This window comes from Saccharothrix luteola (genome assembly GCF_020859565.1).
GTDB lineage: Bacteria > Actinomycetota > Actinomycetes > Mycobacteriales > Pseudonocardiaceae > Actinosynnema > Actinosynnema luteola.
In genome coordinates, this window is the sequence record NZ_JAJHUO010000006.1 from 113,533 (window position 1) to 169,072 (window position 55,540).

The window sequence follows — 55,540 nt, forward strand, 5'->3', positions numbered from 1 at the left end:
GGTCCGGGTCTGACCCGACCAGACCTGGTTGCACGGGAACGGCATCTGGAACCCGGGCGCCGCGGCGGCCTCGCCCTGCGTGAGGACGAGGCCGACCAGCGGCGCCACCAGTGCCGTGGCCCAAGCGCGCCGGGTTCGGCTCATCTGCCACCTCCTTGACGACTGTGGCGCCGATCCGACCACAGCCGCACCCGTTAGTGGAAGACTTTCGAGATAGACGCTTCGTGAATTACTTTCTAACCAACCGATAGGCGCAACGCGGCGAGGCCCCCGACCACGGGGAGCTCCACGACCGTCGACGTCAGGTCGACCGACAGCCCCGCGCCCGGATCCGGCCGCAGCGTGTAGTCGTGGTCAGAAGAGATCAGCACGAACTCGACGCGGTGACCAGACGGGACCACGTAGTCGTTCGGCTCCAGCTCCACCTCGACCCGGTACTGCTTGCCCGGCTCGATCGGCTTGGTCCGCGACGGCGACACCCGGTTCTGCGGGTCGGTCCACCCGCGCGTGATCACGTGCGACGTGCCGTCCGGCGCCCGGTCCACCAGCAGCGCGGTCACGTTGGCCGCCGGCCGGTCGAACGAGATCGCCAGGTCGACCCGGGCCACGCCGGAGAACCGCAGCGGCGAGACGGTCGGCCCCGTCGTGTACGCCAGCCGGTTGCCGGAGGTGGGCAGGTCGATCAGGTCCTCGGCGAGCTTGGACGAGTCGTCGTGCAACGTCTCGACCACCGCGTTGCCGGGCACGGACGCGAACCGCAGCGCGCCCTTGGCCGTGCCGCCCGCCCACGGGTACACCCGGGCGGTCGACGTGCCGGGAGCGGGCCAGTCGGCCTCGTCCACCCACGTGGTCCTGTCCTCGCGCTGGATCGTCGCCTTGGGCTCGCGCTCGATGCCGTTGTCGACGCCGTACAGGTAGTGGCTGAACCAGCGGTTGATCGTGCGCCGCCACTCGACCGACCGCAGCGTGTCCGGGTCGGTGTGCCCGGCCTGGTGCAGCCAGATCTTGTGCTCCACGCCCTGCCGCCGCAGCGCGTCGTACCACTGCGCGACGTGCTTGACCTTGACGTTCCAGTCGCTCAACCCGTGCACGGCCAGGACCGCGGCCCGCACCTTCGAAGCGTCCTTGACGTAGTTGCGCTCGTCCCAGAACTCGCTGTAGTCGCCGGTCACGCGGTCCTGGCGGGCCGCCAGGTCGGCGATCACGGGCTTGCAGACCTCCCGGTCCTCGCGCGTGTAGACGTACTCCGCCAGCACGTCGAGGTCCTCGCCCTGGAACGTGCCGGGCGCGACCACCGCGCCGTCGGCCCGGTAGTAGTCGTACCAGCTGGAGATGGCCGCGATGGGCACGATGGCCTCGAGGCCCTCGACCCCGGTGGCGGCGACGGCGTTGGGCAGGGTGCCGTTGTAGGACACGCCCATCATCGCGACCTTGCCGGTGGTCCAGCCCGCCGTGACCGGCGCGCCCGCCGCGTCACGCGCGGTGGCGCGGCCGTTCAGCCAGTCGACCACGGACTTCGAGCCGACGGTCTCGTTGTGGCCGCCCGAGGTGGGGCAGCCGGACGACTTGCCGGTGCCGAGCGACTCGGCGTAGACCATGGCGAAGCCGCGGGAGACGAAGTAGTCCTCGTAGCGGCCGGACCGGATCGGGGCCGGGTTGGGCCCGACGGCGGCGGCGATGCGCTCGTCCGCCTCCGCCTTGAGCAGCGAACCGTCCCGCTTGTCGTACCCGCCGCGCCGGTTCGGCACGTACAACTCCACGTCGACGTCGTGGTTGGCCACGTCGTTGCCGCCGGAGAAGTACGGGCTGTTGAAGAACACCACCGGCACCTTCAGCCCGCGGTCGGTGGCCTTCTGGCGCACCACCTCGGTGTAGACCTCGTCGTCGTGCCCGTCGCGGTCGCTGTCGACCGGCGCGCGCACCCACACGCTCTCGCGGACCACGTCCTTCGGGTCGAAGACGGGTTGCGCCTCGCCACCGACGAACACCGGGCCTTCCGCGACGGCGCCCGCCACCGCGGGCGTCAGCCCCAGCGGCAACGTCACCAGGGCGGCGAGCACCGCGGCTCTCCGTGCACCCTTCACGACCGAACCCCCATCATGTGTAGGACAGGTTTGCGGGTGACCCTCCCCCGCGCCCCAACCCCTGTCAAGCGTTCCCAAAGTCCACAGTGGACAGCAGTCGAAGACCCGACGAACGGCCCCTTGACCAGCGGCGGAGACCTGTGCAGACTCCCCCGGGCCATGCTTGACTTCATCGCCGCGCTGCCCAAAGTGGAGTTGCACGTCCACCTCGTCGGGTCAGCCTCCCCCGCCACCGTCCTCACCCTCGCCCGCCGGCACGCCGGGCACGGCGTCCCGACCGACGAGCCGGAGCTGCTCCGGTTCTACGAGTTCACCGACTTCGGCCACTTCATCGACGTCTACGCGGCGGTGAACGACCTGGTCACCACGGGTGACGACGTCGCCGCGCTGGTGCTGGGCCTGGCCGAGGAGCAGGCGCGGCGCAACGTCCGCTACGCCGAGGTGACCGTGAGCGCGACCAGCCACCTGCGCGCGGGCATCGCGCCGGAGGAGCTGGACGAGGCCCTCACCACGAGCCGCGAGCGGGCGTTGGCCGAGCACGGCGTCGAGCTGGCGTGGGTGTTCGACATCCCCGGCCTGTGGGACCGGGACTTCGGCCTGACCAGCGCGGAGTACGCCGTCACGCACCGGCCGCCGGGCACCGTCGGCTTCGGGCTCGGCGGGTTCGAGGCGGACGCGCCCCGGCGGGCGTTCCGGGAGGCGTTCACCGTCGCCCGGGACGCGGGCCTGCACTGCGTGCCGCACGCGGGCGAGACCACCGGTCCGGACCAGGTCCGGGAGGCGCTGGACGAGCTGCACGCCGAACGGATCGGCCACGGCGTCAACGCGGTGGCCGACCCCGGGCTGCTGCGTCGGCTCGCCGCCGAGCGGATCACCCTGGAGGTCTGCCCGACCTCGAACCTCCGCACGGGCGCCGTCAAGGACCTGAAGGACCACCCGTTGCCGAAGCTGCTCGACGCGGGCGTGCCGGTGACCCTGGCCACGGACGACCCCGGCATGTTCCACACCGACCTGGACCGCGAGTACCTGCTGTGCCACGAGGTGTTCGGCCTGGGCAAGGCGGAGCTCGCCGAGCTGGCCCGCACCGGCGTACGGGCCAGCTTCGCCTCCGAAGACCTCAAACGGTCACTGCTGGCCGAGATCGACGCGCTCGGTCACTGACGCCACTCGCCACCGCCACGCCGAGCGCGGCCAGCGCCATGACCGCGCCCACCCAGTTGGGCGCGGTGTAGCCGAACCCGGCGTCGATCGCCGCGCCGCCCAGCCACGCGCCCGCCGCGTTGCCGAGGTTGAACGCGGCGATGTTCGCCGCCGACGCCAGCGCGGGCGCGCCCGACGCCTGCTCCAGCACCCTGGCCTGCAACGGCGCCACGGTGGCGAACCCGAACACGCCGAACACCGCGATCGTGATCGCCGCCGGCACGGCCCACTGCGCGGTGAACGCGAACACCGCCAGCACCACCACCAACGCGCCCAGGAACGCGTACAGGCTGGGCATCAGGCGACGGTCCGCCGCACGCCCGCCCACCACGTTGCCCACGAACAGCCCGACCCCGAACAGCACCAGCAGCCACGTCACCGCGCCCGGGGAGAACCCGGCCACCTCCGTCATCATCGGCGCGACGTAGGTGAACGACGCGAACACCGCGCCGAACCCGAGCGCCGTCGTCACCAGGGCCAGCCACACACCCGGCCGCCGGAACACCGCCAGCTCGCCGCGCAGGCCGGTCGACGCGGGCTGCGGCGGCACCAGCGCCACGATCCCCACCAGCCCGACCACGCCCAGCGCGGTCACCGCCCAGAACGTCGACCGCCACCCGAGCTCCTGCCCCAGCGCCGTGCCCGCGGGCACGCCGAGCACGTTCGCCGCGGTCAGCCCGGTGAACATCATCGCGATCGCCCGCGCCCGCCGGTCCGGCGCGACCAACCCGGCCGCGACCACCGACCCGACGCCGAAGAACGCGCCGTGGCACAGCGCGGCGACGACCCGGCCCGCCATCAGCACCGCGTAGTCGTCGGCCACCGCGCACACCAGGTTGCCCACGATGAACAACGCCATCAGCCCGACCAGCAACTGCTTGCGCGGCAGCCGCGACCCTCCCGCCGTGATCAGCGGCGCGCCGACCACGACGCTCAGCGCGTAGCCGGAGACGAGCAGCCCGGCGGACGGGATCGAGACCTCGAGATCGCCCGCGACCTGCGGCAACAGGCCGACGATCACGAACTCCGTGGTCCCGATGCCGAACGCGCCGACGGCCAGCGCGAGCAACGCGGGCGGCATCACCGGGCACCGAGCCAGGTCCGCAGTTCGCCCAGCAGCACGCGGTACTCGTCGAGCGCGCCGTCCATCAGCACGAACGGGTGAATCGTGCCCTCGAACTCCCGCAATCTCACCGGCACACCGGCCTCCGCCAGCCGGGCCGCGTACCGCTCGCCGTCGTCGCGCACGGGGTCGTGCCCGGCGATGGCCACGAACGCGGGCGCCAGCCCGGCGACCGACGCGCGCAACGGCGCGGCGAGCTCCGAGACGGGGGTCGAACCGAGGTAGTGCGACCAGAACCACCGCATCGTCCCGGTCGACAGCCCGAAACCGGTCGCGTGGTCGACGTAGGACCGGGTGGTGAAGTCGACGTCCAGCGCCGGCACCACCAGCACCTGGAACGCGAGGTCGAGCGCGCCGCGGGCCTTCAGCGCCACGGCGGCGGCGAGGTTGCCGCCCGCGCTGTCGCCCATGACCCCGATCCGCGCCGGGTCCACGTCCACCGACGCCGCGTGCTCGAACAGCCACTCCGTGGCCGCGTAGGAATCGTCCAGCGGCACGGGGAACGGGTGCTCCGGCGCCTTCTGGTAGTTCACCGCGAACACCGCGTGCCCGGTGGCGTTGGCCAACGCGCGCAGCGCCACGTCGTAGATGTCGAGGTTGCACGTCACCCAGCCGCTGCCGTGCAGGAACACGATCGCCGGGAACGGCCCGTCGCCCTCGGGGTAGTAGATCCGCGCGGGCAGGTCGGCCGTCGGACCGGGCACGAAGAGGTGCGCCACGCGCGCCACCGGCTCCGGCGGACCCTGGAACGCCACGAAACCCCACTGCGCCCGGCGTGCCTCGGAGACGGTCAGCTCCTCCAGCGGGGGCGCGCCCGCGAGCTTGTCCAGCACCGCGCGGGCCTGTTCGGTCAATGCCATGGACCGATCATCGGATGTTCCTCACACATAAGTCCAAGGCATGTTCTTTCTGGAAGACATAAGCTGAGGTCATGACCTTGCGGCAGTTCGAGTACCTGATCACGGTCGTGGACGAGGGCTCCTTCACCCGCGCCGCCGAGGTGCTGCACGTCACCCAGCCCGCCCTCTCGCACCAGATCCTGGCCTTGGAACGGGCCGTGGGCGCACGGCTGCTCGACCGGCTCCCCCGCGCCGTCCGCCTCACGCCCGCCGGCCGCGCCTGGCTCCCCCACGCCCGTGCCGCCCTGGACGAGGCGGAGCGTGCGCTCACCGCCGCACGACGCACGGCCGGCGTGGAGTGCGGTGAACTGCGCGTGGCCACGCTCTACTCGCTGACCCTGGGCGTGCTGCCGGCCGTGCTCCGGCGGTGGCGCGCCGAGCACCCCGACGTGCGGATCCGCCTGTTCGAGCACCGCCACGCCGACGAGCTGCGGGAAGCGATGGCCGACGGGCAGGCCGACATCGCCCTCGGCCCCGAGCCGGTGAACTGGGTCGGCTTCACCCAGCGGCTCGGCGTGGAGGAGTTCGTGATCGTCCTGCCACCCGACACGCACCACCGGGAGCCGATCGACCTGCGTGAGCTCGCCGACGTCGGGTGGGTGCACTACGCGCCGGGCAACGGCCTGGCCGACCTGGTCGACGCAGCGTGCGCGGACCGCGGCTTCCAGCCGGGCGCGGCCGTGCGCACCGAGCAGACCGCGGCGGCGCCCGTGCTGGCCGCGTCCGGGCTCGGGCCCGCGCTCGTGCCGCGCAACATCGTGCCGGAGACGTTCGACGGCACGGTCCTGCGCACCGATCCCCCGGTGCGGCGGACGCTGGTCGCCTACGGGCACAAGACGCCCGATCCACTCGCCTCGGCCTTCGTGGCGTTGCTCGCCGGGGCAGGATGGGACGCATGAGGCTGGTCATCCTGGGCGGCGGCGGCTTCCGCGTGCCGCTCGTGCACAAGGCGCTGGACGAGCACATCACCGAACTCGTGCTGCACGACGTGGACGCGGACCGGTTGGCCGCGATCCGCCCCGTGCTGCGCGACGGCCCGCCGGTCACCGCCACCACGGACCTGGACGAGGCGCTGCGCGGCGCGGACTTCGTGTTCTCCGCGATCCGGGTGGGCGGCCTGGCGGGGCGCGCGATCGACGAGGAGGTGGCGCACGCGCACGGCGTGCTCGGGCAGGAGACCGTCGGCGCGGGCGGGATCGCGTACGGCCTGCGCACCGTGCCGGTGGTGGACGCCATCGCCCGGCGCATCGCCGAACTCGCGCCGCACGCGTGGGTCGTCAACTTCACCAACCCGGCCGGGCTGATCACCGAGACCATGGCCCGCCACCTCGGCGAGCGCGTGATCGGCATCTGCGACTCGCCGCTGGGCCTGTGCCGCCGCGTCGCCAAGGCGCTCGACCTGGAGAACCCGACGTTCGACTACGCGGGCCTGAACCACCTCGGCTGGCTGCAGGGCGTCTACCTGGGCACGGAGAACCTGCTGCCCACCCTGCTGGCCGACGACCGGGCGTTGACCGGTTTCGAGGAAGGCCGGTTGTTCGGCGCGGAGTGGTTGCGCGCGTTGGGCGTGATCCCCAACGAGTACCTGCACTACTACTACTCGACGCGTGAGGCGTTGGGCGACAACCGGGGTGCTTTCCTGCTCGACCAACAACGACGCTTCTACGACGGCGACGTGGACTGGGAGACCACGCGGCTGGAGCGTGAAGCGACGTACATGGCCCAAGAACGTGAACGCGACAGCCTAGAAGGCGGCGGCTACGAACACGTGGCCATGGCGCTCATGCGGGCCATCGCGGACAACGAGACCGCGACGCTGATCCTCAACGTGCCCAACAACGGCACACTGTCCACTGTGGACGATGCCGCGATCGTCGAGGTGCCGTGCGAAGTGGACGCCACCGGCGCGCGTCCGCTGCCGGTGAGCCCGCTGCCCGACCACGCCGCGGGTCTCGTCACGTCGGTCAAGGCCGTGGACCGGCTGATCATGGAGGGCACGCGCCCGGCCGCGCTCAAGGCGTTCGCCCTGCACCCGCTGGTCGACTCGGTCGCCACCGCGCGGAGCCTGCTGGACACCTACGTGCGGCGGCACCCGGAGCTGGCCTACCTGAGCTGAGCCCGGCCCAACGCGTCGGAACGGCGGGTCGTCTCCGGCAGGCGCGTCACGCACAGCCGCAGCACCTCCGCGCACGCCCGGTCGAGGTCGATGCGGTGACCCACCGACACGAACACCGGCTTCACCCCTTCCCGCGTCCGCAACGCCCGTCCCACGACCTCGCCGTCGTCCACGAGGTCGGTGTGCGCGCCGCGCGCGTCGTCCGGCATCTCGAACCGGCCCATCGGCGTCTTGGCCACGCCGACGCTCGGCAGGTCGGTCACCACCCCGAGGTGGCACGCCAGCCCGAACCGCCGGGGGTGCGCCAATCCCTGCCCGTCGCACACCAGCAGGTCCGGCGGCACGGTCAGCTTCCCCATCGCCTCCAGCAACGACGGCAGCTCCCGGAACGCGAACAGCCCCGGCACGTACGGGAAGTCCGCCTTGCCCGTCACCACGACGGAGTCCACGGTCCGCAACGACTCCGCGTCCAGCACCACGATCGCCGCGGCCAGCCGCTCGTCGTCGCCGTAGGACACGTCGAGCCCGGCGACGTGCCGCACCACCAGCCCGGGATCGGTCACCGTCGACACCGACGGCCGCAGCCGTTCCTGCTCGGCGATCGCCTCCTCGGGGGTCACCGGTGCCTCACCGAGGCGCGGTGCGCGGCGAGCAGGTCCTCGCCGAAGTCACCGGACCGCCGTCGCCACACCGTGTGCGCGTGGTTGGCGTCGTTGTCGGTGTTGTCGTACTCGATCAGCAGGTCCGGCCCCTGGATGCGGTAGTAGTGCCCTTCGCCGCGCTTGTCCGACCCCTCCCACGAGAAGTGCAGCCGGTCGAGGTCCAGCGCGTCGAACTCCTCGTCGGCCAGGTCGCCGGTGAGCCGGTCCAGGTAGTACCGCACCAGCCCGACGAGCAGCCCGCGTGCGGGCCGGTCGAGCTGCGCGGGCGTGACGCCGACGGGGTCGAGGTCGCCCATCCGGCGCGCGTTGCCGGTCTTCAGGTCCGGCGGCGGCGTGGTGGAGACCACGGCCAGGCCGCGTGCCGTGCGACCCATCCGGTCCAGCAGCTCGCGCGCCAGCTCCTCTTCCAGTCGCAGCGGTTGGAGCACCGTGCGGCCCCGGTAGGTGGTGCGGGCCGGGTGCGCGCCGAGGAAGAACGGCGTCGCCGACACGCGCCCTTCGGCCACGACCACGCTCACCGACAGGTGGTGGCCCTCGACCCGCCAGCCCCACGGCTCGTCGCCGGGCTCGCCGAGCAGCACGGTCCAGTAGTCACCCTGGTGCCGGTCGCGGGCGCCGCCTTCGCGGTCGTCCAGCACGTCCTCCAGCGCCATGATCGCGGTGGTCTGCGCGTAGGCGTGCGGGCTGAGCACGCACGACAGCATCCGGTGCACGGCTTTGCGCTGGTCACGGCTCAGCTCGCCGTAGCCGAGGCCCGGCCGCGGACCCGGCGTGTACGCCCATCGCGTGCGCAGCTCGTCGTCGGCCACGTCCCGCACCGCCGCCGTCCGCTGCCCGTCGTCGAGCAGGTCCAGCAAGCCCCTGGTGGCTTCGGCGATCTCGCGCAGCATCACTCGAACTTAGCCGCCCGGCCGTCGCTGAGCAGCGGCCGGGCGTCGGGCGTCGACGACCAGCAGGACGATCGGCAGGACCACCGCGAGCGCCAGCGTCACCACGTTGCCGACCTGGTCGACCACCGGCATGTGGTCGAGGTGCCCCAGGTGGAACACCAGGTGCGGCACGGCGAACACCAGGTACGACACCAGGACGGGGCGGGCCGGCAGCAGGTTGGTCGCGGCGAACGCCAACGCGACCGCGAGCGCCAGGTTGAGGCTGCCGAAGTCGCGCAGCAGGTGCTCGTTGAACGGCGGGAACATCGCCACCCAGTGGTGGCCGGGCGCCGGGAAGCCGTCGTAGAAGCCCTGCGGCGAGATCAACGCCCAGCCGCCGACGCCCGCCTGCACGACGGCCAGGAACCACAGTCCGATCCGGAGGAAGCTCATGCCCGTCGGACGATGCGCGCGGCCGAAGCGTGACAGAACCGATCGACGCCACGGCTGACATTCTGGCCTGGTGTGGAATGGCGAACTCCTCGACCTCGACGCGTACCTCGACCGCGTCGCCTTCACCATCGACCCCGCCGCCGACCGGGTGACCACCCTGCGCGGCCTGCACCGCGCGCACCTGGCGGCCATCAGCTTCGAGAACGCCGACGTGCACGACGGCGTGCCGATCGCGCTGGACGTGCCGTCGTTGCAGGACAAGCTGGTCGCACGGCGGCGCGGCGGGTACTGCTTCGAGCAGAACCTGCTGTTCGCCGCCGTGCTCGACCGGCTCGGCTACGAGGTGACCGGGCTCACCGGCCGCGTGCTGCTCGGCCGCACCGGCGACATCCCCCGCACGCACGCCGTGCTGCGCGTGGACCGGCGCTGGCTGGTCGACGTCGGCTTCGGCGGCGGCGGGCTGCTGGAGCCGTTGCCGCTGGAGGTCGGCGCGGTGGCGCGGCAGGGCGACTGGACGTTCCGGCTCGACCACGCCGACGGCGTGTGGACGCTCCGGTCGTTCCAGGCCGGCGACTGGTTCGCGCTGTACGACTTCACCGAGGACCCGCGCGGGCCCGCGGACTACCGGATCCTCAACTACTACATGTCCACCAACCCGGCGTCCTCGTTCGTCGGCCCGCTGCTGGCGCAGCGCACCGACGACCACGCCCGCCACAACCTCAAGGACTTCGAGCTGACCGAGACGCGGCCCGACGGCTCGGTCGTCAAGCGCACGCTGACACCCGGGGAGCGGGCGAGGGTGCTGCGCGAGGAGTTCGGCCTGGAGGTGCCCGACCGGGCTACGGCCATGGCTTGAGCTCGGGCGCCTCGCCGGTGATCGTCCCGGCCGGCTCGCGACCCGCCAGCCACGCGGTCAGGTCGGTGAGCGAGCCGGTCAGGGTGACGTCCTCGCCCTCGCCGATGGTCCACCGGCGTTGCGGGGCCTGGAGCGTGAGCCGGACGCCGTCGGGCACGCGCACGGCCAGGAAGTCGATCGCGTGCTCGCAGAACTCGGGCGACCAGGTGACGGGGCCGAGGTCGAGGTCCCGGAGGTGGATCTCGGCCTCGCGCCAGACCCCGTAGGCGGTGCCGGTGAGCGTGCCGTCGCGGTAGTAGACGGGGGTGTCCCAGTCCCGGACCCCGTCCCAGGCCTTGACGAGCCGGTCGACGGCGGCGGCGATCGCGGCCCGGTGCTCCGCCGCGGAACACCCCGCGTCGGCTTCGATCGCGGCGTCGCGCGCGGCCCGGCCGCCGGGGTAGGGCTCGACCTTCGTGCCCTCGTGCTCGGCCTGGCCCGCGAGCGCGACGGTGCCCTTGGCCAGGTGGGCCAGCACGTGTCCGCGCGTCCAGCCGGGCAGCGCCGACGGCTGCGCGACCTGCTCGTCGGTGAGGTCCTCGATCGCGGCGGCCAGCCTGCGGTGGGCGTCCAACGCCTTCGCCTGGATCGTCACAGCTCCCCCTAATGGTTGATCTGCCCAAGTGCGTTAGGGAACCTATCACTAGACTCGCCGGGGTGGCACTGGCGTTGGAGTTCGCGGGCACGGTCCGGCACGACGGGCACGGCGGGCTCGTGGACGACCTGGCCACGCCCGACGGCTTCGCCACGTGGGCCGGTGTGCCGGCGGACGAGGCGCTGCGGCGGCGGGCGGTCGAGCTGCGCTGGGCCGTGCGGTCGCTGTTCGCGCACGCCGCGCAGGCCCGCGAACGCCTGGACGCGCCGCACCTGATGGATGTCGGACGCGCGCTGGAGATCGTCAACGACGCCGCCGCCCGGGCGCCGCGGGCAGCGCGGTTGGAGTGGGACGAGCAGCCGACGCTGCGCTACGTGGACTCGGCCGACGACGGCGACCGCCTGCTGGCCACGGTGGCGACCGCGGCCATCGAGTTCCTGGCCGGCGGCACGCGGGCGGACCTGCGCGCCTGCCCCGGGCCCCGGTGCATCCGGTACTTCGTCAAGGCGCACCCCCGGCAGGAGTGGTGCAAGCCGTCGTGCGGCAACCGGGCCAGGGTCAGCCGGCACTACCACCGCGGGCGCGACAGCTGACCGCACGGCCGCGCGGACACCCGGAGGCGCCCGCGCGGTCGGTCGCTAGCCCTGCACTATGTACGCGGTCAACTGGTTCTGGTCCTCCTGCAACTGGCTGATCCTGCTCTTCACGACGTCGCCGATGCTGACGATGCCGACCAGCTCACCGCCGTCAACCACCGGCACGTGCCGGATGCGGCGCTCGGTCATCAACACCGTGAGGCTGTCGACCGAGTCCCGCGGCGTGCAGGTGAACACCTCGCTGGTCATGATCTCCGCCACCGGCGCGGCCAGCAGCTCGCCGCCCCGGTCGTGCAGCTTCCGCACGACGTCGCGCTCGGACACGATCCCGGCGATGCCCTCGGGCCCGAGCACCACCATCGCGCCCACGTTGTGCTCGGCCAGCGCGGCGACGAGCTCCGCCACCGACGCTCTCGACTCGACCGTGGCCACGGCCGAACCCTTGTTGCGCAACACGTCAGCGATCCTCATGGGCGCCTCCCGATCTCCGCCGGACCCGGTTGCTACCCAGCTCAGGCTAGTTCGCCGAGGACGTGATCGGCAGATCACCTGCCTGAACAGAGCACGACCCGCGTCAGCGCACCTTCAGCTGCGCGGCCGTCAGCAGCACGCCCAGCACGGTGATCGCGACGAGCACCGGGACGGTCTGCCCGAACCCGCCCAGGGCCGCGCCCAGCACCGGCCCCACCGAGAACCCCACCGTGCGGACCAGCGTCGTCACGCCTCCGGACGTGCCCATCAGCTCCGGCGGCGTCCGCTCCAGCAGCACCGCCGCGTGGGGTCCGGCGAACAGCCCGTGGCCGACGCCGATCACCGCCAGCCGCCACGCCAGGTCCCACGGATCGTCACCCGCACGGAGCAACAGCACCGTACCGATCAAGATCACGACCGCGCCGACGAGAGCGACCTCCCGGTACCCGTACCGGTCCGCGACCACCCCCGCGATCGGCGACAGCACCGCCATGCCCGCCGACAGCGCCAGCAGCACCAGGCCCACCGTCCGCGACGGCTGGCCCACCAGCACGTAGGGCACCACGAAGTTCAGCGCGCCGACACCGGCCACGATCAGCGGCAGGGCGGCCAGCGGCAACGCCAACGACGGCCGCCGCAGCACGCGTACGCCGTGCACCACCGACTCGACCAGCAGCCGCCGTCCCGGCCACGGCAGGCCGCGCCCGTCGGCCGCGATCCCCCGCCGGCCCACCAGCACCGCGACCACGACCACCGGCAGGTTCACCAGGAACACCGACCGCCAGCCGAACAGGTCGGTCAGCACCCCGCCCACCGCCGGCCCGGCCACCCCGCTCAACGGGATCAACGTGAGCACGATCCCCATAGCGCGCGCTCGGTGCTCCGGACGCACGTTGGCCGCGATGATCGGCATCGTGACCGCGCCGATCAACGCGCCGAACACCCCTTGCAACGCCCGACCCGCCAACACCACCCCGGCGTTCGGCGCGATCGCGATCAGCAGGCTCGCCACCCCGAACCCGCCCACCGACAGCAGGAACGCGGGCAGGTGACCGGCCCGGTCCAGCCAGCGCCCGGCCGGGAGGCTCAACGCGATCAGCGGGATGTTGTAGGCCAGCAGGACCCACTGCGTGACCGCGGGCCCGGCACCCAGGTCCGCGCCGAGCACGGGCAACGCGACCGCGACGGCCGTGAGGTCGAGCGCCGCCAGCACGACGCCCGAGGACACCGCCGGCACCGCGCCCCACCGCGTCCGCTCCAGGACCGCGGTCACGCGGCCACCCGACCGGTCAGCTCCGCCAGGACACCGGCCAGCCCCGCGCGCAGCTCGTGGTCCAGCAGGCGGTCGTGCTCGTCGAACCGGCGGAACGCCTGCCCGACCGCCAGCGGCGCGCCGATCACCGCCGCGCCGGCCGTGGTCAGCACCCGCCGCAGGTCCTCCTGCGCCGCCGCCGCGCCGCGCGGGCCCGGGCTCGCGCCGACCACGGCGACCGGCTTGCCCGTCAGCACCCCCGCGCCGTACGGGCGGGACGCCCAGTCCAGCGCGTTCTTCAACTGCCCCGGGACCGACCCGTTGTACTCCGGCGTCGCGATCAGCAACGCCGTGGCCGACCCGATGGCCTCCCGCAGCGCCGCGACCGCCGGCGGCACCGGCCCGTCCTCGGCGTCCTCGTCGAACGGCGGCACGGACGCCAGCCCGTCCCACGGCACCAACCGCGCGCCGTCCGGCAGCTCGTGCCGTGCCGCGGCCAGCAACCTCCGGTTGAACGACTGCGCGCGGACGCTCCCCGCGATTCCCAGGATCTCCATGCCGTCAACGGTCGGTCTAAGGCGCCCCGCGCGGCATCGGGCACGAGCCCTATTCGAACAGCCTCAGCCGGTGCGCCGTCGCCGCCGCCTCGACCCGGTTGGCCACGCCGAGCTTGCCGAGGATGTTCGACACGTGCACGCTCGCCGTCTTCACCGAGATGAAGAGCCGTTCGGCGATCTCCCGGTTGGCCAGGCCGTCCGTGACCAGCCGCAGGATCTCCACCTCGCCCGCGGTGAGCCCGAACCCGGCCCGGTGCGAGTCGCCCTCGCCCGTCAACGTCACCCGCGCCCGTCGCGCCAGCTCGGCGACCCGGTCGCGCAACGGCGTCGCGCCCAGCCCGTCGGCCAGCTCCGCCGCCCGTCGCAACGCGTCGGCGTCCCGAGTCTCGGAAGCCAGCCCGAACAACGCCTCGGCGTGCCACAGCGGCTGTCCCAACGCCTCCCACGCGTCGACCGCGGCCCGCCACTCGCCCCGGCACGTCAACGCCCACGCGGCCTGGACCGGCCCGGCCACCGGCAGGTCCGGCACGGCCACCCCGAGCCGTGCGCCCACCGCGGCCAGCGGCCAGGAGAACCGGGACGCGATCCGCGCGTGCGGCAGGTCGAACGCCGCCCGCACCACGGCCGCCGCCTCGTCCGGCCGGCCCCGCGCCCACCGCACCTCGGCCTCCAGCCGGTGCAGTTGCAGCGGGTCCTGGATGAACGGCGCGTCGGTCAGCTGCCGCGCCCTGGTCAACGCCCACTCGGCCCGGTCGACCTCGCCGCGCCGCACGTCCACGAACCCCGCCAGGCACAGCAGGTGCGCGTGGTGGACGGCGGGCGGCGCGTGGTCCAGCGCGTGGTCGACGCACTCCAGCGCCTCGTCCCACCGGCCCGCCGCGATCAACGCCCTGGCCAGGTCCACGGCGTGCGACGCGCCGGCGGACCGGGCCAACCCGAGCTCGCGGGCGGTCCGGAGGCCCAGCCGGGCCAGCTCCTCCGCCTCCGCGAGCCGCCCGTACGCCTCGGACAACGACGACTCGCAGTGCAGCGCGCGCAGCCGCACGCGGTGCGCGGCGACGTGCTCGGCGATGGCCCGCGCGCGGCGGAGCCGGGGCAGCTGCGCGTCCAGGTCGCCGAGCCGCACGTCCAGCACGGCCAGCGTGATCAGGGCGGCGGCCTCGGACGGGTCGTCGCCGGCGTGGTGGGCCGCGCCCAACGCCTCTTCCGCCACCTCACGCGCCTCGTCCGGGAGCGGGACGGCCATCAGCCGGGCGGCCAGCGAGTTGAGCAGGTAACCGCGGATCGGGTGCCCCTCGGGCGCGAGCCGCACGGCCTCGCGGTGGTCTTCGAGCGCACCCCGCCGCCCGAGCTGGGCGCGCAGCCGACCGCGTTGCTCCACCACGGCCGCGTACCGGATCCGCTCGGCCTCCGGGTCCAGGCCCGCCAGCAGCTCGGTGGTCAGCTCCTCGCCGCGCTCGTGCTCGCCCGCGCGGCTCGCCGCCTCACCGGCCGCCTCCAGCACGGTGAGCCGGTCGACGCCGAGGTGGGAAGCGTTGTCCCACAACGACAGCACGCGGTCGAGCATGGCCAGCTGCTCGGCGTAGGCCAGGGCTCGGCGGGCGACGCCGGCGGCTTCCCACGCGGCCGACACCGCGCCCGTGAGGTCACCGGCCGCGTACCGGTGGTGCGCCAGCTCGGCGGCGGCGGACCTCGGCAGCACGGCGGCGTACCGCGCGTGCAGCTCGACCCGTTCACCGGGGAGCAGCCGCCGGTAGACGGCGTCGCGGATCAACGCGTGCCGGAACGCGTAGCCGTCACCGTCCACGACCATCACGCCGCCGTCCACAACGGACCGCATCGACGTGACGTCGTGGACCTGAACGAGGATCTCGTGGGACACACGTCGACCACCGACGGCGGCGGCGCGCACGACTGCGACGGCGTCCGGCTCCAGCCGATCGACCCGGCTGAGCAGCAACTCCTCCAGCGACAGCTCCGCCGCGCCGTCCACCAGCGCCTCGACGAACAGCGGGTTGCCCTCGCTGCGCCGGAACACGGCGTGCGCGGACACCGGATCCGGTTCCGCGCCGAGGATCCCGCGCAGCTGGGCCCGCACGTCGCGGGCGGACAATCGGGGCAGCTCGAACCGGCGCACCCACGGCACCCGGCTCAGCTCGGCCAGCAACGGCCGCACCGGTCCGCCGAGTTCGTCCGACCGGTAGGTCACCACGACCGACGACCGCGGCACCGCGCGCTGGTTGCGCACCAGGAAGTCGAGCAGGTCGCGGCTGGAGCGGTCGAGCCAGTGCGCGTCCTCGACCACGAGGACCACCGGCCGCTGCTCGGAAAGCCTGACCAGCAACGACAACACGCCCTCGAACAGCCTCGGTCGCGCCTCGTCGCCCGTCGCCTCGCCCGAGGGCAGCAGCGGCGCGAGGTCGGCGCGTTCCCGGTCCGCGAGCTCGACACCGCGCAGGGCCGCGACGAACGGCGCGAACGGCAGCCCGTCCAGCTCGACGCAGCCGCCGAGCAACACGGTGGCGTCGAGCCGCGCGGTGAAGTCGTCGACGAGCCGGGACTTCCCGACCCCCGCCTCACCGCCGAGGAGCACCGTCGCGGGCGCGTGGTCGAACGCGCCCGCGAGGTGCCCGAGTTCGGCCGACCGCCCGACCAGCTCCGGGCTCACCAGGTGTGCGCTCATCGCGCACCGGAGACTAGTCGAGCGGTCGCGTGCCGGTGGTGCTCGTCGCTCAGCCGCCGCTCGTGCGCCGGAACACGCGTCGTCCGACGAACGTGTTCTGGTGCGGGCGACCCGGGGCCTTGTTCACGCCGTCGTTCTTCTGGGCGTGACCGCGGCGGGCCGCGCGGTTGAGCGGAACGGCGGGCTGCTCCGGCTGGTCCTGCTCGCCGTCGTCGACCTGCGGAACGTCCTGATCGGTCATGTGTGCCTCCTGGGTGTGGCGATGTCGCTGGTCAGCGACGCCGCATGGCGTACTGGCGCGGGGTGACGACAGCTCGGCCGCCCGCGAAGCGCGGGTGCACCGCGCCGTTCGAGCGGGCGCCGCGGCGTGCGGCGCGGTTGGTCGGCTGGTCGTCGTGTGGCGGTTCGTTGCGCATGGTGGGCATGCGTTCGCCTCCTCGAGGTTCGAGGCGTGCAAAGGGCTACGACCCGTGGTTCGACACGGTCGTGAGAAGAGCCGCTGGGGCCACCAGGAGAAGAGCGCGGCACGGCCCGAGGCCGGTGCGGCGCTGGAGGAAGAAGTCCTCAGAGGTAGATCTGGAAGAACATGGTCATGACCGTAGCCTGGTTCACGCCGCGACGCCAATCATTTTCCGCCGCGACCGCTCGGACCACGTCACCGCAGGCGTCATGGCCAGTGCGGCGGACAGGAAGAGCGCGCCGAGCACGAGCCAGCCCACCACTCCCCCGCCCAGCACCAGGGTGGTCAGCAGCAGCGGGCCGACGGTGCGCGCGACCGCCGTGCCGGTGCCGTAGAACCCCTGGTACTGGCCCTGCTTGTCGGCCGGCGCGAGGCCGAAGCCGATCTCCCACGACCCCGCGCCGTGCAGCATCTCGCCGACGACCTGGAGGCCTGCCGCGCCGACGAGCACGGCCACCGCCACCCGATCGGGTACTTCCGCGGACAACGCGAACACGACGCACGACGCGAGCAGCAACACCCCGCCCTGCCGCACCGACCGTGCCGCCGTGCGCAAGTCGGTGACACCACGCGCCAGCCGCACCTGCCCCACCACCACGGCGGCCGTGTTGAGCACGAAGAGCAGGCCGACCACCCACTTCGGCGCGGAGGTGCGTTCGACGACCCACAGCGGCACCACCAGGCTCAGCATCGGCAGGTAGAGCAGCAGGACCGAGTTCAGCAACGCCACCAGCGCGTACGGCCGGTCCCGCAGCACGCCGAGCCGTCCCGTCCGGGCGACCGCCACCACCTCGGGCACCCCGCGCAGGACCACCGCCGCGACCACGAACCCCACCGCGTCCACCGCGAACACCGCGAGGTAGGCCGCCGCCGCGTCGACGTGCAGCGCCACCCCGCCGAGCCCCGCGCCGACCGCCAGCCCACCGTTGACCACGGACTGCAGCACGGCCCGCACCCGCGTCCGCCGCTCCGGCCCGACCAGCCCCGCCAGCAACGCCTGCCGTGCGGCGGCCAACCCGCACTGACCGCACGTGTAGACGCACGCGGCCACCACGAACGCCCAGAACAAGCGGACCACCAGGAACGACGCCAGCGCCCCCGCCGTGACCACCGCCAACCCGACCGCCACCCGCCGCGGCCCGACCCGGTCGGCGAGGTGCCCGAACCCGACCCCGACCACCGCCCCGACCGCCCAGGCGACCGTCAACGCCACCCCGACTTGCGCGGCCGACAAGCCGACGATCCGGGTGAAGTAGAGCGCGGAACAGACGTAGAACGCCCCGTCACCCACCGAGTTGGCCGCCTGCGCGACCGCGAGCACCTTCGTCGTCCCCATGGCACGTCACGCTAGGTGCCCGATTGGCCCAACCTAAGGGCCAACTCCAGGCCGGTTCGTTGGGCCAATCGACGAAGCCCAGGGCCCGCTACTCGTGGTTCTCGACGATCGAGACGATCTCGCCGTCGATCACGGTGCCGTCCACGACCGCCGGTGGTTCTTCGCGCTCGGTGAAGAAGCGGGACGCGAAGGCGCCCACGGCGCGGGTCGTGACGGCGTCGAACGTGCCGCCGATGACACCGCCCACCAGCGGCACGCCCTTGGCCAGGGTCACGGTCGCCTTGCTGGTGCCGTACTTGGCCAGGAGGGTGAAGCCGACGCGCTTGTTGACCTCGCGGATGAGCTGGGCGGGAATGCGCTCGATCAGGTTCATGGTGAGCCGGGAGCCCACCTTGATGCCCGCCTTCTTCAGCAGCTCGGTCCCCGCGTTGCCCAGCAGGCACACCAGGATCGCCGTCTGCACCTCGTCGCTTTCCAGGTCGTGCCCGTGCACGGCGGCGATCGACGCGATCAGGTGCGTCTGCACCAGGTAGGAGGCGGTCAGGTTCGCGGGCAGGGCGACCGGCAGCGTGATCAGGCCGCCGACGTTGGTCGCGAAGCCCTGGACGCCCGCCGCCGCCACGTGCGTCCGGATCAGGTGCTTGATCGCCTCCTCCGGCGTCAACCCCTTGTCCAGCGCCTCGACGGCCATCTGCCGGGCGCCCTTGAACGGCCCGAAGCCGCTGATCCCCACCTTGAGCAGGTGCTCGACGGCGTTCTGCTGCACCCTGGTGATCGCACCCGGTTCGTCCACCATGCCCCCGAGGTTACGCGGCGCACGATCGGGTAGCCGAGGCCAATGGACATGTCTTCGTTGGGAGAGCTGGTCAGGCAACGCGGCCCGTTCGCGTCGGTCTACCTGGACGCCTCGCACGACACCGAGGACGCGGCCAAGGCCATGGAGCTGCGCTGGCGCGGGGTGCGCGAGGAACTGGCCCGGCAGGGCGCGGACGACGCGACGCTGGACGCGATGCAGCAAGCGGTGCTCACGCCGGTGCCGGGCAAGTCCGGCCGGGCGCTCGTCGCGGCGCAGGGCGCGCTGCTGCTGGACCGGGTGCTGCCACGCCCGCCCGCGGTGGAGACCGCCCGCTGGTCTGACCGGCCGCACCTGCTGCCGCTGGCCACCTGGACGGAACCCGCTGTGGCGCACGTCGTCGTCACGGTCGACCGGGCGGGCGCGGACCTGCACGGGTACGACGGGCGCGGCGAGCGGGCGGGCGAGGTGCACGACCAGGTGCGCGGCGAGCAGCACCCGTTGCACAAGGTCCCCGGCGGCGGCTGGTCGCACCGGCGGCTGCAGAAGGCCGTCGAGGAGACGACCAAGCGCAACGCCGCGCTGGTGGCCGCCGAGGTCGACCGGCTGGTGACGGACCTGGACGCCCGGCTGCTGGTCCTGGGCGGCGAGGTGCAGGCGCGTGCGGACGTGCGCGAGGAGCTGAGCCCGCGGTGCCGCGACGTGCTGATCGAGGTCGAGGGGGCGACCCTGGCCGAGGGCGGTGACGACGCCGCGTTCGACCACGCCGTGCAGTCGCTCGTGGCCCAGTACCAGTTCGACCTGGACAACGACGTGGTGGAGGAGTTCACCGCCGAGGCCGGCCGCCCCGACGGACGCGCGGTGCAGGGCCTGGCGCCCGTGGTGGAGGCGCTGCGCGAGGCGAAGGTGGCCGCGCTGCTGGTGTCCGACCCGGCGCTCGGCGACCGCACCGTGTTCTCCGGCGACGACCCGGCGCAGCTCGCGCTGCGGGAGAAGGACCTGCGCGGCCTCGGCGTCGAGCACGTCGGCGAGCAGCGGGCCGACGAGGCGCTGGGCACCGCCGCGGCGGCCACCGGCGCGCAGGTGGTCGTCACCGACTCCGCCGGCCTCCGGGAGGGCGTAGGCGCGCTACTCCGTTACTAACCCGTGTTCGAGGTAGAGGGTGACGCCGCGCTCACGTGCGTCGAGCGCGGCGGACACCCGCCTGGCCAGCCGGGGGATCAGCGCGTCCGGCACCTCGCCGGGCTCGACGTACCGGTAGGAGCGCAGCTCCGAGGCTTGCAGCCGGATGGTGGCGGAACCGAGCGAGCCGCCGTCGAAGATGAACAGGACCCGGTCCTGCTCACCCGACGGCGCCCAGTCCACGACGAGCAGCGGGCCCGGCTCCACGGCCAGGCCCAGCTCCTCCAGCACCTCCCGGGCGCACGCCTCGCGCGGCGTCTCGCCCGGCTCGACCACACCGCCCGGGATCTCCCAGTGGTCCTTGTAGGTCGGTTCGACCACGAGGACCCGGCCCAGCTCGTCGAGGAACAACGCGCCGGACGCCGCGAGTGCGGCCACGCTCAGACCGCCGCCGCGACGACGTCCTCGGCCGGCTTCTTCTCCAGCTCGATGACCTTCTTGTCACGCCGGCTGCGCTTCTCCAGGTACGTCGCCAGCCACGTGAGCAGCAGGCACATGGAGATGTAGATCGCGGCCACGATGATCGTGACGGGCACCAGCGGCCGGCCGAACTGGAACTGGCTGCCGATGTCGCGCGCGAAGTCCAGCAGCTCGTCGTAGGTGATGAGGAAGCCGAGCGCGGTGTCCTTGAGCAGCACGACCAGCTGGCTGATGATCGCCGGCAGCATCGCCCGCACGGCCTGCGGCAGCAGCACGTGCCTCATCACCTGCGTCTTGCGCATGCCCACCGCGTAGGCCGCCTCGCTCTGCCCGCGCGGCAGCGACAGCACGCCCGCGCGGAACACCTCGGCCAGCACCGAGCCGTTGTAGAGCGTCAGACCGAGCACGACCGAGTACAGCGGCGGGCCGAGGGACACGCCGTAGTGGAAGACGAAGATCAGCACGACCAGCGGCACCGCGCGGAACAGCTCGACGATCAGCATCGACGGCACGCGGATGACCTTGTGGTCGGAGAGCTGGCCGGCGGCGAAGATCGCGCCGAAGACGAGGGCGAACACCGCGCCGAGGCCGAACGCCTTGAGCGTGTTCAGCAACGCGTCGACCAGGGTCAGCTGGATGTTCTTGTACTCCAGCCAGGACCACTTCCGGCCTTCGAACTGGCCGCTCTCGGCGAACCGGTAGATCACGAAGCCGATGCCCGCGACCAGCACGAGCGTGCCGATCACCGCGTAGAGGCGGTGGCGCAGCCGGGCCCGCGGCCCGGGGACGTCGAACAGGACCGAGCTCATCGGGCGATGCTCCACCGCTTCTCAAGGCTGCGTTGCAGCAGGGTCATGGGGATCACGAGCACCACGAAGAACCCGGCGACCCAGAGCAGGCCGAACAGCTGGTTCTCGCCGCGCTCGGACAGGTTGGCGCTGATGGAGCCCGCCTGGAACACCGAGAAGCCCGCCGCGATGGTGGTGTTCTTCAGCAGGGCGATCATCGTGCTCATCATCGGCGGCACGACCGCGCGGGTCGCCTGCGGCAGCACCACGGACCCGAGCATCTGGCCGAACGTCAGGCCGAGCGCGCGCGAGGCCTCCGCCTGGCCGACCGGGACGGTGTTGATGCCGGCCCGCACGACCTCGCACACGAACGCCGCCGTGTAGAGGATCAGCGCGGTGAGGGCGGCGCTGAAGTAGAAGCTGGCCGCCGAACCGCCGAACGTGTCCGCGGTCACGATCTTGAGCAGCGGGAACGCGAAGGCGAAGAAGAAGAACACCAGCGTGAGCGGGGTGTTGCGGACGATCGTCACGTAGGCGGTGCCGATGGCCCGCAGCACGGGGACCGGCGCGACCCGCAGCATCGCCAGGATCGTCCCCAACACCAGCGACCCGACCGCGGAGATCAGGAACAGCTCGACGGTGTTGAGGAACCCGGGCCCGTACAGGTCGAGGTTGTCGAGCAGGACGTCCATCGGCTTCCTCGGCTAGGTGGGTGTGGTGCGGCCGGTCGCCGGAACTCCGACGACCGGCCGCGGGAACGAGATCAGTAGCGTTCGATCACGGGCTTGTCGGCCGACGAGCCCGACTGGCCCAGGGTGGCGTCGTAGGCCGCCTGCCAGGCGCCGCCGTTGATGGCCTCGTCCAGGATGTCGTTGACCTTGGTGCGCAGGGCCTTGTCCTCCTTGGGGATGCCGATGCCGTACGGCTCGTTCGAGAAGGTCTTGCCGACGACCTTCAGCGTGGTCGGCGACTGCGAGGCGTAGCCCTTGAGGATCGCGTCGTCGGTGGTGACGGCGTCGACCGCGCCCTGCTCCAGCTGCTCGACGCACAGCGAGTAGGTCTGGAGCTCGACGATGTTCTCCGGCTCGGTCAGGCCCTCGGACTTGACCTTCTGGATCGGCGTGGAGCCGGTCACCGAGCAGACCTTCTTGCCCTTGAGCGTCTCGGGGCCGGTGATCGTGTTGTCGTCCTTCTTCACCAGCAGGTCCTGCCCGGCGGTGAAGTACGGGCCGGCGAACCCGACCTGCTCCTTGCGCTTGGCGTTGATCGTGTAGGTGCCGACGTAGTAGTCCACGTCACCGTTGATCAGCGCCTGCTCGCGACCGGCCGACGGGATGGCCTTGTAGTCGATCTTGTCGTCGCCGTAGCCGAGCTTGGCGGCGACCAGCTTCGCGATCTCGATGTCGAAGCCGGTGAACTTGCCGCTGGTCGGGTCCTTGTAACCGAGACCGGGCTGGTCCTCCTTGACGCCGACGATGACGCGGCCACGGGCCTTGATCTTGTCGAAGGTCGGCGAGCCGTCGACCTTCACGTCGGCGGCGACCTTCTGGGAGGGGGCCGTGCCCGTGTCGCCGGGGCCACCCTCCTTGCCGCATGCGGTCAGGGCGAGGCCGCCGGCCAGCAGCGCCACCGCAAGGGTGCGAACCCTCATCGTCCTTCTCCTGCTCTTCTTCGGTAGTGCGGCGCCAGGCTCAGCGCCGCGTTCGTGGGACTTCAGTGGGTCAGGATCTTGCCAAGGAAGTCCTTCGCGCGGTTGGACTTCGGCGCGGAGAAGAACGACTCCGGCGTCGAGTCCTCGACGACCTCGCCGTCGGACATGAAGATGACGCGGTCCGCGGCCTTGCGGGCGAAGCCCATCTCGTGGGTCACCACGAGCATGGTCATGCCCTCCTTGGCCAGCGTCGTCATCACGTCCAGCACCTCCTGGACCATCTCGGGGTCCAGCGCGGAGGTCGGCTCGTCGAACAGCATCACCTTGGGCCGCATCGCCAGGGCGCGGGCGATCGCCGCGCGCTGCTGCTGCCCGCCCGAGAGCTGGGCGGGGTACTTCTCCGCCTGGTTCGCGATGCCGACCCGCTCCAGCAGCTCCATGGCCGTCTTGCGGGCCTCGGCCGCCGGGGTCTTGCGGACCTTCACCGGCGCGAGCATCACGTTGTCGACGATGCTCTTGTGGGCGAACAGGTTGAACGACTGGAACACCATGCCGACATCGGCGCGCAACCGGGCGAGTTCCTTGCCCTCTGCGGGCAGCGCCTGGCCGTCCACCTCGATCACGCCGGACTCGATCGGCTCGAGCCGGTTGATCGTGCGGCACAGCGTGGACTTGCCCGAGCCCGAGGGCCCGAGCACGACGACGACCTGCCCCTTCGGCACCTCCAGCGTGACGCCCTTGAGGACGTGCAGAGGTCCGAAGAACTTGTCCACGCCCGCCATCCGGATCATCGGCGGTGCAGGAGTGGCGGCGGTCATCAGTCCTCCAGTAGGGGGTTCCTGAGCGATGGCGGAAACCTAGGTGTGAATCACCACACCAGTCCAGGCGGTTGAGCAAGACTTAGGGTCTCAACTCTGTCACAGGGTGGCGACACTTATCGGGGAGGCTCCACGGTGCGGGTGCTGTTGGTCGAGGACGACGACCGCGTGGCGGAAGCGCTGGTGCCGGCGCTGACCCGACGCGGTTTCACGGTAGACCGGCAGGCCACCGGTCGGGGGACACTCGATCGGCTGACTGGCGTCGACGTGGTGCTGCTCGACCTCGGCCTGCCCGATGTGGACGGTGTCACGCTCTGCCGGCACATCCGTGCGGCGAGTGACGTCGCGATCATCGTGGTGTCGGCCCGCGGCGAGATCGACGACCGGATCCTCGGCCTGCACGCCGGGGCGGACGACTACCTGGTCAAGCCCTACGACGTGGGTGAGCTGGTGGCCCGCGTGCACGCGGTGCGGCGGCGGCGCGGCGACCCGGTCGGCGTCGGCGGCACCGGCACCGAGGTGTTCGAGGTCGCCGACGTGCGGGTCGACCTCGGTCGGCACGAGGTCACCGTGGCGGGTGAACCCGTGGCGCTGTCGCGCAAGGAGTTCCAGGTGTTGGCTCTGGTGGTGGCGGCGGGTGGCGCGGTCTGCACCCGGGAGCGCATCCTGGCCGAGGTGTGGGGACGCACCTGGGCGGGGGCCAACCGGACCCTGGACGTGCACGTGGCGACGTTGCGGACCAAGCTCGGGCGTCCTTCGTTGTTGGAGACGGTGCGCGGTGTCGGGTACCGGTTGAGCGGGGGCTGAGTGCGGTCGCGGCTGCTGGGCATCGTGTTGACGCTGGTCGTGCTGGTGCTCCTCGGTCTGGGCGTCCCCCTGGGCCGCGGCATGGCGCAGGCCGAGCAGCAGGAGATGTTCCTGGACCGGCTCACCGACACCACCCGGTTCGCGTCCGTGGCGCAGCGGCCGTTCATCGACGACCAGCCCGAGGTGCTCAAGCCCGAGCTGCGCCGCTACCACGAGCTGTACGGCATCCGGGTGGCCCTGCTCGGGCGGGACGGGCAGGTGGTGGCGGCGTCCTCGGACGACGTGGACGTGTCCGCGCCCGAGGTGGCGGACCTGGTGCACGCCGCGCTGGCCGGCCGCCAGCCGAGCGCGCCGGAGCTGGTCATGCCCTGGGAGTCGACCGAGCTGGTGCTCGCGGAGCCGGTGCTGGAGGCGGGCGAGGTCCGCGGCGCGGTGGTGACGTTCTCGCCGACGTCGAAGACGCGGGGCGAGGTCCTGCTGTGGTGGTCGGTGCTGCTCGGCGGGAGCACGCTGGTCCTCGTGCTCGGCGTGTTCGTGGCGTTGCCGCTGGTCCGGTGGACGTTGCGGCCCGTGCGGAGGTTGGACGACGCGACCGGGCGGCTGCTCGCGGCGGTGGTGTCCGGGCAGCCCGTGCAGCCGGTCGGCTCGTCGGACGGCCCGCCGGAGCTGCGGCAGCTGTCGCGGTCGTTCGACCAGATGGCGGCGAACGTGAGCGACGTGCTGGCGGCGCAGCGCGCGTTCGTCGCGGACGCCTCGCACCAGCTGCGCAACCCGTTGACCGCGTTGAAGCTGCGTCTGTCCAATTTGGAGGACCACGTGGTCGGCGAGGGCGCCGCGCACCAGGCGGCGGCGTTGGACGAGGCCAACCGGCTCAACCGGATCCTGGACGAGCTGCTGTCCATGGCGCGGGCGGGCGCGCAGTCGGTCGACCCCGTGCCGGTGGACGTCGACCGGGCGGTGGCCGGGCGGCTGTCGGCGTGGCAGCCCGCCGCCGCGGCGCGCGAGGTGCATCTGGTTCTCGACGGCGAGCCGGGCGGCCGGGCCCTCGTGCCGCCGCGCGGCGTGGAGACCGTGCTGGACGCGCTGCTGGACAACGCGCTGAAGTTCACCTCCGACGGCACCCTGGTGCGCGTCGACGTGCGCCGGCAGGGCGGCGTGGTGCGGCTGTCGGTGCAGGACGAGGGCCCGGGCCTCGCGCCGGAGGAGCTGGATCGCGCCACGGACCGGTTCTGGCGCAGCCCGGCGCACCAGAACGTGCAGGGCTCCGGCCTCGGGCTGGCGCTGGTGAGGCAGATCGTGGAACGGGTGGACGGGTCCGTGCGGTTGGAGTCGCCGGAGGGCGGTGGCCTGCGGGTGACCGTCGAGTTCCCCGCCGCCTGAGCACGGTCAGGACGTGACCGCCACGCCCTCGGGCCGCTTGCCCACGGCGAACGGTGTTGCGGGCTTGCCGGTCTTGGCGTTGATGACCGACACGGTGTCCGATCCGGTGTTGGTGATGTAGACGAAGCTGTCGTCGGGCGCCGCCGCGGAGCCCTCGGGCATGCGTTGGACCTTGACCTCGTCGAGGGGTGCGCCGGTGGGCCCGAGGATGCTGACCGTGTTGGAGCCGGTGTTGGCGACGTGGACCCGGCCACCGGGGGTGACGGAGACGCCGAGGGGCGCGTTCCCGACCTTGGTGGTCCTGACGGGGTTGTTCCCGGCGGTGTCGATGACGGTCACCGTGTCGTCGCCGGTGTTGGCCACGTAGAGCCGCGAGCCGTCGAACGCGATGGCGATGCCCGACGGGAAGACGCCGACCGGGATGGTGCCGACGGCCGTCTGCGAGCCGGTGTCGATGACCGTGACGCTGTCGCCGCCGTTGTTGGTCACGTACACGCGGGAGCCGTCGGGGTGGGCGACCGCGCTGTGCGGGAACCGCCCCACCGGGATGGTCTTCACCGGCGCGTTCGTCGCCGTGTCGATGACCGTGACGTCGTGGGAGCCGAAGTTGGTCACGTAGGCGTGGGTGGGCGTGGCCGCGACGCCGAAGGGGTTGGCCCCGACGGGCACGGTGGCGATCACGGCGAGGGACCGGGTGTCGATCACGGAGACGGTGTTGGACGACTCGTTGGTGATGTAGACGCGGTGACCGGACGGGTGCGCGCCGACACCGGCGGGGTAGTCGCCGACCCCGATCGTGGCCGTCACCTTGCCCAGGCGCGTGTCGTACACGGTGACGTTGTCGGAGCCGCTGTTGGCCACGAACACCTGAATGCGGGTCGGCCATCTAGGTGAGGCGTCGAAACCGGTGCCGGCCACCACGGCGAGCACCGCGACCGCGACTACCCAACGAGGGAATCGCGGTCGGGTAAGGAATGAAGAATACGCTGCGTGAAAACGCGCGCGTACCGAATCAACGGACATGAGCTCTCCGTATCGGCGTGGGGTTCCCGCACGAGCCGTCCCTGGTCTCGCGCTTGCCGCCACCCTAACGGCCTAGTGCCGGAAAACGCCGAGCAGGCGCGCACTTGACCCCGACTTGGGCGAGCGTTCACGCACGGCGCTTAACACCATAGAAATGAGGAACATGCACTAAACTTTTACATCGCGGTAATACCTCATCGCGCCGGGGTGCAATTCGATCGGCGTCGTCTCGATCGCCGAGCGGACCTCTATGGACCTCGCCACCGGACTGGCCGCGACCAAGGCCGGCTGGGCCTGGAACAGGCCCCTGACCAGCGCTTCCGCCACCTCTTCGGACATCGTGTCGTTGACGAGGAGGAAGTTGCGCACCACCAGGGTGACGACGGGGCCGCCCCCGATCTGCTCGTACGCCGACGCGGGCAGGGTCGCCGAGCCGTACACCGGGTAGGTCTGGCGCAGCTTCGGCAGGACGTCGCTCAGGTCGAGCATGCGCAGCTTCAGCGTCGTGGCCAGGTTGGTGACCGCGTCCGTCGGCACGCCGCCGGACCAGAAGAACGCGTCCAGCTGACCGTCGAGCATCGCGGTCGTGCTGGTCCGCAGGTCCATGTACTGGACCTTGAGGTCGCTGGGCGACATGTCGGCCGCCGTGAGCAGCCGCTGCGCGATCAGCCACACGCCGGAGTCGCGGGCGCCCACGCTCACCCGCAGGCCCTTCAGGTCGGCCAGCCTCGTGGCCGGCACGTCGTCCCGCACGATCAGCTGGAGGTAGTCGTCGTGCATCCGGGCCAGCGCGTACAGCTTGTGCCCCCCGTCGCCCTGCTGCTTCCTCTCCGCCGCGTCGGCCGCCGAGAACCCGACCTGCGCCTGGTTGGCCCGCAACCGGTCGAGGTTGTCCACGGAGCCGGCCGTGGTCGCCACCTGCGGGCGCGGGATGCCGGGGTCGCGGGTCCACGCGTCGGCCAGCGCCGTGCCCAGGGCGTGGTACACCCCGCCGGGGCTGCCGGCCGCCATGGTGAGCTTGACCTGGTCCAGGTCGTCGCCGCACGCCGCCAACGACAGGGTGGCCAGCGCCAATGCGGCCCCGACCGCGTGCAACCGCAGGAGCGTTCCCGACACCCGCGCATCGTCGCACGTCCACGCTCTACGCTGGACCCGACGGAAGGACTAGGTGCAGTGACTCGCAGTTACCAGATCCGCACGTTCGGCTGCCAGATGAACGTGCACGACTCCGAGCGCCTGGCCGGCATGTTGGAGGACGCGGGCTACACGCCCGCCGAAGGCGACGTCGCGCCGGACGTCGTGGTGTTCAACACCTGCGCCGTGCGGGAGAACGCCGACAACAAGCTCTACGGCACGCTCGGCCACCTCGCCCCCGCCAAGTCCGCGAACCCCGATATGCAGATCGCCGTCGGCGGCTGCCTCGCGCAGAAGGACCAGGGCGAGATCGTCAAGCGCGCGCCGTGGGTGGACGTGGTCTTCGGCACGCACAACATCGGCTCGCTGCCCGTGCTGCTGGAACGCGCGCGGCACAACCGCGAGGCCCAGGTCGAGATCCTGGACTCGCTGGAGACCTTCCCCTCGACGCTGCCCGCCCGCCGCGACTCGGCCTACTCCGGCTGGGTCTCGGTGTCCGTCGGCTGCAACAACACGTGCACGTTCTGCATCGTCCCGTCGCTGCGGGGCAAGGAGAAGGACCGCCGTCCCGGCGAGGTGCTGGCCGAGGTGCAGGCGCTGGTCGACGAGGGCGTGCTGGAGGTGACGCTGCTCGGGCAGAACGTCAACTCCTACGGCGTCGAGTTCGGCGACCGCTACGCGTTCGGCAAGCTGCTGCGCGCGACCGGCGGCATCGAGGGCCTGGAGCGGGTCCGGTTCACCTCGCCGCACCCGAAGGACTTCACCGGCGACGTGATCGCCGCGATGGCCGAGACGCCCGCGGTGTGCCACTCGCTGCACATGCCGCTGCAGTCGGGCTCGGACCGCGTGCTCAAGGAGATGCGCCGCTCGTACCGGACCGCGAAGTACCTGTCCATCCTGGACGACGTGCGCGCGGCCATGCCGGACGCGGCCATCACCACCGACATCATCGTCGGCTTCCCCGGTGAGACCGAGGAGGACTTCCAGGCGACCCTGGACGTCGTCCGCGAGGCGCGGTTCTCGTCGGCGTTCACGTTCCAGTACTCCAAGCGGCCGGGCACGCCCGCCGCCGAACTGCCGGACCAGCTGCCCAAGCAGGTCGTGCAGGAGCGGTACGACCGGCTGGTCACGCTGGTCAACGACATCGCGCACGAGCTGAACCGCGAGCAGGTCGGCCGCAGGGTCGAGCTGCTGGTCGCGTCCGGCGAGGGCCGCAAGGACGCCGAGACGCACCGGATGACCGGCCGCGCCCGCGACGGCCGCCTGGTGCACTTCACGCCCGGTGACGCGCACGTGCGGCCAGGCGACGTGGTGGAGACCGTGGTGACCTACGGCGCGCCGCACAACCTGATCGCGGACGGCCCCCTGCTGTCGCACCGCCGGACCAAGGCGGGTGACCGGTCCGAGGCCGGGGTGAAGCCGAAGACGCCGGGCGTGACGCTGGGCCTGCCGTCGTTCGGCAAGCCCGCTCCGCTGCCCGCCGCGGTCGGCGGGTGCTCGACCCCGTGAGGACGTGCCGATGAGCGAGAACGACCGGGACGACCTGGCCGGGCTCCGCGAGGAGATCGACAGCGTCGGCCGCACGGCGGCCAGGCGGTTCGACCCCGGCGCCGGCGCGTTGACGATCGCCGTCGCGGCGCTGGCGATCCTGGTGTCGCTGGCGCTGCCCTGGGTGGACGGCGTGCAGGGCCTGAGCGTCCTGTTCGGCTCTGCCGAGGGGCTGCCGGAGGTGTTCGCCTACCTGGCGGTGGTCGTCGGCGTGCTGCTGCCCGCGCTGACGCTGGCCCTGCGGCGGTGGGCGTTGGCGTGGGCGTGCGCGCTGGCGTCGTTCGCCGCGTCGGTGGCGGGCGTGCTGTCGATCTGGACCACGCAGACGACGACCGGCCACCACCCCGGCCCGGGGCCCGGCTTCGGCCTGGTCCTGGCCGTGGTGGCGGTGGTCGTGCTGCTGGTGAAGTGGCTCAAGCTGGCCGCGTCCCGGCCGCCGATGCAGTGATCACCGGGTTCGACAACGCGGAGCTGCGCACCGAGCGGCTCACGTTGCGGCGGCCCGTGGCGGACGACGTGGTCGCGGTGCACGAGATCCACCGCGACCCGCTGGCCTGCGCGCACAACCCGTCCGACGCCCTGCGCACCCCCGAAGAGGCCGCCGGCCTGCTGGAGCGGTGGCTGGAGCACTGGCGCGGCTTCGGCTTCGGCTACTGGGTGGTCCGCCCGCGCGACGCGGGGCGAACGCTGGGGTTCTGCGGCGTGAAGCTCACCGACATCGACGGCCGGCGCGGGCTCAACCTGTTCTACCGGTTCGACCCGGCCGCCTGGGGGCGGGGCATCGCCTCCGAGGCGGCCCGCGAGGTCGTGCGGTGGGCCCGCGCGACCCTGCCCGCGTTGCCGGTCGTGGCCAGGGTCCGGCCCGCCAACACCGCGTCGCAGCGGGTGGCGGTCAACGCCGGGCTGACCCGCGCCGACCACCTGGACCGCCCCGGCGAGGACGGGCCCGACCTGCTGTTCGCCGCGGGCTGGGCCCCCTCACCGCCGGTGAAGGGGCCCTTCGCCCGCTAGTGCCGTGCCCGGTGCCGCGAGGCGCCCCGCCGAGCGCCGGAAGGCGCGGCGGAGGTCGCCGGTCACGGCACTACCGGCTCGCGACCGCCTGCTCGGCGGCGGCCAGCCACTCGCGCCACTGCTTGGCCTGCGCCTCGGCCTGCTCGGCACGGCGCTTGTCGCCGGCCGTGCGCGCCTTCGCGGCCTGGGCCTCGAACTGCTCCACGCGCTCGCGGAACTGCGCGACGCGGGCCTCGGCCTCCGGGTCGGACTTGCGCCACTGCGCGTCGACCGCGCCCCGGACCCGCTCCTCGATCGCGCGGAGCTTGCCCTCCAGCTCGCGGACCCGCTCGCGCGGCACCTTGCCGATCGCGTCCCACCGCTCCTGGATCTTGTACAGCTGCTGGCGGGCGGCCTCCAGGTCCAGCGACGGGTCGATCCGCTCGGCCTCGGCGAGCAGCTCCTCCTTCAGCTTCGCGTTGGCCGCGAACTCGGCGTCACGCTCGCTGAACGCCTCGGAGCGCTTGGCGAAGAACGCGTCCTGCGCGGCCCGGAACCGCTGCCACAACGCGTCGTCGGCCTCCTTGGGCGCACGCCCCGCGGCCTTCCACTCGACCATCAGGTCCTTGTACCGACCGGCCGTGGGGCCCCAGTCGTCGGACTCGACGAGCTTCTCGGCCTCCTCGACCAGCTCCTGCTTGCGGTTCTTGGCCACGCCGCGCTGCCGGTCGAGGTCGGCGAAGTGCGACCCGCGCCTGCGGTTGAACGCGTCACGCGCCTTGGAGAAGCGCCGCCACAGCTGCTCGTCGGTCTTGCGGTCGACGCCCCGGATCGTCTTCCACTCGTCCAGGATCTGCCGCAGCCGGTCGCCCGCCGCCTTCCACTGCGTGGACTCGTTGGCCAGCGCCTCGGCCTCCTCGACCAGCTCCTGCTTGCGCGCGCCCGCAGCGGCCCGGGCCTCGTCCTTGGCCGCCTTCGCGGCCTCCAGGCCCTTCTCCGCCAGGACCAGCACGTGCTCGACCCGTGCGGCCAGGGCGGCGAGGTCACCGACCACCGCCGCGTCGGCCAGGCTCTCCTGGACGTGCTTCGCGCTGGTCAGCGCGTGCTTGGGGTCGCCCGCGCCGGAGGACAGCCGCGTCACCAGCAGCTCGACCTCGGTGCGGATGTCGTCGAACCGGCGCGCGAAGTGCGCCAGGCCCTCGGCGGGTTCGCCCGCCTGCCAGGAACCGACGACCCGCTCGCCGTCGGCCGTCTTGACGTAGACGGTGCCGTCCGCGTCCACGCGCCCCCAGCGGTCAGGGTGGTCCGACGCCACGGGGACCGGCGGTGCCGCCGCAACCGGCGTCGCTTCCACCCTGGTCTCCTCGACCACCGCCCCCGCACCACTGTCGCCAGTGGTTCCCGGTGTCGTCTCGTGCTCCGTCATCGCCGGCTTCCTCCTCGCCTGCCCACTTCGTGGTGCCCGTGCCGACCACGGGCGCCCCGCCTACGACGGGGCCCAGCACCCGAGTACCGCGACGCCCCTTAAGAGTGCCCAGTACCTCGCGCGCATTCAAACAGGTCAAGGCTCGCATCGGTACCGGTGGTGGCCGATGAGTAGCGTGGACTGCCATGATCTCGCGCCTGGTGGTCGTGCCGCACCCTCCGCTGCTGGTGCCCGAACTGGTCTCCGACGCCGCGCGGGACACCGAACCGGTGCGCTCGGCGTGCCTGGCCGCCGCACGGGACCTGGCCGCGCACGCGCCGGACTGGGTGGCCGTCGGCGTCGACCCGTCCGGGCCGCGGGTGGTCGAGGGGGTGACGGGGACGTTCCGCGGCTTCGGGGTGGACGTGCGGGTGTCGCTGTCCGACGACGCGTCCTCTGTGGAGGAGGAGCTGCCGCTGCCCGCGCTGGTCGCGGCCTGGCTGCGGGACCGCGTCGGCGCGCGGTCCGTGCGGGTGCACCTCGTGCCGCCGGACCTGTCCACCGCCGAGTGCGTCGCCCTGGGTGAGCGGCTGGCGGGCTCGCCCGCGCTGCTGGTGCTCGGCGACGGGTCGCACCGGCACGGCGAGCGGGCCGTCGGGCGGCCCGACGAGCGGGCCGAGCCGTTCGACGAGGACGTGCGCAAGGCGCTGGCCACGGCGGACACCGCGGCGTTGCGCGCGCTCGACCCGGCGCTGGCGGCCGAGTTGGGCGCGCACGGCCGGGCGGCGTGGCAGGTGGCCGCGGGGGTGCCGGGCGCCTGGCGGTGCGCCCGGTCGGAGTTCCTGGCGCCCTTCGGCGTCGGCTACCACGTGGCGGTCTGGGAGGCTTGAGCGCGTGCACACCCCCATCGCCGTCGTCGGGCCCACCGCCACCGGGAAGTCGGACCTGGCCGTGCGGCTGGCCGTCGAACTGGGCGGCGAGGTGGTCAACGCCGACGCGATGCAGCTGTACCGGGGCATGGACATCGGCACGGCCAAGATCACCGACGCCGAGCGGCAGGGCGTGCCGCACCACCTGCTCGACGTGCTCGACGTGACCGAGACCGCGTCCGTCGCCGCCTACCAGCGCGAGGCGCGGGCCGTGGTGGAACGGCTGCTCGCCGCCGGCCGCACGCCGGTGCTGGTCGGCGGCTCGGGCCTGTACGTGCAGGCGGTCCTGGACGACCTGGTGTTCCCCGGCACGGACGAGAAGATCCGCACCCAGCTGGAGCAGGAGCTGGCCGTGTTCGGGTCGGAGACGCTGCACGGTCGGCTGGCGCAGCTCGACCCGGCCGCCGCGCTGGCGATCCTGCCGAGCAACGGCCGCCGGGTGGTGCGCGCGCTGGAGGTCATCGAGCTGACCGGGCAGCCGTTCTCGGCCACCCTGCCCAAGCCCGGACCGGCCCGCTACGGCACGGTGGTCGTCGGGCTGGACCGCGACGTGTCCGAACTGGACGAGCGGGTCGACGCGCGGGTGGCGCGGATGTTCGGGTCGGGCCTGGTGGACGAGGTGCGCGCGCTGGAGGCCCGCGGCCTGCGCGACGGCCGCACGGCGTCCCGCGCGCTGGGCTACCAGCAGGTGCTGGCCGCGTTCGACGGCGAGTGCTCGATCGAGGAGGCCGCCGCCACCACCGCGCAGGCCACCCGGCGGTTCGTCCGCAAGCAGCGGTCCTGGTTCCGCCGCGACCGGCGGGTGACGTGGTTCGACGCGGGCGAGCCCGGGCTGGCCGAGGACGTGCTCAAGCTGGTCGCACCGTAGCCTGGTGGGCGTGGGAGTCGAGTTTCTGAAGGGCCACGGCACCGAGAACGACTTCGTCGTGCTGCCCGATCCGGACGGCGTGCTGGACCTGACCGAGTCACGCGTGCGCGCGCTGTGCGACCGGCGGCGCGGGCTGGGCGCGGACGGCGTGCTGCGGGTCGTCCGGCCCGACTTCGGCCCGTGGTTCATGGACTACCGCAACGCCGACGGCTCGATCGCCGAGATGTGCGGCAACGGGGTGCGCGTGTTCTCGAAGTACCTGGTCGAGGCCGAGCTGGTGCCGGCGGGCGAGTTCACCATCGGCACGCGGGCCGGCGAGCGGCACGTCGTCGTGCACGACGACGGCGCGGTGACCTCCGACATGGGGCGCGTGCTGGTCACCGGCACGGGCACGGCCACGGTCGGCGGCAGCGCGTTCGGCGGTGTCGCGGTGGACGTCGGCAACCCGCACCTGGCGTGCGTGACCGAGGTGCCGGTGGCGGAGCTCGACCTGGCGCTGCCGCCCGGCCACGACCCGGTGCAGTTCCCGCACGGGGTGAACGTCGAGTTCATCAACGTGCTGGACGACGGCGCCCTCCGGATGCGGGTGCACGAGCGCGGCGTCGGCGAGACCCGGTCGTGCGGCACGGGCACGGTGGCCGCGGTGGCGTCGTGGCTGTACGGGGCCGGTCGGCGCACCGGCAAGGCCACTGTGGACGTCCTGGGTGGACAGGTGTCCGTGGTGATCGAGGAGGAGAGCTCCACGCTGACCGGCCCGGCCGTGCTGCTGGCGCGCGGCGAGCTCGACCAGGGCTGGTGGGACGCGCTCTAGCCGGTCAGACCGACCGCAGCACGAGGGCCACGCCGTGGTCGAGCCGCTCGGCGAACGCGATCGGCTCCAGCTCGGCCGCGACCACCCGCAAGGCCGGGTAGTCGCCCAACGCGCCGCCCAGCGGGCTGTCCCCGGCGCGGCCTGCTCCTCCTGGACCAGGCCGACGGTGAGGTGGACGAGCGTCCACAGCGTCCAGCCCGCCCTGGGGTCGCCGCCCGCGACCAGCGCCGCCGCCAGCGCTTCGGCGAACCGCAGCGTGCCGGGCTCGGCCGCGTAGACGCCCACGACGACGTTCGCGCCGTCCCGGTGCGCCAGCATCGCCCGCCGCAGCCTCCTGGCCAGCTCGGCGGCCCGTGACCGCCAGTCGTCGGGCAACCCGGCCAGGTCGACCTCGCCGACGATCGCGTCGGCCATCAGCTCCCGCAGCCGGGCCTTGCTCTTGACGTGCCAGAGCACGGTGTTCATCCGCACTCCCAACCGCGTGGCGATGGCGCGGGTGGACACCGCGTCCAGGCCTTCCTCGCCGGTGACGCGGCCCACCAGCACTTCCCCACCGGCGGCGTCGGGCTCAACGTCGGCATCCAGGACGCGGCCAACCTGGGCTGGAAGCCGGCCGCGACCGTCCTCGGCACGGCGGCGGCCAACCTGCTGGACACCTACCACGCCGAGCGCCACCCCGTCGGCGTCGACCTGCTGCGCGGCACGCGGGCGCAGACCGCCCTGATGACGGCGCACACCGTCGAGGGACAGGCGCTGCGGGAGGTGATCAGCGCCCGGATCGCCGACGTGCCCGAGTTCGGGCGCGCGTTGGCCGAATCGCTGTCCGCGCTGGCCGTGGCCTACCCGGCGGGCCCGGACGAGCACCCGTTGACCGGCACCCGCGCGCCGAACCTGCAGTTCACCGACGGTGACCTGTTCACCCTGCTGCACCCCGGTCGGCCCGTGCTGCTCGACTCCACCGGCGGTGACCTCGCCGGGCGTCCGGTGGCGTTGACGGGCGACCGACCCGCGTGGGCGGCGGTGCGGACCGCGCTGATCCGGCCGGACGGCCACGTGGCGTGGGCCGCCTAGAGGTCGAACACCTCCAGCTTGCCCAGCCGCGCCTCGGCGACCACCTCGGGCTGCGAGCTGGGCGCGGTGCAGCAGACCAGCTTGTCCTCGACGATCGCGACGGCGAAGCAGAGCTGGCTGGTCTCCACCTTCCGGGTGATCTCGCCGCCCTCCTCGACCCGGAAGGCGAACGGCTGGATCGCGGGCGCGACCCACACGCCCCCGTCGGCGTCCACCGCGATGCCGTCCGGCGCGATGTAGTGCTCGCGCAGCGACGCGAAGACGTGCCGGTCGGACAGCGAGCCGTCGTCGGCCACGGTGAACGCGGTCAGGCCGAACGCCAGCGTCTCGGCGACGACGAGCCTGCCGTCGGGCAGCAAGCCGGTGCCGTTGGGGAACTTCATGTCCTCGACGGCCACGCTGACCTTGCCGTCGGGCTCGACGAGCGCCAGCGGCGTGCCGGGCGCGACCCAGTCCGGTTCGAGCAGCGGCGCGTCGCCGCCCCACGCGAGGACGGCGTGCAGGTCGAAGCCGAAGTTGCCCACGTACGCGCGGCCCTTCGCGTCGACCAGCATGTCGTTGGCGTGGAAGGTGGCGATGTCGCCGAGGTCGGCGTGCTCCACCAGGCCGTCGGGCTCCAGCCGCAGCACCTTGCGGTCCCGCATCGACACCACGAGCAGCCGCCCGTCCGGCAGCCAGCCCAGCCCCGACGGCTGCTCCGGCACCTCGCAGACGACCTCCTCCTCGCCCGAGGCCAGGTCGAGGGCGCGGACCTGGTGGTCGTAGAAGTCCGAGTAGAACAGCCGGCCGTCCGGCCCCTGTCGCGGACCCTCGCCGAACCGGAGACCTTCGCGCAGCACGGTGGTGTCAGCCATGCCGTTCGACGCTAGTGATCACCGGCAGGTCGCGCATCGACCGCAGCGGTGACAGGACCACCCAGATGACGGACAGGATCATCCCGGCCGACGCGACCCACAGCGCGTCCCGCGTGCCGACCCACTCGGCCAGCGCGCCGCCCGCCAGCGCACCCACCGGCATCACGCCCCAGCTCAGGAACCGCACGCTGGCGTTCATCCGGCCGAGCAGCCGGTCCGGGCACAACGCCTGCCGCAGGCTGACCTGCGACACGTTGTAGACGATCACGCCGGCGGACGTGACCAGGGTGCCGACCGCGAACAACGCCAGCCGCCACCCCGGCTGCGCCAGCGGGACCAGCAGCCACGCGGGCTGCGTGACCGCCAGCGACAACCACACCAGCCGCACCCGGCCCCACCGCGCCAACCGGCCCGTGACCAGGCCCGCGAGCGCCCCGCCCACGCTGCCGATCCCCAGCAGCACCGCGGCGGCCGGGGCGGACAGCCCGAGATCGCGCACCAGGAAGAGCACGTTGACCGCGCCCCACATGCCGTTGGTCAGGTTGAACCACGTGGTGCACAGCGCGATCGGCCGCAGCAACGGGTGCCCGAACACGAACCGCAGCCCTTCGGCCATGTCCGCCCAGAGCGCCCGCTCGCGCGGCTCCGGCAACGGTTCGGCCGTGCGGACGCCGCCCAGCAGCGCCGCCGAGGTCAGGAACGAGAACGTGATCGCCAGTACGGCGTTCGCGCTGCCCAGCAGCACCAACAGGCCGCTCAGCGGCCGGCCGGACAGCCGGGCGACCTGCTGCGTCGACACCAGCCTGCCGTTCGCGACCGCCAGCTCGTCACGGGGCACCAGCGTCGGCAGGTACGCCTGGGACGCCACCTCGAAGAACACCGTCAGCACGCCCGCCACCAGCGCCGCGAGCAGCAGGTGGGTGAACGTGAGGCCGCCCAGCCACGCCGCGACCGGCACCGTGGCGAGCACCAGCGCCCGACCGACCGTGCTCCACGCCAGCAGGGGCCGTTTGCGCACCCGGTCCACGTAGACGCCCACGGGCAGCCCGATGACCAGGAACGCGGCCGTGCCGGCGGCGGTCAGCGCGCCGACCTGGAACTCCGACGCGTCCAAGGCCTCGATCGCCACGACCGGCAGCAGGAACGCGTACATGGCCGCGCCGAACTGGTTGACCGCGTCACTGCCCCAGAACAGCCGGAAGTCACGCGGTAACGGCATCACGGCTCCGCAGCGGCGACAGCACCACCCACAGCACCGCCAGGGCCTGGCACCCCATGCCCACGGCCAACGTCGCCGTCACCCCGATGCCGCCGCCGAGCACACCGCCCACCAGGCCGCCCAGCGGCATCGCGCCCCACACCACGAACCGGATGCTGGCGTTCATCCGGCCCAGCAGGTGGTCGGGGCAGATCGACTGCCGGTAGCTGACCTGAGCGATGTTGTAGACCGTCGCCCCGTACGCCACCGCCGCCTCACCGAGGACCACGAACACGATCCGCCAGTCCGCCGCGCCGAGCGGGACGAGCGCCCCGAACGGCCACGTGACCAGGCCGGACAGCCAGATCACCGTGGTCTGGCCGAAGCGGGCGTTCCACCGGTTCACGGTCAGCGCGCCCAGTACGCCGCCGATGCCCGCCGCGCTGAGCACCAGGCCGACCACGCCCTCCGACAGGCCCAGCTCGCGCACCAGGAACAGCACCAGCACCGCCGCCGCCATGCCGCCGAAGAAGTTGGCGGTGCCCGTGCAGCCCACGATCGCGCGCAGCGACCGGTGCCCGAAGACGAACCGCAGGCCCTCGGCGATCTCGTGGACCAGCCCGGGCTTGTCCGCGCGCCGGGGCGGTGGTTCCGCCGTGCGGATGCGCAGCAGGAACAACGCCGAGACCAGGTAGCCGACCGCGGTGGCCAGCACGCCGACGGCCGCGCCGACCACCTGCGCCACCCCGCCGGCGGCGGCCGGGCCCGACACCTCCGCCACGGCCCGGCTGGCCTCCAGCTTCGAGTTGCCCTCCACCAGCTGCTCCCGGCCGACCAGCGCGGGCAGGTACGACTGGTAGGCGATGTCGAACATGACCGTGGCCGCACCGACCAGCAGTGCGACCACGACGAGGTGGGCGAGCGTGAGCGCGCCGAGCCACCACGCCACCGGCACCGAGAGCAGCAGCAACGCGCGGGTGAAGTCGGCCACGAGCATCACCGGGCGGCGGCTCAGCCGGTCCACCCAGACCCCGGCGGGCAGCCCGATCAGCAGGAACGCGGCCGTGCCCGCCGCCGAGAGCACGCCCATCTCGAACGGCGTGGCGGCCAGCGCGCCCACCGCGAGCAGCGGCAACACCGTGCGGCCGATCGTGGAGCCGAACTGGCTGACGGTGTCGCCTGCCCACAGCAGGCGGAAGTCGCGATGAGACCAGAGGGACACGGCGGAAGTGTCGCGGGAGTGATTGGAAACTGTCAATCACTTGTGTCACGGCGGTCTAGGCTGTGCGGGTGCAACGACGTCCGGCGACCGACGCCGAGGCCGCCGCGCTGGCCTCGGCCGTGCGGCTGCGCATCATCCGCCTCACCTACGACCGCGCGATGACCAACAAGGAGATCGCCGAACGGCTCGGCAAGGACCCCGCCACCACCCTCCACCACGTGCGCAAACTCGTCGCCGCGGGCTTCCTGGAGGCGCAGGAGGAGCGCACGGGCAACCGGGGCGCGCGGGAGATCCCGTACCGCTCGACAGGCCTGTCCTGGCAGCTCCACAAGGGCAGCAGCCCGTACCCCGAGGAGACCAGCGAGGCGGTGTTCCAGGCGTTCCTGAGCGAGGTCGCGGAGGTGGGCCCGGCCGCGATGAACCAGTTCCGACTGGTCGCCCGGGTCGACCGCGCGGAACTAAAACGGCGCCTCCAGACGTTGTTGGATGAGCTGGCAGCCGAGCCGGCCCACCCCGACGGGGAACGCGTGGCGATCTACCTGGCGCTCTACCCAGGCGATTAACCACTCGTCCCGGCAGGGGTGCCGTGGGACGATGAAGGGCAAATGACGGAAAACACGTACAGCAGCAACGACTGGCTCGACCACGAGGACGAGCTGTCCACCGGCGACCTCGCGCTCGAAGAGCGCACCGCGCTACGCCGCGTAGCCGGGTTGTCCACCGAGCTCGAGGACGTCACCGAGGTCGAGTACCGCCAGCTCCGGCTGGAGCGGGTCGTGCTGGTCGGCGTGTGGACCGAGGGCACGGCGGCCGATTCGGACGCGTCCCTGGCGGAACTGGCCCTGCTCGCCGAGACCGCGGGCTCCGAGGTGCTGGAAGGCCTCGTGCAGCGGCGCGACCGGCCAGACCCGGCCACCTACATCGGTTCCGGCAAGGTCCACGAACTGCGCGACATCGTGATCGCCACCGGCGCGGACACGGTGATCTGCGACGGCGAGCTCTCACCCGGCCAGCTGCGGCAGCTGGAGGAGAAGCTCAAGGTCAAGGTCGTCGACCGCACGGCGCTGATCCTCGACATCTTCGCCCAGCACGCGTCCACGCGCGAGGGCAAGGCCCAGGTCGAGATGGCCCAGCTCCAGTACCTGCTGCCGCGCCTGCGCGGTTGGGGTGAGTCGCTGTCCCGGCAGGCCGGTGGTCGTGCCGGTGGCGCCAACGGCGGCGTGGGTCTGCGCGGTCCCGGTGAGACCAAGCTCGAGACCGACCGCAGGCGCATCCGCGCGCGCATCTCCAAGCTGCGCCGCGAGATCGCCGCGATGAGCGTGACGCGGGAGACCAAGCGGCACCGCCGCGTGGCCAACTCGGTGCCGAACGTGGCCATCGCGGGTTACACGAACGCGGGCAAGTCCAGCCTGCTCAACGCGCTGACCGGCGCGGGGGTGCTGGTGCAGGACGCCCTGTTCGCGACCCTCGACCCGACCACGCGGCGCACCGAGACGCCCGAGGGCCTGGCCTACACGTTGACCGACACGGTCGGCTTCGTGCGGCACCTGCCGCACCAGCTGGTCGAGGCGTTCCGGTCGACGTTGGAGGAGGTCGCCGACGCGGACCTGCTGGTCCACGTGGTCGACGGCTCCGACGCCATGCCGGAGAAGCAGGTCAAGGCCGTGCGCGAGGTGATCACCGAGATCTCGTCGCGGCGCGACGACCCGATGCCGACCGAGCTGCTCGTGGTGAACAAGGTCGACGCGGTGGGCGAGCTGGGCATGGCCCGGCTGCGGCACCTGTTCCCGACAGCGGTTTTCGTGTCCGCGCACACCGGCGAGGGCATCGCCGAGCTGCGCGAGCGCATCGCGGCCATGACGCCGCGGCCGGAGGTCGTGGTCGAGGCGCTCGTGCCGTACGCGAGGGGCGAGCTGGTCGCACGCGTGCACCGCGAGGGCGAGGTCCTCAAGGAGCGGCACACCGAGGAGGGCACCGAGCTGTCCGCCCGGGTCCGACCGGACCTGGCCGACGTCCTGGAGAAGTTCGCCGTGAACGGAAGCCGCGCCTAACCCCTTGCGAGCGCTGCTGGTGGTTCTAGGGCTGGTGATGACGGCCGGTTCCGCTTCGGCGGAGCCGGCCGTCGCCGACGTGTGCGCGGTGACCGACCCGCGGCTGGAGGAGCTGTCCGGGCTGGCGTCCGACGGCGGTCAGTGGTTCGCGGTGAACGACAGCGACAACGGCCGGTTGCAGGTCCAGGTGCTCGACCGATCCTGTGCGATCACGCGCACGATCACCGCGCCGACGAACCCGTTCGACGTCGAGGATCTCGCCTTGGCCCCTGACGGAACCCTGTGGGCGGCGGATACCGGCGACAACGGGAAGTCGCGCGAAACCGTGGCATTGCATGCCGTTTCACCGGACGGCAGCACCCGTTTGCACCGACTCACGTATCCTGACGGAAAGCACGACGCCGAGGCATTGTTGCTCGACGGTTCCGGCATTCCGCACATCGTCACGAAGGAAACGATCGGATCGGCGTTGGTGTACCGGCCGGCGTCCGGGCTGAGCGAGGGCGCGCCGACGCCGCTGGAGCAGGTGGCGCGGGTGTCGATCAGCACCACGGACACCGCGGGCGGGCCGTTCCAGAACTCCGTGGTGACGCGCGTGGTCACGGGCGGCGCGATGTCCCGGGACGGCCGGGTGGCGGCGTTGCGGACCTACACCGACGCGTACCTGTTCCCGGTGCCGGACGGTGACCTGGCCAAGGCGCTGGAGTCCGACCCGGTGCGGGTGCCGCTGGCCGGCGAGCCGCAGGGCGAGGCCATCGCGTTCGACCCGGACGGCACGCTGCTGTCGGCGTCCGAGTTCGGCAGCGCGGGCGCCTCGTCGACCGTGCGCGCGGTGGCGGGTGCGGCGGCGTCGGCCGTGCCGCCCGCGCCGACGACCACGACGGACGCCCCCGTGACCGATGACGGGACCACCGCTGCTCCCCCGGCCACCGACCCGCCGTCGTCGCCGTGGCCCGTGGTGGGTGGTGGCGCGGTCGCGTTGGTGCTGGTCGGCGCACTGGTGCGCCGCTCACGCCGACGTCGGGCGTGAGCGGCGGCCACCGGTGCCCTAGTGCCGTGACCGGCAACCTTCGCCGCGTCTTCCGGCGCTCGGCAGGGCGCCTCGCGGCACCGACCCCACGCCCACAGCCAACCAGGATGAGGACGCGGGGCCGGCACCGCGATCCACCCGTCCGATCACCGGATTACGGGGCAAAGGCCGCCGGTCACGGCACTAGAGCCTGCGCAGGACGGCGACGACCTTGCCCAGGATCGACGCGTCGTCGCCGGGGATGGGCTGGTAGGCCTCGTTGTGCGGCATCAGCCACACGTGCCCGTCCTCCTTGCGCTTGAACGTCTTCACGGTGGCCTCGCCGTCGATCATCGCGGCCACCACCTCGCCGTTGTCCGCCGTCGGCTGCTGGCGGACGACCACCCAGTCGCCGTCGGTGATGGCGGCGTCCACCATCGAGTCGCCGACGACCTTCAGCAGGAACACGTCGCCCTCGCCGACGATCTCGCGGGGCAGCGGGAACACGTCCTCGATGGCCTCTTCCGCCAGGATCGGCCCACCGGCCGCGATGCGACCCAGCATGGGCACGTACGCGGGCGTCGGCTTGGACGCCGGGTCGAGGCCGGTCACGATCTCCGCGGGCAGCACGCCCACCGCGCGCGGCCGGTTCGGGTCGCGGCGCAGGTACCCCTTCCGCTCCAGCGCGCGCAGCTGGTGGGCGACCGAGGAGGTGGAGGTCAGGCCGACCGCCTCCCCGATCTCACGCACGCTGGGCGGGTAGCCGAACCGGTCGAGCCAGTCGCGGATCACGTCGAGCACCTTGCGCTGGCGCAGGGTGAGCCCGGCGTTGCCCGCGATGTCCGCCGGTTCGGGCGCGGAGGGCACATCGGCGGTGCGCAGGTCTTCACTGGTCTTGCGTGCCACGGTGCTTCCTCCTCACCGGTCCCGATTGCCCAGGCCGGCTTCTCCGACGATCTTCACTTGTGGACGGTAGTCGCGTTCCGTGTCCAGATCAAACACCTGTTCGAAGTAAACCTCGGCGTGTCCTAGCGATTTCGCCCGGCGAAGTGGTAGACATTCGCACGGACGTTCGATCGAACACAGGTTCGATCATGATCGGATGACCTGCGTTGGAGGACATCATGGCGGTGGTCATTGGCACCCGTAACAGCTTCGAACTGGTCGACGGCGCCGGTGCCGAGGACGTCGCCCGCGGTGCGGGATTGCGACCCGGACCACGGGTCCTCCGCCGGTTCGACGTACACGATAAGGACAACCGCCGCCCGTCGACGCGCCCCCGCCCGCTCGCCGTGCGCCGGACCGCGCCCGAGCCGGTCGCCTGCGAGGTCCGGCCGCAGCGCCACCCGGCCGTCCAGTTCGTCGCGTACTCAGCGGTCGCGGCCGTCTTCGCCGGACTGCTGAGCCTGCTCTTCCTGTACACATCCGGCGCCACCACCGTGCCCGAACGGACCAGCGTCGTGCACGTCCAGGTGGGCGAGTCGCTGTGGGACGTGGCCGAGCGCAGCGCACCCGCCAGCGACCCGGACGCCGTCGTGTCCCGCATCCGCGAGCTGAACTCCCTCCCGGACTCCGACGTCGTCCCCGGCCAGTCCCTGGTCGTCCCCAACGGCACCCCCTGACCTCCCCACGCACTCGCGCGTGTCGAACCTCCAGGTCCCGCGTGTCGAACCTCCAGGACCCCCGAGTTCAACGTCCGGAACGTTGAACTCGGGGGTCCTGAGCGTTCGACACGGTGGGCGCGAGCGTTCGACACGCGCGTTTGTGTTTGCGAATCGGCGGTGACCTGCGACGGGCCCGGGGGGCGGTCCGTGACCGGTGCGTCGCGCAGCGCTGGCATCCCATCGAGTGAACGCCGGCCGGTGTGTCCGACTTGCAGACGAGTAGGGCGCGGGCATAGGTTGACCCCTACATCTAGTGGTTACACCAACGTAGTTAGTCCACAGGTTGGGGTATTCCCCGCCATGGGGGCTAACGCGATGGATGCTGCGCGGAGGAGGGGAGACCAGCCGTGCGATGCCCGTTCTGCCGCAACGCCGACAGCCGCGTCGTCGACTCGCGCGAGGTCGACGAGGGTCAGGTGATCCGTCGCAGGCGCTCCTGCTCGAGCTGCGGTCGCCGGTTCACCACCGTGGAGGAAGCCGTGCTCGCGGTGGTCAAGCGCTCCGGCGTCACCGAGCCGTTCAGCCGCGACAAGGTCGTCAACGGCGTGCGCCGCGCCTGCCAGGGCCGCCCGGTCGACGAGGACGCCCTGCAACAGCTCGCGCACCGCGTCGAGGAGTCCATCCGCTCGGGCGGCAACGCCGAGATCCCGAGCCACGAGGTGGGCCTGGCCATCCTCGGCCCCCTGCGCGACCTGGACGAGGTGGCCTACCTGCGGTTCGCCTCCGTCTACCGCTCCTTCTCGTCCGTCGAGGACTTCGAGAAGGAGATCTCCGATCTTCGCACCGCCCAGCGCACGGACGACTGAGCGGACGCGACGCAAGACAACTGCGCCTGACCGGCTCGGACGGGGGGAGCCCGGACGTGGGTCGCGCATCGGACGTCGAGAACTCGTGAAACGGAATGAGGAAGTCGGAATGACGGAGACCGTCGGTGGCTCCAGCAAGAAGACGGCCACCCGCAACGGTGCGGGGGACAAGAACGCCAAGCTGAAGGTGGAGCGCGTCTACACCACCGCGGGCACGCACCCCTATGACGAGGTCACCTGGGAGCACCGCGACGTCGTCATGACGAACTGGCGCGACGGCTCGGTGAACTTCGAGCAGCGGGGCGTCGAGTTCCCCGACTTCTGGTCGGTCAACGCCACCAACATCGTCACCAGCAAGTACTTCCGCGGCGCGGTGGGCACGCCGCAGCGCGAGCACAGCCTGCGCCAGCTCATCGACCGCGTGGTGAAGACCTACGTCGAGGCGGGCGTCAAGCACGGCTACTTCACCACCGCCGAGGACGCCGAGATCTACGAGCACGAGCTGACCTGGATGCTGCTGCACCAGGTGTTCAGCTTCAACTCGCCGGTCTGGTTCAACGTGGGCACCAGCTCGCCGCAGCAGGTCAGCGCCTGCTTCATCCTGTCGGTCGACGACACGATGGAGTCGATCCTGAACTGGTACCGCGAGGAGGGCCTGATCTTCAAGGGCGGCTCCGGCGCGGGCCTGAACCTCTCGCGCATCCGGTCGTCCAAGGAGCTGCTGTCCTCCGGCGGCACGGCGTCCGGCCCGGTGTCGTTCATGCGCGGCGCCGACGCGTCCGCGGGCACCATCAAGTCCGGCGGCGCGACCCGCCGTGCGGCGAAGATGGTCGTGCTGGACGTCGACCACCCGGACGTCGAGGAGTTCATCCAGACCAAGGCGCGGGAAGAGGACAAGGTCCGCGCGCTGCGCGACGCCGGGTTCGACATGGACCTGGGCGGCAAGGACATCGTGTCCGTGCAGTACCAGAACGCGAACAACTCGATCCGCGTGTCGGACGAGTTCATGCACGCCTACGAGAACGGCGGGCAGTTCGGCCTGCGCGCCCGCCAGACCGGCGAGGTCATCGAGCACATCGACGCGAAGGACCTGTTCCGCAAGCTGGCGCAGGCCGCGTGGGAGTGCGCCGACCCGGGCATCCAGTACGACGGCACGATCAACGACTGGCACACCACGCCGGAGTCGGGCCGCATCACGGCCTCGAACCCGTGCTCGGAGTACATGCACCTGGACAACTCCAGCTGCAACCTGGCGTCGTTGAACCTGATGAAGTTCCTCTCCGACGACGGCACGTTCAACGCGGAGCTGTTCGCCAAGTCGGTCGAGCTGATCATCACCGCGATGGACATCTCGATCTGCTTCGCGGACTTCCCGACGCCCGCGATCGGCGAGACGACCCGCGCGTTCCGCCAGCTGGGCATCGGCTACGCGAACCTGGGCGCGCTGCTCATGGCGACCGGTCACGCGTACGACTCCGAGGGTGGCCGCGCGCTGGCCGCCGCAATCACGTCCCTGATGCAGGCCGTGGCGTACAAGCGGTCCGCCGAACTGGCGGGCATCGTCGGCCCGTACGAGGGCTATGCCCGCAACGCCGAGGGGCACCAGCGGGTCATCCGCAAGCACTCGGCCGCCAACGACATGCTGCGCACGTACCACGCGAACGACGGCGCGGTGCAGAAGGTCGCGACCAGGGCGTGGCAGGAGTGCCAGCGCATCGGCGCCCGCAACGGCTGGCGCAACGCGCAGGCCAGCGTGCTCGCGCCCACCGGCACCATCGGCCTGATGATGGACTGCGACACCACCGGCATCGAGCCGGACCTGGCGCTGGTGAAGTTCAAGAAGCTGGTCGGCGGCGGCTCGATGCAGATCGTCAACCAGACCGTGCCGCGGGCGCTGAAGGTCCTCGGCTACCAGCAGGAGCAGATCGAGGCGATCGTCGAGTACATCGGCGAGCACGGCCACGTGGTGGACGCGCCGGGCCTCAAGACCGAGCACTACGAGGTGTTCGACTGCGCCATGGGCGACCGCTCGATCGCGCCGATGGGCCACGTGCGGATGATGGCCGCGGTGCAGCCGTTCATCTCGGGCGCGATCTCCAAGACGGTGAACATGCCGGAGACGGCGACCGTCGAGGAGGTCGAGGAGATCTACTACCAGGGCTGGAAGCTCGGTCTCAAGGCGCTGGCGATCTACCGCGACAACTGCAAGGTCGGCCAGCCGCTGTCGGCGGGCAAGTCGGCCAAGTCGTCGGCGGTCGCGTCGTCGGAGGCCAAGCCCGAGACCGTCGTGGAGTACCGCCCGGTGCGCAAGCGGCTGCCGAAGAAGCGCCCGTCGCAGACGGTGTCGTTCACGGTCGGCGGCGCGGAGGGCTACCTGCACGCCGGCTCGTACCCGGACGACGGCCTCGGCGAGATCTTCGTCAAGCTGGGCAAGCAGGGCTCGACGCTGGCCGGCGTGATGGACGCGTTCTCCATGTCCATCTCGGTGGGTCTGCAGTACGGCATCCCGCTGGAGTTCTACGTCTCGAAGTTCCAGAACCTGCGCTTCGAGCCGGCGGGCATGACGGACGACCCGGACGTCCGCATCGCGACGAGCGTCCTGGACTACCTGTTCCGCCGCCTGGCGCTGGACTACCTGCCGTTCGAGAAGCGGGCGCAGCTCGGCATCTTCACCGCCGACGAGCGCACCGCGCAGGTCTCGTCCGACTACGGCAACGGCGACGTGGACCTGGAGGGTCTGCGCACGTCGGTCGACGCGGCTCCGGCCACGTCGACCACCCCGGCGCCGGAGGAGAAGAAGTCCAAGCCGCAGGACGTCAGGGTCGGCAGCTCGACGGAACTGCTCGAACTGCACCTGGGCAAGGCCGCCGACGCGCCGCTCTGCATGACGTGCGGCACGAAGATGCGCCCGGCCGGCTCGTGCTACCTGTGCGAGGGCTGCGGCTCCACCTCGGGCTGCAGCTGACAGACAACTGGGCCCCGGCGTTGGCGCGCCGGGGCCCAGTTAAGAGTGAGAGCACTTGAGCCCTCGTTGTCGCCGACGGATCCTCTCGTGCTCTCGCTCAACAAACAAGTTGATCTAGATGCACGAGAGGAGGTGAGAAGGATGGCCGCGAAGTACCGCAGCGCCAAGACGGGGCGCTACGTCACCAAAAAGTACGGCAAGTCCCACCCTTCGACGACTGTCAAGGAGTCGAAGTGACGACGATGTCGAGCTGATCACAGCCGACACGCACCACCTTCGTGGTGCACGATGTTGAAGGGGTGGCGCTTGCGCCACCCCTTCAACCACAGAAGCAACGCCGGTTGTGCGAGCGTTTCACCGCCGAGGCCGCGTACGAGTTGGCAACGGGTCGTATTCGACCACGCAGAACAGCATTCCGGCCGTGCGATTAGGTCGCGGCCACGTACGGCGACGATGGTGGGCGGCGGCACTGCTTGTTGCACGGGCTTCCGGGTGACTGACTCCTCGAATTTTGTACAGTCCGTTCCAAAACCTGCTACCGTCTCCCCCGTGCCCCGACCCAAGGAGTTCGACGAGGAGCAGGCGCTCGACGCGGCCATGCGGACGTTCTGGGCGAACGGTTACGAGGCCACGTCCACCGAAGACCTGTGCCGCGCCACCGGTCTCGGCCGCAGCAGCATCTACAACACGTTCACCAGCAAGCACGAGCTCTTCAAGCGCGCCCTCGTCCGCTACACCGAGCTGATGACCGCCGGCCAGATCGCACTGCTCGAAGACGAGACGCGGTCGCCCGGACAACGCCTGCGCGACCTGTTCGACGCGATCATCGCGGGCGAGGTGGAGCACCGGCGGGACGATCGCGGTATCGGTTGCCTGACCGTGAACACCACCGTGGAGCTGGCCGGGCGGGACCGCGAGGCCGCCGAACTGGTCGACCGCGACCAGCGACGCAGGCTCGACGCGCTGGAAGCGGTCATCGCCGCCGGCCAACGCGACGGCCGGTTCACGTCGAAGCAGCAGCCCGCGGAGCTGGCGCGGTTCGTCAACGCGGTCATCGCGGGCATCCGGGTCGCCGGTCAGGGCGGCGCGGACATCCCGACGCTGAAGGCCATCGCGTCCACCGCCCTGGACGCCCTCTAGGACTCCGGAGGGTCACCGCTGGATCGAGCACGCCCTCATTTTAGACAGATCAATACAAAACAGGAGCACCCGGAATGCCCCGTGTCGTCCACCTGCTCGCCCTCGGCATCTTCGCCATGGTCACCAGCGAGTTCGTCGTCGCCGGCCTGATGCCGCAGATGGCCGCCGGCCTGCACGTCACCATCCCCGAGATCGGCTACCTGATCACCGCGTTCGCCGCCGCGATGGCCGTCGGCGGCCCGCTGCTCGGCGTGCTCATGCTCCGACTCCGGCCCAAGCCCGCGCTGATGGCGCTGTTCGCCGTCTTCCTCGCCGGCAACGTCCTCGCCGCCACGGCCACCGACTACGGCGTCATGCTGGTCGCCCGAGTCATCACGGGCGCCGCGGCGCAGGCGTTCTTCGGCGTGGCGCTGTCGGTGACCTCCGCCCTGGTCGCGGAGCACCTGCGCGGGCGCGCCACCGCGACCGTCCTCAACGGACTGATGCTCGGCACGCTCCTCGGCCTGCCGCTGGCCACGTTCGTCGGCGCGCACCTCGGCTGGCGCGCGGCGTTCTGGGGCATCGCCGCGCTCACCGTCGTGGCCGCCGCCAGCACGGTCGCGGGCGTGCCGCGGCTGGACCGAGCCGGCGGCGACACGACCGTGCGCGCCGAACTGCGCGCCGTCGCCCGGCCGAGGCTGTGGCTCGTGCTGTCCACCAGCACGTGCGTCATCGGCGCGACGTTCGCCGCGTTCAGCTACGCCAACCCGATCCTGACCGAGGTCACCGGCTTCGCCACGGGAACGGTCCCGCTGCTGCTCATCGCCTACGGCGCGGCCACGCTCGTCGGGAACCACGTGGTCGGCCGGCTGGCCGACCGCCACGCCCTGCCCGCCCTGCTCGCGGGACTCGGGCTCAACGCCCTCTTCCTCACCGCCTTCGCCCTGTTCGCCGACGAGAAGGCGCCCGCGGTGGTGAGCCTGCTCGGCATCGGCCTGGTCGGCGTCACGATGAACCCCGCGCTGGTGACCCGCGTGCAGCGCACGGGCAACACAGGCGCGCTGGTCAACACCGTGCACGGGTCGTTCATCACGTCCGGCATCATCATCGGGTCGTGGCTGGGCGGCCTGCTCATCGCCGACCACGGCCTGCGCGCGCCGTTGTGGCTGGGCGCGGTGCTCGCGGTGCTCGGCCTCGTCACCCTGGTCCCCGACGTGCGGCGGTGGACCACGGCGCGGACGTCGGACAAGGCCCTTGCGCCGGACGGACCCACTCCTGCCGAAGTGCACGGCGGACGCGGGCGCGCGTCCTAGAGTCCCGCCAGGCGGCTGTGGGAGGCCGCACCGAGAAGTGGGGGAGATCGACCATGCGAAGATCCGCCTTGGCCGTCGCCGTGCTCGCGCTGGCCGCGCTGCCCGTCACCACCACCGCCCACGCCGCCGCCGGACCGAGCGTGCGGTGGGCGCACAGCGCCACCGGCGACCTCGGCACGCTGGAGGTCTCCGCGTCCGCCGACGCCGGCATCGCCTCGCTGCGCGCCTACGTCGTGTCGTACGCGACCGGTCAGGACGTGGCCGTCGTCGACGAGTTCGTGCTGCACTCCGGCACGGCCGTCGACGGCGTCTGGCGCACACCCGCGCCGTTGCAACTGGACCAGCTCGGCGGCTACCGCGTCGACGTGGAGGCCACCGACGCGGCCGGCGTCAGCACCCCGCGTGCCCAGGAGGGCTCGCTGTCCTACTACGTCGACACGACGCTCACGTTCCTCTCTGACGACCCCACCGCCACCTACGCGCGCCGGTCGGTCGACGTGCACGGCGTGCTGACCGGCCGCTGGCCCGCCACGCGCGAGGTCAAGCCCATCGCGAACGCCGCCGTCGACCTGAGCAACGGGTACGGCGGCCACTACGTCGACGCGATCACCGCGGCCGACGGGTCCTACCGCGCCACCCTGCCGATGGACCAGGACGCGTTCTACGAGGACCAAGGGTTCGTGCAGGCCACGTTCCACAGCAGGGACGGCATGCTGGGCGCGGGCACCCACGCGATCGACGTGACCCTGACGCGCTCGCCCTCCACCATCACGACCCGCGTCGAGCCGCGGCGGATCGACCGCGGCGAGGAGGCCGTGCTGTCCGGGCGGGTGACCTGGGAGGCGCCCGGCGGGCGGCAGCCGGCGGCGGGCCAACCCGTGCACGTCTGGTTCTGCTACTCGTACCAGACCGTCTGCCAAACGTTCGTGGGCACCGCGACCACTGACGCCGACGGCCGCTTCCACCTTCCCACGACGCCGCCGGCGACCGGCAAGTTCGAGCTGTTCGCCCCGTTCGAGGACATCTTCATCGCCACCGGCACCACGACCAGGGACATCGTGGTCTACCAGCCGGCGGCGTTCACCGCCTTCACCGCGGTCCGTGACACGTCCGGCGCGGTCACCGCGAGCGGCCGGCTGCGGTTCGACGGCGGCAGCACGCCCTACCCGATCCCGGTCGAGATCCAGTTCCGCGCCGCGGGCACCGACACGTGGACCACGGTGGCGACCGTGCCGAACGCCGAGTACGCGAGCTCCGGCGAGCACGCGTTCTCGGCCACGGTGCCGAACCAGCCCTCCGGCGCGTGGCGCGCCCGCTACCCCGGCCTGACCGACCACTACCGGCCGCTGCTCAGCGAGCGGGTCCGCGTCGTCTGATGGCCGGGACCCGCGTCGCGCCACCGTCGTGTGACGCGACGCGGGTCCGGTGTCAGGCCTTGTTGCGGAACAGCTTGTTGCCCAGCCAGACGATCGGGTCGTAACGCCGGTCGGCCACCCGTTCCTTCATCGGGATCAACGCGTTGTCGGTGATCTTGATGTGCTCCGGGCACACCTCCGTGCAGCACTTCGTGATGTTGCACAGACCCAGACCGTGCGACGACTGCGCCTCCTGCACCCGGTCGGCCTCGTCGAGCGGGTGCATCTCCAGCTCGGCCACCCGCATCAGGAACCGCGGCCCGGCGAACGACTCCTTGTTCTCCTCGTGGTCGCGGATCACGTGGCACGTGTTGTTGCACAGGAAGCACTCGATGCACTTGCGGAACTCCTGCGAGCGCTCCACGTCGACCTGCTGCATCCGGTACTCCCCCGGCGCCACGCCGGCCGGCGGCTTGAACGCGGGGACCTCACGCGCCTTCTGGTAGTTGTACGACACGTCCGTGACGAGGTCGCGGATCACGGGGAACGTGCGCATCGGCGTCACGGTCACCGTCTCGTCCTCCGCGAACACCGACATCCGCGTCATGCACAGCAGCCTCGGCTTGCCGTTGATCTCCGCCGAGCACGACCCGCACTTGCCCGCCTTGCAGTTCCACCGCACGGCCAGGTCGGGCGTCTGCGTCGCCTGCAACCGGTGGATGACGTCGAGCACGACCTCACCCTCGTTGACCTCGACGGTGAAGTCCTCCAGACCACCGCCCTCGTCCGAACCGCGCCACACCCGGAAGTGCCCCTGGTACCCCATGTCAGCCCTCCAGCTCGTCGGCGGTCAGGTACTTCTGCAGCTCGCTGTGCTCGAACAACGCCAGCAGGTCCGCCCGGATCGGGATCTGCGGCTCCTCCACCACCTCGACCGAGGAGCCCGACAGCGTGCACACCAGCAGCTTGCGCCGCCAGTCGGCGTCCATGCCCGGGAAGTCGTCCCGCGTGTGCCCGCCGCGGCTCTCCGTCCGCAGCAGCGCGGCCCGCGCCACGCACTCGCTGACCACGAGCATGTTCCGCAGGTCCAGCGCCAGGTGCCAGCCCGGGTTGAACTGCCGGTGCCCCTCGACCACCAGGGTCGCGGCCCGCCGCTTCAGCTCCTCCAGGCGCTTGATCGCCTGGTCCATCTCGTCGGCCTTCCGGATGATGCCGACCAGGTCGTTCATCGCCTGCTGCAACTCCATGTGCAGCGTGTACGGGTTCTCGCCACCCTCGTCGGAACCGGAGAACGGCGCCACGGCCGTCCGCTCCGCCTCGGCGACGGCCTCGTCCGAGCACACCGGCCGAGCCGCGAGCCCGGCCACGTAGTCCGACGCGCCCGCGCCCGCACGGCGACCGAACACCAGCAGGTCGGACAACGAGTTGCCGCCGAGCCGGTTCGAGCCGTGCATCCCGCCGGACACCTCACCCGCCGCGAACAACCCCGGCACCGACGACGCGCCCGTGTCCGGGTCGACCTGCACGCCGCCCATCACGTAGTGGCAGGTCGGCCCGACCTCCATCGGCTGCGCGGTGATGTCGACGTCCGCCAGCTCCTTGAACTGGTGGTGCATCGACGGCAGCCGCCGCATGATCTCCTCGGCGGGCAGGCGCGTCGAGACGTCCAGGAACACGCCGCCGTGCTCGGACCCGCGACCGGCCTTGACCTCGGAGTTGATGGCACGCGCCACCTCGTCGCGCGGCAGCAGCTCCGGTGGCCGCCGGTTCTTGCCGGGGTCGGCGTACCAGCGGTCGGCCTCGGCCTCGTTGTCGGCGTACTTGTCCTTGAACACCTCGGGGATGTAGTCGAACATGAACCGCTTGCCGTCGGAGTTGCGCAGCACGCCGCCGTCACCGCGGACCGACTCGGTGACCAGGATCCCCTTCACCGACGGCGGCCAGACCATGCCGGTCGGGTGGAACTGCACGAACTCCATGTTGATCAGGGACGCGCCCGCGCGCAGGGCCAGCGCGTGACCGTCGCCGGTGTACTCCCACGAGTTCGACGTCACCTTGAACGACTTGCCGATGCCGCCGGTCGCGAGCACCACGGCGGGCGCCTCGAACAGCACGAACCGGCCCGACTCGCGCCAGTAGCCGAACGCGCCGGCCACCCGACCGCCGTCCAGCACCAGGTCGGTGACGGTGAACTCCTGGAACACCTTCAGCCGCGACTCGTAGTCGCCGGTCTCGGCGTGGTCGTCCTGCTGCAGCGACACCACCTTCTGCTGGAGGCTGCGGATCAGCTCGAGCCCCGTGCGGTCGCCGACGTGCGCCAGGCGCGGGTACTCGTGGCCGCCGAAGTTGCGCTGGCTGATCCGACCGTCCTTGGTGCGGTCGAACAGGGCGCCGTAGGTCTCCAGCTCCCAGACCCGGTCGGGCGCCTCCTTGGCGTGCAGCTCGGCCATCCGCCAGTTGTTCAGGAACTTCCCGCCGCGCATGGTGTCGCGGAAGTGCACCTGCCAGTTGTCGTTCGAGTTCACGTTGCCCATGGCCGCGGCGATGCCGCCCTCGGCCATCACCGTGTGGGCCTTGCCGAACAACGACTTGCACAGCACCGCCGTGCGCATCCCGTGTTCGCGGGCCTCGATCGCGGCGCGCAACCCCGCACCGCCGGCACCGATCACGAGCACGTCGAACGAATGCCGTTCCAGCTCGGGCAAAACCACTCCTCAGTTGACGAATCGGAGGTCGGCGATCGTCCCGGAGGCGACCAGCGCGACGTAGAGGTCCGTGACGCAGACGAAGATGAGCGAGGCCCACGCCAGCTGCATGTGCTTCGCGTTGAGCTTGGAGATCTGCGTCCACGCCCAGTACCGGACCGGGTGCTTGGAGAAGTGCTTCAACCGCCCGCCCGCGATGTGGCGGCACGAGTGGCACGACAGCGTGTACGCGCCGAGCAGGCCGACGTTGACCAGCAGCACGATGTTGCCGAGGCCGATGCCGGTGCTGAACGCGAAGACCGCGTCGTAGATGTTGATCAGCAGCAGGAGCGACGCCGCGTAGAAGAAGTACCGGTGCAGGTTCTGCGCGATGAGCGGGAAGCGGGTCTCACCGGTGTACTTGGCGTGGGGCTCGGCCACCGCGCACGCGGGCGGGGACATCCACGCCGCCCGGTAGTACGCCTTGCGGTAGTAGTAGCAGGTCACCCGGAAGCCGAGCAGGAACGGGATGATGATCACCGGCGGGGTGAGGAACCCCGGCAGCTCGGGCAGCAGGCGGCCGAAGTGCGCCGCGTTCGGCAGGCACTCCTCGGTCAGGCACGGCGAGTACATGGGCGTCAGGTAGCGGTACTCGTCCACCCAGTAGTAGTCGCCCATGAAGGTCCGCACGGCCGCGTAGATCGAAATCAGGAGCAGGCCCGCGAACGTCGCCAGCGGCGGTAGCCACCACCGGTCTGTGCGCAACGTGCGCTGGGCGATCTGCGCCCTCATACCTCACCTCGTTCCACGTCGTTGTGGTGCGGGACACATTGTGGTTTGGGACACATCACCGGCCCTGAAACGGGAGCGGCCCCCGCGTTCGCACGCGGGGGCCGGTCCTCTCCTCAGCTCAGGTTCGATGACTGCGGTAGCCGCCGAGTCCTTCGTCGTCGGCGTCGTGCCACAGCTTCGGGTCGTACGGCGTGTCCGGCACGACGACGACCTCCCTCTCGACCCGAGGCGCTTCACGCGGCCGCGGCGTGGTGTCCAAGTCCGCCAGCTCGGTCGCGTCGATGTCCATGCGCTCGACGTCGTTGGCCAGCCTCTGCACCGCGGCCACGTCGCCGTACCGCGCGCGCAGGCCGCCGACGCAGTGGCGCAGTTGGCCAAGCGCCCGGCGCAGCTCCACGATCTCGGAGGACGTCATGGTCAGCACCTCCCTCGGGTCGATCCGTGTGCCGACTCTGCCAAGTGGAAGCCCTTGTGACAAGAACCACAGTGTGTCCCGAGTCGCGTCCCAGGATCTGAATCGTTTTTGTCACGATCATGTGTCGTGACATACTGTGCTTGCTGTCACGTCCGTCCGTGCGACGCCAGCGCTGTCGTCCCACCGGGCCCACCACGGCCCGTGATCACCACCGGAGACAGCGA

Annotated in this window: 56 protein-coding genes and 1 pseudogene (1 of these 57 cut by a window edge); 24 read left to right on the plus strand and 33 right to left on the minus strand. The window is 71.7% G+C overall.

From position 1 onward, the window contains the following. Positions 1-144, minus strand: the beginning of a protein-coding gene (locus tag LNK82_RS09960; RefSeq protein ID WP_230566644.1) for a M23 family metallopeptidase. It extends 369 nt beyond the left edge of the window; only the first 144 of its 513 coding nucleotides appear in the window; its start codon is at positions 142-144; its stop codon lies off the left edge, out of view. A 92-nt stretch (positions 145-236) separates the two neighbouring features. Further along, entirely contained in the window at positions 237-2,084 is a 1,848-nt protein-coding gene (locus LNK82_RS09965) for a Xaa-Pro dipeptidyl-peptidase (RefSeq protein WP_230566645.1), read from the minus strand. Positions 2,085-2,243: 159 nt separating this feature from the next. Here LNK82_RS09965 and add point away from each other — a divergent pair, with 159 nt between their 5' ends. Then, complete coding sequence (gene add / locus LNK82_RS09970; protein WP_230566646.1) at positions 2,244-3,245, plus strand: adenosine deaminase; 1,002 nt, start codon at positions 2,244-2,246, stop codon at positions 3,243-3,245. Here the strand turns inward: add and LNK82_RS09975 are convergent. Continuing rightward, entirely contained in the window at positions 3,202-4,365 is a 1,164-nt protein-coding gene (locus LNK82_RS09975) for an MFS transporter (protein ID WP_230566647.1), read from the minus strand. The genes add and LNK82_RS09975 overlap by 44 nt on opposite strands. Then, entirely contained in the window at positions 4,365-5,267 is a 903-nt protein-coding gene (locus LNK82_RS09980; protein ID WP_230566648.1) for an alpha/beta hydrolase, read from the minus strand. The genes LNK82_RS09975 and LNK82_RS09980 overlap by 1 nt, the downstream gene beginning before the upstream one ends. 71 nt (positions 5,268-5,338) lie before the next feature. On the opposite strand from LNK82_RS09980, the gene LNK82_RS09985 reads away from it, so the two are divergent. Together LNK82_RS09985 and LNK82_RS09990 are read left to right on the plus strand one after the other, a co-directional pair. Then, positions 5,339-6,205, plus strand: a complete 867-nt coding sequence (locus tag LNK82_RS09985; protein ID WP_230566649.1) for a LysR family transcriptional regulator — start codon at positions 5,339-5,341, stop codon at positions 6,203-6,205. Next, positions 6,202-7,422 carry a family 4 glycosyl hydrolase gene (locus LNK82_RS09990; protein ID WP_230566650.1) on the plus strand — a complete coding sequence of 407 codons (1,221 nt, stop codon included), beginning with the start codon at positions 6,202-6,204 and terminating at the stop codon, positions 7,420-7,422. Before LNK82_RS09985 ends, LNK82_RS09990 begins: the two co-directional genes overlap by 4 nt. Here the strand turns inward: LNK82_RS09990 and LNK82_RS09995 are convergent. Genes LNK82_RS09995 through LNK82_RS10005 form a run of 3 tightly spaced genes read right to left on the minus strand, consistent with a single transcriptional unit; the run spans position 7,410 to position 9,406 of the window. Then, positions 7,410-8,042 (minus strand): endonuclease V, encoded by a 633-nt coding sequence (locus tag LNK82_RS09995; protein ID WP_230566651.1) that lies wholly within the window; start codon positions 8,040-8,042, stop codon positions 7,410-7,412. The genes LNK82_RS09990 and LNK82_RS09995 overlap by 13 nt on opposite strands. Beyond that, positions 8,039-8,974 (minus strand): DUF3500 domain-containing protein, encoded by a 936-nt coding sequence (locus LNK82_RS10000; RefSeq protein WP_230566652.1) that lies wholly within the window; start codon positions 8,972-8,974, stop codon positions 8,039-8,041. The genes LNK82_RS09995 and LNK82_RS10000 overlap by 4 nt, the downstream gene beginning before the upstream one ends. Before the next feature lie 9 nt (positions 8,975-8,983). Further along, the gene (locus LNK82_RS10005; protein ID WP_230566653.1) at positions 8,984-9,406 is read right to left on the minus strand and encodes a hypothetical protein; all 423 of its coding nucleotides are present in this window, start codon (positions 9,404-9,406) and stop codon (positions 8,984-8,986) included. Between the two features lie 70 nt (positions 9,407-9,476). Here LNK82_RS10005 and LNK82_RS10010 point away from each other — a divergent pair, with 70 nt between their 5' ends. Beyond that, positions 9,477-10,262 carry an arylamine N-acetyltransferase family protein gene (locus LNK82_RS10010; protein ID WP_230566654.1) on the plus strand — a complete coding sequence of 262 codons (786 nt, stop codon included), beginning with the start codon at positions 9,477-9,479 and terminating at the stop codon, positions 10,260-10,262. Here the strand turns inward: LNK82_RS10010 and LNK82_RS10015 are convergent. Then, positions 10,246-10,896: a maleylpyruvate isomerase family mycothiol-dependent enzyme gene (locus tag LNK82_RS10015; protein ID WP_230566655.1), complete on the minus strand. Its 651-nt coding sequence runs from the start codon at positions 10,894-10,896 to the stop codon at positions 10,246-10,248. The two genes, LNK82_RS10010 and LNK82_RS10015, sit on opposite strands and share 17 nt — an antisense overlap. Positions 10,897-10,958: 62 nt before the next feature. Between LNK82_RS10015 and LNK82_RS10020 the strand changes: the two genes are divergently transcribed. Continuing rightward, positions 10,959-11,489 carry a CGNR zinc finger domain-containing protein gene (locus tag LNK82_RS10020; RefSeq protein WP_230566656.1) on the plus strand — a complete coding sequence of 177 codons (531 nt, stop codon included), beginning with the start codon at positions 10,959-10,961 and terminating at the stop codon, positions 11,487-11,489. 45 nt (positions 11,490-11,534) lie between these two features. Here LNK82_RS10020 and LNK82_RS10025 read toward each other — a convergent pair whose 3' ends face one another. The 8 genes from LNK82_RS10025 to LNK82_RS10060 form a co-directional block, all read right to left on the minus strand. Continuing rightward, positions 11,535-11,963, minus strand: coding sequence for a CBS domain-containing protein (locus LNK82_RS10025; protein WP_230566657.1), 429 nt, complete (start codon positions 11,961-11,963; stop codon positions 11,535-11,537). A gap of 103 nt (positions 11,964-12,066) precedes the next feature. Beyond that, complete coding sequence (locus LNK82_RS10030; RefSeq protein WP_230566658.1) at positions 12,067-13,236, minus strand: MFS transporter; 1,170 nt, start codon at positions 13,234-13,236, stop codon at positions 12,067-12,069. Continuing rightward, complete coding sequence (locus LNK82_RS10035; protein ID WP_230566659.1) at positions 13,233-13,772, minus strand: NADPH-dependent FMN reductase; 540 nt, start codon at positions 13,770-13,772, stop codon at positions 13,233-13,235. Before LNK82_RS10035 ends, LNK82_RS10030 begins: the two co-directional genes overlap by 4 nt. A gap of 49 nt (positions 13,773-13,821) precedes the next feature. Continuing rightward, entirely contained in the window at positions 13,822-16,455 is a 2,634-nt protein-coding gene (locus LNK82_RS10040) for an ATP-binding protein (protein ID WP_230566660.1), read from the minus strand. A 49-nt stretch (positions 16,456-16,504) separates the two neighbouring features. Beyond that, positions 16,505-16,696 carry a hypothetical protein gene (locus LNK82_RS10045; RefSeq protein WP_230566661.1) on the minus strand — a complete coding sequence of 64 codons (192 nt, stop codon included), beginning with the start codon at positions 16,694-16,696 and terminating at the stop codon, positions 16,505-16,507. 31 nt (positions 16,697-16,727) lie between these two features. Continuing rightward, entirely contained in the window at positions 16,728-16,880 is a 153-nt protein-coding gene (locus tag LNK82_RS10050; RefSeq protein WP_230566662.1) for a hypothetical protein, read from the minus strand. A 183-nt stretch (positions 16,881-17,063) separates the two neighbouring features. After that, positions 17,064-18,251, minus strand: coding sequence for an MFS transporter (locus LNK82_RS10055; protein ID WP_230566663.1), 1,188 nt, complete (start codon positions 18,249-18,251; stop codon positions 17,064-17,066). An 88-nt stretch (positions 18,252-18,339) separates the two neighbouring features. Continuing rightward, positions 18,340-19,047 carry an EcsC family protein gene (locus LNK82_RS10060; RefSeq protein WP_230566664.1) on the minus strand — a complete coding sequence of 236 codons (708 nt, stop codon included), beginning with the start codon at positions 19,045-19,047 and terminating at the stop codon, positions 18,340-18,342. A 48-nt stretch (positions 19,048-19,095) separates the two neighbouring features. Between LNK82_RS10060 and LNK82_RS10065 the strand changes: the two genes are divergently transcribed. Then, on the plus strand, positions 19,096-20,187 hold the full coding sequence (locus LNK82_RS10065; RefSeq protein WP_230566665.1) for an Rv2629 family ribosome hibernation factor: 1,092 nt from the start codon (positions 19,096-19,098) through the stop codon (positions 20,185-20,187). Here LNK82_RS10065 and LNK82_RS10070 read toward each other — a convergent pair. The 5 genes from LNK82_RS10070 to LNK82_RS10090 form a co-directional block, all read right to left on the minus strand. Then, positions 20,173-20,604, minus strand: coding sequence for an NUDIX domain-containing protein (locus LNK82_RS10070; protein ID WP_308257188.1), 432 nt, complete (start codon positions 20,602-20,604; stop codon positions 20,173-20,175). The genes LNK82_RS10065 and LNK82_RS10070 overlap by 15 nt on opposite strands. Positions 20,605-20,606: 2 nt before the next feature. Further along, positions 20,607-21,455, minus strand: coding sequence for an amino acid ABC transporter permease (locus LNK82_RS10075; protein WP_230566666.1), 849 nt, complete (start codon positions 21,453-21,455; stop codon positions 20,607-20,609). Next, a complete protein-coding gene (locus LNK82_RS10080; RefSeq protein ID WP_230566667.1) occupies positions 21,452-22,126 on the minus strand; it encodes an amino acid ABC transporter permease in 675 nt (224 codons plus the stop codon). Before LNK82_RS10080 ends, LNK82_RS10075 begins: the two co-directional genes overlap by 4 nt. 71 nt (positions 22,127-22,197) lie before the next feature. Next, the gene (locus tag LNK82_RS10085; RefSeq protein ID WP_230566668.1) at positions 22,198-23,085 is read right to left on the minus strand and encodes a glutamate ABC transporter substrate-binding protein; all 888 of its coding nucleotides are present in this window, start codon (positions 23,083-23,085) and stop codon (positions 22,198-22,200) included. A gap of 62 nt (positions 23,086-23,147) precedes the next feature. Next, positions 23,148-23,876, minus strand: coding sequence for an amino acid ABC transporter ATP-binding protein (locus LNK82_RS10090; RefSeq protein WP_230566874.1), 729 nt, complete (start codon positions 23,874-23,876; stop codon positions 23,148-23,150). Between the two features lie 162 nt (positions 23,877-24,038). Here LNK82_RS10090 and LNK82_RS10095 point away from each other — a divergent pair, with 162 nt between their 5' ends. Together LNK82_RS10095 and LNK82_RS10100 are read left to right on the plus strand one after the other, a co-directional pair. Continuing rightward, positions 24,039-24,710, plus strand: a complete 672-nt coding sequence (locus tag LNK82_RS10095) for a response regulator transcription factor (protein WP_073886595.1) — start codon at positions 24,039-24,041, stop codon at positions 24,708-24,710. Further along, complete coding sequence (locus tag LNK82_RS10100; protein WP_230566669.1) at positions 24,711-26,090, plus strand: sensor histidine kinase; 1,380 nt, start codon at positions 24,711-24,713, stop codon at positions 26,088-26,090. It begins immediately after the preceding gene. Between the two features lie 6 nt (positions 26,091-26,096). On the opposite strand, the gene LNK82_RS10105 is transcribed toward LNK82_RS10100, so the two are convergent. Next, positions 26,097-27,011 (minus strand): YVTN family beta-propeller repeat protein, encoded by a 915-nt coding sequence (locus LNK82_RS10105; RefSeq protein ID WP_230566670.1) that lies wholly within the window; start codon positions 27,009-27,011, stop codon positions 26,097-26,099. A 270-nt stretch (positions 27,012-27,281) separates the two neighbouring features. Beyond that, a complete protein-coding gene (locus LNK82_RS10110) occupies positions 27,282-28,229 on the minus strand; it encodes a TAXI family TRAP transporter solute-binding subunit (protein WP_230566671.1) in 948 nt (315 codons plus the stop codon). A 57-nt stretch (positions 28,230-28,286) separates the two neighbouring features. Between LNK82_RS10110 and miaB the strand changes: the two genes are divergently transcribed. Genes miaB through LNK82_RS10125 form a run of 3 tightly spaced genes read left to right on the plus strand, consistent with a single transcriptional unit; the run spans position 28,287 to position 30,806 of the window. Next, entirely contained in the window at positions 28,287-29,756 is a 1,470-nt protein-coding gene (miaB, locus tag LNK82_RS10115; protein WP_230566672.1) for a tRNA (N6-isopentenyl adenosine(37)-C2)-methylthiotransferase MiaB, read from the plus strand. Positions 29,757-29,766: 10 nt separating this feature from the next. Next, a complete protein-coding gene (locus LNK82_RS10120; protein ID WP_230566673.1) occupies positions 29,767-30,243 on the plus strand; it encodes an Rv2732c family membrane protein in 477 nt (158 codons plus the stop codon). Continuing rightward, entirely contained in the window at positions 30,204-30,806 is a 603-nt protein-coding gene (locus tag LNK82_RS10125) for a GNAT family N-acetyltransferase (RefSeq protein ID WP_230566674.1), read from the plus strand. Before LNK82_RS10120 ends, LNK82_RS10125 begins: the two co-directional genes overlap by 40 nt. A 70-nt stretch (positions 30,807-30,876) precedes the next feature. On the opposite strand, the gene LNK82_RS10130 is transcribed toward LNK82_RS10125, so the two are convergent. Further along, positions 30,877-32,211, minus strand: coding sequence for a DUF349 domain-containing protein (locus LNK82_RS10130; protein ID WP_230566675.1), 1,335 nt, complete (start codon positions 32,209-32,211; stop codon positions 30,877-30,879). Between the two features lie 185 nt (positions 32,212-32,396). Here LNK82_RS10130 and LNK82_RS10135 point away from each other — a divergent pair, with 185 nt between their 5' ends. Genes LNK82_RS10135 through dapF form a run of 3 tightly spaced genes read left to right on the plus strand, consistent with a single transcriptional unit; the run spans position 32,397 to position 34,798 of the window. Further along, complete coding sequence (locus LNK82_RS10135) at positions 32,397-33,080, plus strand: class III extradiol ring-cleavage dioxygenase family protein (RefSeq protein WP_230566676.1); 684 nt, start codon at positions 32,397-32,399, stop codon at positions 33,078-33,080. Positions 33,081-33,084: 4 nt separating this feature from the next. After that, positions 33,085-33,987: a tRNA (adenosine(37)-N6)-dimethylallyltransferase MiaA gene (gene miaA / locus LNK82_RS10140; RefSeq protein WP_230566677.1), complete on the plus strand. Its 903-nt coding sequence runs from the start codon at positions 33,085-33,087 to the stop codon at positions 33,985-33,987. Positions 33,988-33,997: 10 nt separating this feature from the next. After that, complete coding sequence (gene dapF, locus LNK82_RS10145) at positions 33,998-34,798, plus strand: diaminopimelate epimerase (protein ID WP_372470451.1); 801 nt, start codon at positions 33,998-34,000, stop codon at positions 34,796-34,798. A gap of 123 nt (positions 34,799-34,921) precedes the next feature. Here dapF and LNK82_RS47635 read toward each other — a convergent pair. Continuing rightward, positions 34,922-35,263 (minus strand): annotated as a pseudogene (locus tag LNK82_RS47635) (TetR/AcrR family transcriptional regulator C-terminal domain-containing protein); the annotation flags it as partial. Here LNK82_RS47635 and LNK82_RS47640 point away from each other — a divergent pair. After that, positions 35,243-35,869 (plus strand): FAD-dependent monooxygenase, encoded by a 627-nt coding sequence (locus tag LNK82_RS47640; RefSeq protein ID WP_308257189.1) that lies wholly within the window; start codon positions 35,243-35,245, stop codon positions 35,867-35,869. The pseudogene LNK82_RS47635 and the gene LNK82_RS47640 sit on opposite strands and share 21 nt — an antisense overlap. On the opposite strand, the gene LNK82_RS10160 is transcribed toward LNK82_RS47640, so the two are convergent. The 3 genes from LNK82_RS10160 to LNK82_RS10170 are packed head-to-tail and all read right to left on the minus strand — an operon-like array spanning position 35,866 to position 39,143. After that, a complete protein-coding gene (locus LNK82_RS10160; RefSeq protein WP_230566679.1) occupies positions 35,866-36,723 on the minus strand; it encodes an SMP-30/gluconolactonase/LRE family protein in 858 nt (285 codons plus the stop codon). The genes LNK82_RS47640 and LNK82_RS10160 overlap by 4 nt on opposite strands. Further along, positions 36,716-37,942 carry an MFS transporter gene (locus LNK82_RS10165; protein WP_230566680.1) on the minus strand — a complete coding sequence of 409 codons (1,227 nt, stop codon included), beginning with the start codon at positions 37,940-37,942 and terminating at the stop codon, positions 36,716-36,718. Before LNK82_RS10165 ends, LNK82_RS10160 begins: the two co-directional genes overlap by 8 nt. Next, positions 37,926-39,143 carry an MFS transporter gene (locus LNK82_RS10170; protein WP_230566681.1) on the minus strand — a complete coding sequence of 406 codons (1,218 nt, stop codon included), beginning with the start codon at positions 39,141-39,143 and terminating at the stop codon, positions 37,926-37,928. Before LNK82_RS10170 ends, LNK82_RS10165 begins: the two co-directional genes overlap by 17 nt. Before the next feature lie 68 nt (positions 39,144-39,211). On the opposite strand from LNK82_RS10170, the gene LNK82_RS10175 reads away from it, so the two are divergent. Genes LNK82_RS10175 through LNK82_RS10185 form a run of 3 tightly spaced genes read left to right on the plus strand, consistent with a single transcriptional unit; the run spans position 39,212 to position 42,224 of the window. Next, entirely contained in the window at positions 39,212-39,706 is a 495-nt protein-coding gene (locus LNK82_RS10175) for an ArsR/SmtB family transcription factor (protein ID WP_372470452.1), read from the plus strand. A 42-nt stretch (positions 39,707-39,748) separates the two neighbouring features. Next, entirely contained in the window at positions 39,749-41,194 is a 1,446-nt protein-coding gene (hflX, locus tag LNK82_RS10180; protein WP_230566683.1) for a GTPase HflX, read from the plus strand. A gap of 37 nt (positions 41,195-41,231) precedes the next feature. Continuing rightward, entirely contained in the window at positions 41,232-42,224 is a 993-nt protein-coding gene (locus LNK82_RS10185; RefSeq protein WP_230566875.1) for a hypothetical protein, read from the plus strand. Between the two features lie 183 nt (positions 42,225-42,407). On the opposite strand, the gene lexA is transcribed toward LNK82_RS10185, so the two are convergent. Next, entirely contained in the window at positions 42,408-43,085 is a 678-nt protein-coding gene (lexA, locus tag LNK82_RS10190) for a transcriptional repressor LexA (RefSeq protein ID WP_230566876.1), read from the minus strand. Positions 43,086-43,327: 242 nt separating this feature from the next. Here lexA and LNK82_RS10195 point away from each other — a divergent pair, with 242 nt between their 5' ends. The 6 genes from LNK82_RS10195 to LNK82_RS10220 all read left to right on the plus strand — a co-directional run bounded on the left by LNK82_RS10195 (position 43,328) and on the right by LNK82_RS10220 (position 51,446). Then, positions 43,328-43,825 carry a LysM peptidoglycan-binding domain-containing protein gene (locus tag LNK82_RS10195; RefSeq protein ID WP_230566684.1) on the plus strand — a complete coding sequence of 166 codons (498 nt, stop codon included), beginning with the start codon at positions 43,328-43,330 and terminating at the stop codon, positions 43,823-43,825. A gap of 389 nt (positions 43,826-44,214) precedes the next feature. After that, positions 44,215-44,673, plus strand: coding sequence for a transcriptional regulator NrdR (gene nrdR / locus LNK82_RS10200; protein WP_230566685.1), 459 nt, complete (start codon positions 44,215-44,217; stop codon positions 44,671-44,673). Positions 44,674-44,782: 109 nt separating this feature from the next. Further along, the gene (locus LNK82_RS10205) at positions 44,783-47,638 is read left to right on the plus strand and encodes a vitamin B12-dependent ribonucleotide reductase (RefSeq protein ID WP_230566686.1); all 2,856 of its coding nucleotides are present in this window, start codon (positions 44,783-44,785) and stop codon (positions 47,636-47,638) included. A gap of 549 nt (positions 47,639-48,187) precedes the next feature. Continuing rightward, positions 48,188-48,778: a TetR/AcrR family transcriptional regulator gene (locus tag LNK82_RS10210; RefSeq protein WP_230566687.1), complete on the plus strand. Its 591-nt coding sequence runs from the start codon at positions 48,188-48,190 to the stop codon at positions 48,776-48,778. 74 nt (positions 48,779-48,852) lie between these two features. Further along, positions 48,853-50,070 carry an MFS transporter gene (locus LNK82_RS10215; RefSeq protein ID WP_230566688.1) on the plus strand — a complete coding sequence of 406 codons (1,218 nt, stop codon included), beginning with the start codon at positions 48,853-48,855 and terminating at the stop codon, positions 50,068-50,070. Positions 50,071-50,123: 53 nt separating this feature from the next. Beyond that, a complete protein-coding gene (locus LNK82_RS10220) occupies positions 50,124-51,446 on the plus strand; it encodes a transthyretin-like family protein (RefSeq protein ID WP_230566689.1) in 1,323 nt (440 codons plus the stop codon). A 52-nt stretch (positions 51,447-51,498) separates the two neighbouring features. On the opposite strand, the gene LNK82_RS10225 is transcribed toward LNK82_RS10220, so the two are convergent. From LNK82_RS10225 to LNK82_RS10240, 4 genes are all read right to left on the minus strand, one after another. Continuing rightward, positions 51,499-52,251 carry a succinate dehydrogenase/fumarate reductase iron-sulfur subunit gene (locus LNK82_RS10225; protein WP_230566690.1) on the minus strand — a complete coding sequence of 251 codons (753 nt, stop codon included), beginning with the start codon at positions 52,249-52,251 and terminating at the stop codon, positions 51,499-51,501. A gap of 1 nt (position 52,252) precedes the next feature. Continuing rightward, positions 52,253-54,130, minus strand: coding sequence for a fumarate reductase/succinate dehydrogenase flavoprotein subunit (locus LNK82_RS10230; protein WP_230566691.1), 1,878 nt, complete (start codon positions 54,128-54,130; stop codon positions 52,253-52,255). Positions 54,131-54,139: 9 nt separating this feature from the next. Beyond that, positions 54,140-54,901, minus strand: coding sequence for a succinate dehydrogenase subunit SdhC (sdhC, locus tag LNK82_RS10235; RefSeq protein ID WP_230566692.1), 762 nt, complete (start codon positions 54,899-54,901; stop codon positions 54,140-54,142). A 118-nt stretch (positions 54,902-55,019) separates the two neighbouring features. Then, entirely contained in the window at positions 55,020-55,316 is a 297-nt protein-coding gene (locus LNK82_RS10240) for an Rv0250c family protein (RefSeq protein WP_230566693.1), read from the minus strand. Between the last annotated feature and the right edge of the window lie 224 nt (positions 55,317-55,540).

What these genes read in the sequence shown, in the direction of transcription:
- add (WP_230566646.1), top strand. Translation starts at nt 2,244, where the DNA reads ATGCTTGACTTCATCGCCGCGCTGCCCAAAGTGGAGTTGCACGTCCAC.
- LNK82_RS09975 (WP_230566647.1), bottom strand. Translation starts at nt 4,365, where the DNA reads ATGCCGCCCGCGTTGCTCGCGCTGGCCGTCGGCGCGTTCGGCATCGGG.
- LNK82_RS09980 (WP_230566648.1), bottom strand. Translation starts at nt 5,267, where the DNA reads ATGGCATTGACCGAACAGGCCCGCGCGGTGCTGGACAAGCTCGCGGGC.
- LNK82_RS09985 (WP_230566649.1), top strand. Translation starts at nt 5,339, where the DNA reads ATGACCTTGCGGCAGTTCGAGTACCTGATCACGGTCGTGGACGAGGGC.
- LNK82_RS09990 (WP_230566650.1), top strand. Translation starts at nt 6,202, where the DNA reads ATGAGGCTGGTCATCCTGGGCGGCGGCGGCTTCCGCGTGCCGCTCGTG.
- LNK82_RS10000 (WP_230566652.1), bottom strand. Translation starts at nt 8,974, where the DNA reads ATGCTGCGCGAGATCGCCGAAGCCACCAGGGGCTTGCTGGACCTGCTC.
- LNK82_RS10005 (WP_230566653.1), bottom strand. Translation starts at nt 9,406, where the DNA reads ATGAGCTTCCTCCGGATCGGACTGTGGTTCCTGGCCGTCGTGCAGGCG.
- LNK82_RS10025 (WP_230566657.1), bottom strand. Translation starts at nt 11,963, where the DNA reads ATGAGGATCGCTGACGTGTTGCGCAACAAGGGTTCGGCCGTGGCCACG.
- LNK82_RS10035 (WP_230566659.1), bottom strand. Translation starts at nt 13,772, where the DNA reads ATGGAGATCCTGGGAATCGCGGGGAGCGTCCGCGCGCAGTCGTTCAAC.
- LNK82_RS10040 (WP_230566660.1), bottom strand. Translation starts at nt 16,455, where the DNA reads ATGAGCGCACACCTGGTGAGCCCGGAGCTGGTCGGGCGGTCGGCCGAA.
- LNK82_RS10045 (WP_230566661.1), bottom strand. Translation starts at nt 16,696, where the DNA reads ATGACCGATCAGGACGTTCCGCAGGTCGACGACGGCGAGCAGGACCAG.
- LNK82_RS10050 (WP_230566662.1), bottom strand. Translation starts at nt 16,880, where the DNA reads ATGCCCACCATGCGCAACGAACCGCCACACGACGACCAGCCGACCAAC.
- LNK82_RS10055 (WP_230566663.1), bottom strand. Translation starts at nt 18,251, where the DNA reads ATGGGGACGACGAAGGTGCTCGCGGTCGCGCAGGCGGCCAACTCGGTG.
- LNK82_RS10060 (WP_230566664.1), bottom strand. Translation starts at nt 19,047, where the DNA reads ATGGTGGACGAACCGGGTGCGATCACCAGGGTGCAGCAGAACGCCGTC.
- LNK82_RS10065 (WP_230566665.1), top strand. Translation starts at nt 19,096, where the DNA reads ATGTCTTCGTTGGGAGAGCTGGTCAGGCAACGCGGCCCGTTCGCGTCG.
- LNK82_RS10075 (WP_230566666.1), bottom strand. Translation starts at nt 21,455, where the DNA reads ATGAGCTCGGTCCTGTTCGACGTCCCCGGGCCGCGGGCCCGGCTGCGC.
- LNK82_RS10080 (WP_230566667.1), bottom strand. Translation starts at nt 22,126, where the DNA reads ATGGACGTCCTGCTCGACAACCTCGACCTGTACGGGCCCGGGTTCCTC.
- LNK82_RS10085 (WP_230566668.1), bottom strand. Translation starts at nt 23,085, where the DNA reads ATGAGGGTTCGCACCCTTGCGGTGGCGCTGCTGGCCGGCGGCCTCGCC.
- LNK82_RS10090 (WP_230566874.1), bottom strand. Translation starts at nt 23,876, where the DNA reads ATGATCCGGATGGCGGGCGTGGACAAGTTCTTCGGACCTCTGCACGTC.
- LNK82_RS10120 (WP_230566673.1), top strand. Translation starts at nt 29,767, where the DNA reads ATGAGCGAGAACGACCGGGACGACCTGGCCGGGCTCCGCGAGGAGATC.
- LNK82_RS10130 (WP_230566675.1), bottom strand. Translation starts at nt 32,211, where the DNA reads ATGACGGAGCACGAGACGACACCGGGAACCACTGGCGACAGTGGTGCG.
- LNK82_RS10135 (WP_230566676.1), top strand. Translation starts at nt 32,397, where the DNA reads ATGATCTCGCGCCTGGTGGTCGTGCCGCACCCTCCGCTGCTGGTGCCC.
- LNK82_RS10160 (WP_230566679.1), bottom strand. Translation starts at nt 36,723, where the DNA reads ATGGCTGACACCACCGTGCTGCGCGAAGGTCTCCGGTTCGGCGAGGGT.
- LNK82_RS10165 (WP_230566680.1), bottom strand. Translation starts at nt 37,942, where the DNA reads ATGCCGTTACCGCGTGACTTCCGGCTGTTCTGGGGCAGTGACGCGGTC.
- hflX (WP_230566683.1), top strand. Translation starts at nt 39,749, where the DNA reads ATGACGGAAAACACGTACAGCAGCAACGACTGGCTCGACCACGAGGAC.
- LNK82_RS10185 (WP_230566875.1), top strand. Translation starts at nt 41,232, where the DNA reads ATGACGGCCGGTTCCGCTTCGGCGGAGCCGGCCGTCGCCGACGTGTGC.
- LNK82_RS10195 (WP_230566684.1), top strand. Translation starts at nt 43,328, where the DNA reads ATGGCGGTGGTCATTGGCACCCGTAACAGCTTCGAACTGGTCGACGGC.
- LNK82_RS10205 (WP_230566686.1), top strand. Translation starts at nt 44,783, where the DNA reads ATGACGGAGACCGTCGGTGGCTCCAGCAAGAAGACGGCCACCCGCAAC.
- LNK82_RS10215 (WP_230566688.1), top strand. Translation starts at nt 48,853, where the DNA reads ATGCCCCGTGTCGTCCACCTGCTCGCCCTCGGCATCTTCGCCATGGTC.
- LNK82_RS10220 (WP_230566689.1), top strand. Translation starts at nt 50,124, where the DNA reads ATGCGAAGATCCGCCTTGGCCGTCGCCGTGCTCGCGCTGGCCGCGCTG.
- LNK82_RS10225 (WP_230566690.1), bottom strand. Translation starts at nt 52,251, where the DNA reads ATGGGGTACCAGGGGCACTTCCGGGTGTGGCGCGGTTCGGACGAGGGC.
- sdhC (WP_230566692.1), bottom strand. Translation starts at nt 54,901, where the DNA reads ATGAGGGCGCAGATCGCCCAGCGCACGTTGCGCACAGACCGGTGGTGG.
- LNK82_RS10240 (WP_230566693.1), bottom strand. Translation starts at nt 55,316, where the DNA reads ATGACGTCCTCCGAGATCGTGGAGCTGCGCCGGGCGCTTGGCCAACTG.